The organism is Kamptonema formosum PCC 10802, from assembly GCF_000332335.1.
Taxonomy (GTDB): domain Bacteria; phylum Cyanobacteriota; class Cyanobacteriia; order Cyanobacteriales; family Oscillatoriaceae; genus Oscillatoria.
On sequence record NZ_KB235948.1, the window covers coordinates 5711114 to 5768784 of the forward strand.

The window sequence follows — 57671 nt, forward strand, 5'->3', positions numbered from 1 at the left end:
CACTGGATAGAACGACTTCTCTCTGGCTAAGCATTTTTACTCAGGGCAGGATAAATGTAAGCTAAAATGTAAAGTTTTGTGACAGAATTCAACACTTGTGCTGAGCGAACAGCTAGCCCCCCTCGGTTTCACGGTTGAGGAAACCCTGTTGAGAGAGCTGCAAATGCCAGAGAGAATCCAAACCGCAATTCAGGACAAGCTCAAGGCAGAGCAAGAAAGCCAGCAGATGGCTTTTACCCTCAAAAAAGAGCGCCAAGAAGCCGAGCGCAAGCGCATCGAAGCCAAAGGAATTTCCGATTACCAAAAAACGGTTTCCCAAGGTCTTAACGCGCAAGTGCTGCAATTGAAGGCTATCGAAGCGACAGAAAAACTGGCCCAGTCGCCAAACGCCAAAGTTTTAATAGTCGGTGGCGGACAGAGGGGAGTGCCCGTGATTTTCCAGGTGGATAATGCCCCTTCTGAGCCAGCAAGGTAATAGCCAACCCGAAGGGAACATCCCATTTTTTTTCCCATCTCTTGTAGGACAGGCATCTTGCCTGTCCCAGACTTCTGTTTCTGGCACAGGCGAGACGCCTGTGCTACAAAAAATTAATATATGTACAAAATCCGGATGCTCCCAACCCGAAAGCCGCTGCAACCTTTTTCTGACCTCCGCTAAAAGCGGTCTGGGTTGGGATAGCGGCGGACAATTGCCCGCCGCCACATCTGCCGCAACTGTGGCGAAATTGTGGCGTTGCAGTAAGACAAGATGATTTCACCACAACTCCCTTCTCTTTCTCCCCCGCCCTGCACCCAGGGAGGGGGTAGGGGTGCCGGGTTCATCCCCAGAATATGCAACGCCGAACTTGCTGCCAAGCCAAGCCAAAGCTCTTGCTATAGAGTACAATATTCTTGCTGCCCGACCGTAAAGGACAGTCCGGGTGAGGGAATGGTGCTAGCAGCACCCATCCAGCGACCGGCGTAACTTTCTCTTATTCTACAGCAGAGCGAGCTTTTTTATGTCAGGTTCTGAGAAACTTTATGAAGGCAAGGCCAAAATTCTCTTGAGCACCGGCGATCCGGAAATTCTACTGACAGTCTTTAAAGATGACGCCACAGCATTTAACGCCCAGAAACGAGGGAGCATCACCGGCAAGGGCGAAATCAACTGCCAAATCTCTAGCCATTTATTCAAACTGCTAGAAGCGGAGGGCATTGCCACCCACTTCAAAGACTGCCCAGCGCCCAACGAAATGCGAGTGCGGTGGGTCAAGATTGTGCCGGTGGAAGTGGTGGTGCGGAACATCGCCGCCGGCAGTCTTTGCAAGCAAACGGGATTGCCAACCGGCACCATTTTGAAACAGCCGCTGGTAGAATTCTACTATAAAAATGACGATCTGGGAGATCCGCTGCTAACGCGGGAGCGCCTGTTGCTGCTGGAACTAGCCACCCGGGAACAAGTCGAGGAACTGCAAACACTAGCGTTGCGGGTGAATGAAATTCTCTCGAAATTTTTCCTAGAGTGCGGCATCACCCTGGTAGACTTCAAACTGGAGTTTGGCACCGACAGCGAGGGAAGACTGCTGCTGGCGGATGAAATTAGCCCAGACACCTGCCGGCTGTGGGATAATGCAGATGGCGATCCCGACCGGCGGGTGATGGACAAAGACCGCTTCCGCCGCGATTTGGGGAATGTCGAACAAGCTTACCAGCGAGTGCTAGAGCGGGTTCTGGCGCACAGCAACAAAGCGAGTGGCGCTCGCTAAGCGATTTAAAAGCATCTACTATCCTAAATCCTAACCCCTCCCGTGCGGGGAGCGGCGGGCGAGGCAATGCGGTAAGATTTACCACTGAATGCACTCTGGCTGCCTTGGGGCGCATGCGTGCCAGCGCGAACTCCGTGCTGTTTGCTTCAAGGCAAGCTAGAAATTGTGGCTCTGGTGTGTGGAATTGGAAAACAACGTGAACAAGATGCGGATACCGACCGTATGGGTGGCAATTTTGACAGCCTCAGCCACCCTAAGTTTATCGAACCCCGTCAGCGGACAGACTGTGAGCCTGCAGTCCGCGCCAGAGCCCACCGGCTCCCCCCCCGCACAGCCCCTGCCACCGGTGCCGGTGGAAAGCGCTGAGCTGGCGAGTGACTCGCACCTAGCGGCGGGCTTTGCAGAACCGCAAATGGCAGCGGACTCCCAACAAGTGGCCCTCCCAGCGCCAAACCAGACTGCCGTCTGGTCGCTAGAGTCCCCTGTCGGGACGCCCCTCAAAGAGGGTCAGGGAGAGGAAATGGCCGATGTGGGGCCGGAAAATCCCGGAGTGGCTCAGAAGCAAGGCACGGCGGCAGATTCAAAAGCCCCGCCCGCTCTCGCTTTCCCTGCAGCCGGTGGGGGAGTTGGGGGTGCGCCGGCGGCAGTTTCGGCGCTAGAGTCCGTGGCCCAGACCCCGCAGCCCCCCTTGCCGGTGCCGGTGCCAGCCAGTCCGCCCCCCGCAACGCCCCCTGCAGGTCAGTGCCCCGATCCAGCTGCGCCCCAAGTGCTGGTGGCGGAAGTAGCAGTCAGCGGCGCGCAGGGGGAACTGCAAGATGAAATCTACCGGACGATTCGCACCCAGCCCGGTCGCACGGCCAACCGCTGCCAGCTGCAAGAAGACGTGAACGCCATCTTTGCCACCGGCTTCTTTGGAAAAGTGGACTACGTGCCCGAGGACACTCCGATCGGCGTCCGGGTGACCTTTGTGGTGCAGCCCAACCCAGTGCTAGAAAAAGTAGTCGTCAGTGCCGTTCCCGAAGGTGCCGCCCAGCAAGCTGTGCCCCAAACAGTCGTGGACGACATATTCCGCGATCAGTATGGCCGCATCCTCAACCTGCGCACCTTTCAGGAGGGCGTCAAAAAATTAAATAAGTGGTACAAAGACAACGGCTACATCTTGGCCCAAGTGATTGACTCATCCGCCGTCACCCCCGATGGCAGAGTCACCTTGCTCGTCGCAGAAGGCGTCATAGAGGACGTGCAAATCCGCTTCGCCACCAAAGAAGGCGAAACCGCCGACGAGCAAGGCAACCCGATCCGGGGACGCACCCGCAAATTCATCATCACCCGCGAGATGGCGCTCAAACCCGGACAAGTGCTCAAAGAATCGGCGCTGATCGCAGATTTGCGCCGCATCTACGGTTTGGGCCTGTTTGAGAAAGTCGAGCCGACCTTGAACCCAGGCGCAGATCCGCGCCGAGTGGCTGTCGTCCTCAATGTCACAGAACGCAACACCGGCTCGATAGCGGCGGGTGCGGGGATCAGTTCCGCCACTGGAATTTTTGGCACCATCAGCTATCAAGAGCAAAACTTAGGCGGAAACAACCAAAAATTAGGGGCGCAGCTGCAAGTGGGCGAGCGGGCCCTGCTCTTTGACGTTAACTTCACCGATCCCTGGATTGCCGGCGATCCCTACCGCACCTCTTACACCGTCAATGGCTTCAGACGCCGGTCAATCTCCTTAATCTACACCGGCGGTCCTGACGACGTTCGCCTTCCCGATCCCAACAACCCCACAGACCCCAGTTCCGGCGATCGCCCCCGGGTGCTGCGTCTGGGCGGCGGCGTCACCTTTAACCGCCCCCTGAACCGAAACCCCCTGGAAAAGTCCGAATGGACAGCTTCCCTCGGCTTGCAGTACCAGCGGGTTTCCATCCGAGATTCAAATGGCGACATCAGCCCCGTGGACGCCCTGGGCAACGATCTCAGCTTCAGCGGCGAGGGCAAAGACGACCTGACCACCGTGCAGTTTGGACTCTCCCGCGACCTGCGCGACAACCCCCTCAAGCCCACCAGCGGCTCCCTGTTGCGGTTGAGTACCGAACAGTCCGTACCGCTGGGTTTGGGAAGCATCTTTATGAATCGCCTGCGAGCTAGCTACAGCTACTACATGCCGGTGAGATATTTTAACTTTGCCAAAGGGCCCCAGACATTAGCATTTAACGTTCAAACCGGCACCGTTCTCGGCGATTTGCCCCCCTACGAAGCCTTCGCTCTCGGTGGCAGCAATTCCGTTCGCGGCTACGATGAAGGAGAGCTGGGCAGCGGTCGCAGTTTCCTGCAAGCAACTGCAGAATATCGCTTCCCGATTTTCTCTGTTATCGGAGGAGCGCTGTTTCTCGATTTCGGCAGCGATCTCGGTTCCGGTTCTGGCGTTCCCGGCGATCCGGCAGGGGTGCGGGGCAAACCGGGCTCGGGGTTCGGTTACGGTTTGGGCGTCCGCATTGATTCCCCTCTCGGTCCAATCCGCGTGGATTATGGCATCAATGATAACGGGGAATCTCTCTTTCACTTTGGACTTGGAGAGCGCTTCTAGCTCTTTTAGAGTAAGGAATTTAGCCGGAATTTTCGCCGGCTAAGACAGGATGTCAGAAACCAGGTTTTTTGAACAAATCTGGTTTCTCTAGGGAGGGAAGTTTAAACCGCCAAGACGCCAACAACGCCAAGGGAAGAGAAGAGATAGGCTCTCACAAACGATTAATAATTACTGTGTGAGCGCAGGGAAAGCGAGGGTGGTAAGAGAAGAGGGAAGGGGAGTTTTTTAGGAAAAATTAGGATTGTAAGCAAAAAAAACTGGCAATTTGTATGCGAGAGGCGGGTAAGGAATGACAGTTCACCACACATTGGCAGATGGGTTTGAGCGGTCCGGAATGGGGCTGCACCTGGGCGTCGTGACTGCAGTGCGGGTGCTGCCGGCGGCACCCGGGGAGGGGCGATATTTCGCCCGCACCGATTTAACCGGCACCCCCAGCATTCCAGCAAGGGTAGAATTCGTCCGCCAGACAGCCCTCTCGACAGAACTGGCGAATGGAGCTGCCGGCGTGCGCACCGTAGAGCACCTGCTAGCCGCCCTAGCCGCAATGGGAGTGGACAGCGCCCGCATTGAGGTGGATGGCCCAGAAGTGCCCCTGCTGGATGGGTCAGCCCTCGGTTGGGTGGAAGCGATCGCCTCTGTGGGAGTCGCAGCAACCGAAATCCCCAAATCCCCAAATCCCGGCGAGGAACCTCCAGCGTTCCTGTCGCTTCCCGAAGCCGTCTGGGTGAATCAGGGAGACGCCTTTGTCGCCGCCGTGCCCGCACCGGCGCTGCGCTTCAGCTACGGCATAGACTTCGACCAGCCGGCAATTGGCCAGCAATGGCACAGCTGGTCCCCCGCCACAGACAGCTTCGCCAGCGAGATCGCACCGGCGCGCACCTTTGGCTTCGCGGAGCAAATCGAGCAGCTGCGGGCGCAGGGCTTGATCAGAGGCGGAAGTTTGGACAGCGCCCTCGTCTGCAGTCAGGAAGGGTGGTTAAATCCACCGCTGAGATTTGCAAATGAACCAGTGCGTCATAAAATCTTAGACTTAGTAGGAGATATGAGCTTGCTGGGAAGATTTCCTCGCGCTCACTTTATCGCCTACAAAGCAAGCCACAAGCTGCACGTCGGGCTCGCCCGCCGGCTGGCTTCCTCGGGCTGGGGATTTTAGATTTTGGATGCCCAGACGCACCCCCAATCTAAAATCTAAAATCGCAAATCTAAAATAAACATCTACTCATGTCCACCCTGACCGACGTTACGGCCCAAAATTCCCCCGCTCCCGGTCCTGCTGCCGAGCACCTGAGCGAGAGAGATTCCGCAAGCGCCCCCACTGCGCCTGCGGTTCAGACATCGCTGACACTCGAAGAGATTCAGAAGCTGCTGCCCCACCGCTATCCCTTTTTGCTGGTGGATCGGATTGTTGAGTGCGTTCCGGGGCAGCGCGCTGTGGGGATAAAAAATGTCAGCGTCAACGAACCGCATTTTCAGGGGCATTTTCCGGGGCGTCCGATCATGCCCGGGGTGCTGATCGTAGAAGCAATGGCCCAAGTCGGGGGGGTGCTGATGGCCCAGCAGCCCGATCTGCCGGAAGGATTATTTGTGTTTGCCGGCATTGATAAAGTGCGGTTCCGGCGACTGGTAGTGCCGGGGGACCAGCTAGTGATGACGGTGGAGCTGCTGTGCGTCAAGCAGCGCCGTTTCGGGAAAATGCAGGCGCGCGCAGAAGTGGATGGCCAACTGGTGACAGGAGGCGAATTGATGTTTTCCCTGCTGAGCTAACAGCAGGGATGAGTGATGAGTGTTGAGCGATCAGTTACATTCCTCTTCAACTCAGCACTCCTTCCTCAACACGCAAAATTATATGATGACTTTAATTCACCCCACCGCTGTCATCGGCACAGGCGCTCAGCTGCACCCGACTGTGCGGGTGGGTCCGTATGCGGTGATTGGAGAACAGGTAAAAATTGGCCCGGAAACGACGGTTGGGGCCCATGCGGTAATTGATGGGCGGACGGAAATCGGGGCTCGCAATCAAATTTACCCCGGGGCGGCGATTGGTTTGGAGCCGCAAGACCTCAAATATGAGGGCGCTCCCAGCTTTGTGAGAATCGGGGATGACAACATCCTTCGCGAGTATGTGACGGTGAACCGAGCCACCGGCTTGGGTGAGGCCACGGTGATTGGCAGCGGCAATCTGCTGATGGCTTATGTACATGTAGCGCACAACTGCGCTATCGAAAACCAGGTGGTGATTGCCAGTATGGTGGCGCTGGCGGGTCACGTCCACATAGAGTCGCGGGCGGTGATTGGGGGCGTGTTGGGCATCCATCAATTTGTCCGCATAGGCCAGCTGGCGATGTTGGGCGGTATGAGCCGGATTGACCGGGATGTGCCGCCCTACATGCTTGTGGAGGGGAATCCGTCGCGGGTGCGATCGCTCAACCTTGTGGGGCTGAAGCGGGCCGGGCTGTCACCAGATGAGATTGCCGGCTTAAAAAAAGCGTTCCGCATTCTTTACCGGTCCGGACTGACGCTGACTCAAGCTTTGCCGCAGCTGTCCGAGCTTGGCGACAGCGAACACTTGCAGCAGCTGCGCCAGTTCCTGCAAATGTCCCAGATGGAGGGCCGGCGGGGGCTGACTCCAGGGAAACAGATCAAGGATAAGGATGAAGGATGAAGGGGGAATTCAATTTGACTGCAGGGTTGAGCGCGCATCCTCCCCCGGAGCGAAAGGTGCGGCTGTTCCTCAGCACCGGCGAGGTTTCAGGGGACTTGCAAGGGGCGCTGCTGGCAGAAGCCCTTCACCGGCAAGCACTGGCACAGGGGATAGCGCTGGAGATTGTGGCCCTGGGGGGGGAGCGGATGGCCAAAGCCGGCTGCACTCTGTTGGGGGATACCAGCGGCACGGGTTCAGTGGGGATTGTGGAGTCTTTGCCCTACATTTGGCCTGCGTTGCAGCAGCAGCGGTGCGCCAAGCAGTACCTGCAAAAGAACCCGCCCGATTTGCTGGTCCTGATTGACTACGTCGGCCCGAATCGGGCCATTGCCACCTATGTCAAGCGACAGATGCCGCAGGTGCCGGTGGTGTACTATATTGCGCCGCAAATGTGGGTTTGGTCGCTCTTCGAGAGCGATGCGGCTAAGTTAGTAGCAGTGACCGACCGGCTGCTGGCGATTTTCCCAGAAGAAGCTCGCTACTTCCGGGAGCGGGGCGCTTCTGTGACTTGGGTGGGCCACCCGCTGCTGGACTGGCTGCAGTCGTTCCCCAGTCGGGAACAGGCGCGTCAGTCGCTGGGCATTGATGGGGAAACGCTGGCGGTTGCCCTGCTGCCGGCGTCGCGCCAGCAAGAGTTAAAATACTTGCTGCCGGTGATGTTTGAGGCGGCTCGGCAGCTTCAGGAGCAGCTGCCGCAAGTGCGCTTCTGGATTCCGGTGTCTCTCGAAAGGTTCAGGGGTGCGGTGGAGGGGGCGATTGAGCGCTACGGGTTGCGGGCGATCGCTGTGTTCGGGCAGTCTCGGGAAGTGCTGGCGGCGGCAGATCTGGCGATCGCAAAATCTGGTACAGTCAATTTAGAAATTGCTCTGCTGAATGTGCCGCAGGTGGCGATCTACCGAGTCAGCCCCCTGACGTACTGGCTGGCTCGCAGGGTGCTCAATTTTTCGATTCCCTTTATGTCCCCGCCTAACCTGGTGCAAATGCAGCCCATTGTGCCAGAACTGTTACAGGAGCGAGCGACACCGGCTGCCATTGTCGGGGAGAGCCTGGATCTTTTACTGAATGCCCGCCGGCGTCAGGAAACCCTGACAAACTACCAGCAGATGCGGCTTAAACTGGGAGAGGTGGGGGTGTGCGATCGCGCTGCTCAGGAAATTTTCCAGCTGCTGGTGTAGAGGGGGGTAAGATTTTAGGGTGTTTTTCAATCCCGTTTCCCGGATTCAGCGGGCCAAAAATATTCTCCTCGCACCCCCGGCTGAAATCATTATCGCATTCATTGGGGCTTCTTCGCACACCCCTTGATGCTCCCGTTGCGCATTATCCGGATCAACCCGGCACCCAACCCCCTCCCCGCCGGCAGGGAGGGGGCTAAGGAAGTGGGTGGCTCCGGGGGGCTGTGAAAGGTAAATTTTAGAGAAGCTATTTTAGATTTTACATTTTAGATGTTAGATTGAATCCGAAATATTCCTGAGGCTGAGGCGCTTGGGCGCTCTTAGCGAAAAATATAAAACCCCATCTACCCTGTCTTTTGCGTCCTGGCGTGCCTAAAATATTACATCCGAAATTCCAATTGAGTTCTGAGCGGCGGCCCATTGCTGTCGATTTGTTTGCTGGTGCCGGTGGATTCTCCCTGGGAATTGAGCAAGCCGGCTTCGATGTGGTGGCAGCGGTTGACATTGACCCCGTGCATGCGGCGGTGTATTCGTTCAACTTTCCCCAAACCGAGGTGCTGTGCGCCGATCTTGCTACGATGTCCACTCGCTTGATTGGAGCGGCAGCCGCACAAAGCTCCGCATCCTGCGCTGCTGGGGGGAGTCGCAGGAGGTCACCGCCCAGCTGGGATGGTGAAATAGACCTAGCGATCGGCGGGCCTCCGTCTCAGGGGTTCGCGATTATGGGCAAGGGCGTCCTGGAAGACGAGCGCAACAATCTGGTGTTCGATTTCTGCCGCGCGGTGAGCGAGCTGCAGCCGCGATATTTCATCATGGAGAATGTCCCGACTCTGGTGAGTGACCAGTACGGGGAGTTTATGGAGCGGCTGATTGGGCAGTTTGAAGCAGCAGGATACAAGCTCGCGCTGCCGGTGCGGGTGTTGAATGCAGCGGATTTTGGTGTGCCGCAAGACCGGCAGCGCATGTTTTTGCTGGGCTCTCGCTTGGGTGAAGTGCTGCTGACTTATCCAGAAGTGCCGGCACAGCCAAAAAAGGTGACCGTCAAGGAGGCGATCGCAGACTTGCCGGATGTGGATGAGTTTGCAGAGCTGCTGGAGACAGATGAGCTGCTGCTGACGCCGGCGCAGCTCAATAGCATAGAAAAGCAGGCAAGCCAGTATGTGCGATCGCTGCGGGGTCTGGTGAGGGAGCCAGGGGATTTTTCCTGCGATCGCCTCTGGAACCGGCAGTTGCTGACCGGCTGCTTGCGCACGGCTCACAGCCCTGAGTGCGTGCAGCGGTTTGAGGAGACGCCGATGGGGAGGGTGGAGTCTAGCAGCCGCCTGCGCCGGCTCAATATTGACGGGCAATCTCACACCTTGCGCGCCGGCACGGGGAGGGAAAAAGGCCGGTTTACCTCGCCGCGCCCGATTCACCCGCTGCGCCCGAGGGTGATTACGGTGCGGGAGGCGGCGCGCCTGCATTCGTTTCCGGACTGGTTCCGCTTTCACGGGACGAAGTGGCACGGATTCCGCCAGGTGGGCACTGCGCTGCCGCCGAAGTTGGGACGCGCGGTGGGGCGTCAGGTGATGGAGGCGCTGGGGATTAAGCCGGAGGTGGCGGCAGAGCCGGTGGAGCAGGGCGAGCTGGCGCTGCTGCGTATGAGTCCGTCGCTGGCTACTAAGTATTGGGAGAAAGAGTCTATGGATATGTGATAGTGATGTTTGGTAGCGACTGCCGGGTTTCTTTCAGAAACCCGGTTTCTGGCAAAAGAAAAGCGGATTAAATTTTGAGTTAAAGGAGTGAAACAAATGAGTCAGCAGGAGCCAAGAGATTCTCAGAATAAACCTTCTGGAAAACTAGCGGCAATCACCTCTTTGTTTATTTTCGCGCTGATTCTCTGTTCAGCCATTGCATCTGGAGTTACTTTCTTCCTTCTGAAAAATTCTGATATATTGTCCAAAAGCTCTCCGGCATCCCCAACACCATCTGCCGCTCCACTGCCGGCAGAGCCAAGTCCTCCATCACCGGCTGCATCACCGGCTGCATCACCGGCTCCACCAGCGGTTCCACCAGCGGCTCCAATTGCGGTTCAGCCTTCCCCAACTCCAATTGCCAGTCCAAGCAGCAGTCCGCAACCGGCTCCCACCCCTCAGGTGAGCGCGAGTGTTCCGAACGCTCTTTCTGGAAGCAGCCAAGCTCAATCTCAGAATAGCGAACTTCCCGGATATTTTCCAAATGAAGGGTTTAAGGCTCCTCCTTCTGACTTGAGCCGGTTTAAGAAAGCCAATCTCTTGCTGGACAATATGGTAATATCCGGCCAGGAATATATAAACTTTTTGAAGTCTAAAATTCTAGTTCGCGGTCAGCTGTACTCCCCTGTGTTTAGGTTAAGAGGAAACTCTAGCGAACAGCGTGTCGGTTTTGAATTGCCGGGAGTTCAGAAAGCGCTGCTCCTACAGTTCGGCTTGCAAGATTTATCGTCAGGAGATACAAATTTAACTTATCTAGTGAGGCTGTCGGCTGATGGGAAGTTACTTTGGGCCGGCGAGTGCCGGTACGGGAAAGCTCAGCAGATTGTATCGGTTCCTCTAGATATACCGGGAGCCAAAAGTCTTGTGATAGAATATGCTGTCACTGAACCGGGAGGGTTTGGTTATTATAATATGCCCGCTTTATATTTCACTAGAGCTGAGATGCTGGAGGAGTAATCTCACGCCATCCGGAGGGTAAGCTGTTAGGCTTTTAACCTGCTTTTCCGTTGAAAGGAGGCAGAGCCGTAGGGGCGGTGCCCCCGTGCCCGCCCCGTTCCCAGGCAGTAGGGGCGGGTCCCCGTGCCAAAGCGTGTCAACTTAAGCTGTGTCCCGCAGCCTCTGGGCGGTTGAAACCGCAGCTACACAGACAAAACCCGCCTGCGCGGGTTTTAAGATTCTAGTTCTTTTTTTAAGTCCAAGGGAGGCGGACGAAAGTTTGTCGCAGTGAATTTCAATTGCCTGGAGCTTAAGTTGACACCAGTGGCCCCCGTGCGCCCCGGAACGAGAGAACGAGAGCGGGATAAAAGGCGTAGGACAGGCGTCTCGCCTGTCCGAATTAAAGGCGTAGGACAGGCGTCTCGCCTGTCCGAATTAAACCCGCTAGAGGCGGAAGGGCCCGCCCCTAAGGTTCCCGGGTTTATGGGCTGCAGTACATCCAACTGAGAAAGGCTATATTAGTAGGGCACGCGCCAAACCTTGACTGTCCTATCCGCACTGCCACTGACCAAAGTTTGCCCATCAGGGCTAAAAGTAACACACGGAACCGGCCCTAAATGTTTAAGCGTGTGAAGCAGTTCCCCAGTGCGATAATTCCAAATCCGGACCGTGCTGTCTTCTCCGCCACTGGCGAGAATTTTCCCATTGGGGCTAAAGGCAACAGAATAAACCGTGCCTGAGTCTTCCGTCAGGGTGCGCAGACGTCTTCCCGTGCCGGTATCCCACAGTGTAATCGGCGGATCGGAACCCCCACTAGCGACAGTTTGTCCGTCAGGGCTAATCGCGACAGAGTAAACCCGCCCAACAGGGAAGTTAAGCCAGGTTACTAGAAAACCGGCCCAGTCTGAAGGCGAAGGGCCATTGAAAGTGTTCAGCAGTTCCTCCCTGCGCCAATTCCAAATCTTGACAGTATTATCCCAACCGCCGCTGACCAGGATTTGCCCGTCAGCGCTGAAGGCGATAGATTCAACAGGCCACTTGATGTGCCCATTCAGGGTGCTTCGCACTTTGCCGGTGTTGAGATCCCAAAGGTTAATTGTGTGGTCAAAATTTCCACTGGCGAGGATTTGTCCATCGGGACTGAAGGCGAGAGTCTCTACGGTCAAAACTAACAGTGAGCTTCCCAGAGTTTGCCTCAGTCTCCGCGTATCTGCATCCCACAGTTTGATGGTGCCGTCTTGAAACACTATGGTGCAAGCGCTGGCGAGGGTTTTGCCATCAGGGCTGAAGGCGACGCTCCTAATCGGATTTGAATGTCCGGCGATGGTGTCGATTAGTTCGCCGGTGTCTAAATTCCACAGCTTTACAGTTTTGTCAAAACTGCCGGTGGCGAGAGTTTTCCCATCGGGGCTAATGGCTACTGTCCTAATTATATCTGAATGGCCGCTGATGGTGTGCGCGCATGTCCACGCGAGAAGACCTCGCCAAGTTAGGGGTTCTACTGCTGGATTCTGGCAAATCATCGGCAGCCAGCTAGTTCCTGGATAGTCCTTATTCCAAGTGTCTTCCAGCTTGAGCCGCGCTTCCCGCACTGCTGAATTTAGAGACGCGCACTTTCGCGTCTCACCCCCAGAAAATGCCGCCAGAAAATGCTGCAAAAAATCCTGCGCTGCCCTGTCTAGCACCCGCTCGCGCATCACAATGATTTGCGGGATGCGCAACTCTTCTATTTGGTTGGCCAATCCCAACCCGTGGCAAGAATTAAAAATCGCTAGCTGCAAGCCATTCTCAATGGCTGTCCTCAGGGCATTATTAAATTCCTGAACCGTCAAGCTGTCGTTTTGATTAATTTTAATCCATCCGGTTTGACCACTTATTTCGCTGCTGCTGTGTCCGGAAAAAAACAGGATATGCCAGCCCCTGTTATCCCAAAGATATGTGCGGAATTCTTCTGGGTGCGGCTCTACTAAAGGGACAATATCTGCATCGCGTAAATGCCGTTTTAGTAAATCCAGGTCTGCTTGGGGATTAATTTCTGTCTGGCTATCAGTCCCCTTCTTATCGCCCAGTATAGCCAGTATTCTGACTCGATTGCCGCTGGGTGTTTTGGTTCCAGAAGGTGTGTGCTGTGGGGAGCTTATGGCAATTTCTGCCTTGTTGTAGTATTGCGCGAACAAATCCCACAAATGCCAAGGCAGCAGCCGCAGCTTGGGGTCTTCCGTTTGAATGATTGCGCGAATGTCGTCGTCGCGCCTCAGGTTTTGTTGCAAGCCATCCCTAATTTTTTGCCACTCCCTATCCCCAGAATTGAGCCAGGTCTTGAGACTGTCTGCAAAATTCTCAGCTAACTGGCTGCAGGGAAGGTCAGTTTCGCTGGTTTCAGCCTTGAAGCGACCTCGCAGCCCGGGTAGCTGGTTAGTTACGCTGGGTTCAGCCTTGAAGGGACCTCGTAGCCCAGGTAGCTGGTCAGTTACGCTGGGTTCAGTCGGGAAGGAGGTATGACCTCGCAGCCCAGGTAGCTGGCCATAGGCTAACTTCCAATAGCCGTATAGATCCGCAATTTTCGGGTGCGGGGGGAGATGGCCTTCGACTTGGATTTCTGTCTCAGGAGGAGCGCCATCCTCCCTAATTCGCAGGAGAGCCGGAAACCCCTGATCAAAATTCCCTTTGAGTAGTGTTATAATGACTCGTTTACCCATTGCCATCTCCTCAGAAGCCTTGAGGCCATCAAGTTAGAAACTCTTCTGTGATGCTAGCATCTCCCAGAGATATTGTGACACTGAACTGCAATTCGGGAGGGCCGCTAAACCCCCGTTGCAGGAAGTTATCTCTGCTGGTTGATTCAGCTTGTATGAAAGCCTCTCCCGATTCATCGAACACGGTGAGCTTGAGATTGGGGGGCAGATAGATTTGTCCCTCCTCCACCGGCTCCACTCGCAAGCGGATACTAACCTCCCCATCGGTTTTTGGCCTGAAAGCCGCAATTAAGGCCACGGCTTGACGGTCTGCCTGTGTCCCCAAGTCAAAAGCTTTGGCTCTTTCCACACCGGCTGCTGGATTGCCAGGGTCGAGTTTACCCAAGCTGAGGGCAGCTTGCCAGAGGGTTTCTGGATCTTGGCTGTTGCGCAGCAATTGGGTGAGGGCGCTGATGGCGTTTGGGTTGCCGGTGCCGGTTTTCCCGAGAGCTTCGGCGGCTTGCCGGCGGGTTGGTTCATCCTGACTGGTTTGCAGCAGGTGAATCAGATTTAGGATCGCTTCTAGAGCGTTAGAACCCTTAGCGCTTCTGTGAGCACCGGCTGGCAGTAGCTGTTCCGGCTGTTGCCAGTAGGGTTCAAAGAGATTCTGGAGGAATTGCCGCCAGTTTATTGGTGCCGGTGCGAGGCGCACATCCAGAACCGGCACGCCCAACAACTCCGTCAGTTCCCCAGTTCTGAACAGATACTCAGCCCACTCAAAGCCTTCTTGGTAACCTTGCAAAACTAGCACTACACTCCCTTTTTTTAGCTCCTGTATTTTCAAAAATGGGTCTTCTAAAATTTTCTGTAAATGAGCAACTATCGCTTCGGCACGCTGCCTGTCTACTTCGTTATTTATCGTGCCGCTCAATACCAAAAACCACATCACCTCAGCTGTCTGATTTTGTTCCGACCTCTGGGGCGGGGTTTTCTCAACAATTTCTTCCCAATTTAATCCTAACACCTGGCAGTAAGCCTTAAAAGCCGGAGCATTAATAGGATTTTTAGCTGTCAAAAACCGCCTCCATGTTCCATAGGAGATGCCCTCAGCAAAGTATTCCCCCCCTGGCCAATTGGGATCTAGGACTTTACTGGCCTCCTCAAGCCACTTGTAACTGTCTACAGTCCACCCTTTTTCTTCTCTTGCTTGCTTAATCTTTGTTTGTCCCTGCTTAGAAGCTATCAAAGTCTCCGGCATATATACACCTAAAGGTTAGGTTTGTCAAGCTCAAGTCTAGATCGGCATCCAGATCAGCATTTGACTGATCATACCCGATCTGGAGGAAACCCATACACCTCAAGGATTCTAAAGGTGTAGAGACAAAAAGCATCCAGCAATGAAACGCTTGTTCATATCTGAATTCTTTCTTATCGCCACTCTGGGCTCGCATGGGTTCACCGGCAGCAAAATGTCCCCACCGGCAGCCCCGGCACTGGCACAACCGGCCACTGCCAGTGAACAGCTTGTCCAGGCGGAACCGTATTGCCCCCCTTGTCCATCGCCTTCGCGGGTCCCGGGCGATGGCCGAAATCACGAAGGGTTCGTAGTTGGGCTTTAGCCCTACCGTCGGGTTCTGGCCCACACATTTCCCCTCGTTCCCAGCATGAGCTGGGAACCCCCGACTGGGGGCTGTTGCCTCCGATTAGCCCGGGGCACAATTGGCCAGCCTCCACTGTCGGGGAACACCCGACTGGGGGGGCTGCTGCCTCCTATTTCCCTCGTTGCCCTCGTTCCGGGCCGGCACCATTGGCCCGCCCTACAGCCGGGAAACGCCTGACTGGGGGCTGCGGCCTGTTAGAACGGTTGCGCAAATTAAATGCACAACTCCTTAATATACACGACAAATAAAAATCATACAAGCTGATTTTTATGCCTATAATTAGCCTAATATTTGCTGGTTTTGCTACTCCCGTACAGCTATACTAGGCTTTAGGGGCAGGCCCCCGTGCCTGCCCCCGAAACGTGCAAGTTATATGCACCGGCTTCTCTGTTCTCTCAGCGCAGGAGTGCTAAATCCCTCCATGCTTCTACTTCTGGCCTCTGGTCATTCGGGTCAGCGGTCTGACACTTTTTCCATTCTACCCGTGCGCCTTGCGTGTTCCCCTCCGCGTCCAGCACCTGTGCCAGCAAGCAGTGAGCGGGGGCGCTTTCCGCCTTCAGCTCAAGAGCCTTCTCCAGGTGTGGCTTGGCTTCGCTATAGCGAGTTTCCCGCACATACGCCCAACCAATATTTTTGTGCAAGTCAGATTTCAATGAGTCATCTATAGCCTTCTGCAAGCCCAGCTTTAGCCATTTAATCGCTGCGTTATTATCGCTGTATCGAGTAATGTAAAGCCGGCCTAAATTGTTGCTCGCATAGGGTGTGGCGGAGTCATCGCCCTGTATGGCCGTCTGGTACTCACTGCGGGCGCAAGCATAATTGCCGCGCTTTTCGCAAGTCGCACCTAAGTTGTAGCGAGTCATATTCTGGGCTGGGTAGAATTTGAGCGCAGACCTGAAATTAAATTCGGCACTCTCGTATCGCTTTTCGAGGTAGTTCTTGTGCCCGTTCTCGTTGAGAACAAAAGCAATCCGGGGCGAAGCCAAACGAAAGCCGCCAACCAGTCCAAGCAAGAGCGACGCCGCCAGCCCCACCTTAACCGCAATCGCTCTCAGCCTTGTGAGGTGGCCATCCTGCTGGCCCCCCGTTTGTGGCGGGTGAGACACCGGCTCCACAGCAGGCGAACACACCGGCACCCCAGCCCCACCGGCACCTATCGCTTCCAGACATTCTAAAATAATTTCCGCACTCTGAGGCCGTTTCCCCCGAGCAGTCGCCATCAGCCAGTCAATCAAATCCGCCAGCGACTCCGAAACCCGATTCCTCCCGTGGAAACCCCAGGCGATGTCTCGCCATATCAACTCCCCCGTCTCAGCATCATCATTCAGTTCAACCGGATGCTTGCCGGTGAGCAAATGCACAAAAGTGCGACCCAGAGCAAAGAAATCGGATTGCGGCACAGCTTTTCCATCAGATTGCTCCGGTGCTCTGTAGCCGGCTGACCCAATATTTGTGCCATTTTTCCCGGCACCAACTTTACCAAGGTAAGTGTCTGTAACCTCCCGAACCGCGCCAAAGTCAATCAGCACCAGCCGCCCATCCGGTTTCAGCATGATATTCGCCGGCTTGATATCCCGGTGGAAATACTGCTCTTGGTGCAGCACAACCAAAATTTCTACCAGCTGTTTTAACCAATCAATCGCTTGCTCTGGCGCAATCGGTTGATTCCCCCGACTAGCCAGCCACTTCTCCAAATCTTGCCCCTCAATCTTCTCCATCACCAAACAGTGCAGTGGCTGCCGGCTCCCTCTGCCCAAAGCCGTGAAATATCCATCTCGCTCCACTTTGGGAATCCCTGGATGGTGCAGCCGCATCAAAACAGCCGCTTCCCGCTGAAAAAGAGTGACAGCCTTTGAACAGTGATTGGTCAGGATTTTCAGGACTTTTGGCGTCCCCCCATCATCCACTTCAAACGTCTGGCCAAAACCGCCTTTACCCAGCAGTTGAATTCCGCGATAGCGGTTTTGCAGTAAAAGTTCAGACCCGCAGTTGCCACACATAAGTTGGCCGGCATTCAGCGGGTCATCAGGTTGGGGACAGTTGGGATTGAAGCAATAACTCATGGCACGATGCCTCCCTCGAATTAATTCCGATAAGATTGCTTGACAACATACTTCATCACCACCGGCTGCAGGGTGAATAGTGTTTCCGAGTCCGCTTCTAATTTTTCAATCAGCGAGCGCCGACCTAATGCCTGCAGGTTATCGAAGAATTCTGAACGCGAGACTTGTAGCTGAAGAGATTCTCGCAATTGCGAGATTGAAACCGGCTGTTTGGCCTCCGCTAACCTGTACATAATCTCTCTTTCAACCTTAGACAAGCGATTGAATTGCTGAGCCAGCAGGGATTCAAGCTCATCATCTATAAACAGGGTAAACTCTTTTAAGAAGTTAGTCACACTGCCCCCAAATAATTCTTGAATCATGCCAGCAACTATTTTCAGCGCTAAGGGATGGCATTGGTAGGGTTGAATCAGTTGCTTCTCCCATTTGTCTTCATCAGACAGACGGTAGACTTTCAGGATTTCCCGCGCTGCAGCAGCGTCCAAACCTTTCAGCAACAAACAGCGAACCTGTCCAATTGGGCTTTCCAATAGCGCAATTTTTCTAGGTTTCTCCCAGCTAGTAAGCACTAAACAGCTTTGATGCTGGGTTTCTGCCACCCGTGCCAGCAACTCGCCATACCCCTCATATCCCTCCCGGTAGTGGCCCGCCGGTTGGCCACTGCTGAGAACCGCCTCCCAAGCATCGAACACCAGCAAACAGCGGTGCGATGCCAGATATTCTACCAGCCGCGACAGGCGCTCGTTAACAGTGGCCGGCAAATCTGTTACCGGCTGCACAGAGAGGGCTTGCAGCAGATTGGCCAGCATTTCTCCCACCGGTGGCGCGTGGCGGAGACTGCGCCAAATGACGCACTCAAACTCAGCCTCAATCACCTGCGCCAGCTTTACAGACAGCGCCGTTTTGCCAATCCCCCCCATGCCCCAAATGGCCACCAACCGGCACCGGTCGAGCACAGCCCACTGTTTTAGGGTCGCCAGTTCGCCGGTGCGCCCGCACAACCCCGACACATCAGGCGCTTCGCCCCAATCTGTGCGCGGTTTGGCCTTCTCCCCAGATCGGCCCACAAAATCAGCAGCCGAAATATGGTCATCCTCATCCAGGGTTAGCCCAAAGGCGTTGAACAGACTCTGGATCTTCCCTCTGTCAGTCCCCGCTCGCTGCTTCAGTATATGGGAAACCGTATCAGTAGATACAAAATTCCGTGACTCTGGATTAGCAGCAGGGTCAGTCAGTGCAGATATCTCCACTAACGTGCGGCTATCTGGAAACGCTTTGTGGATCGCATCCCAGATTTTCTTGAATCCCCTCTCAGTCAGTATCCGACCGCGCTCGCGTCTGGCCATTTGTCAATTTATCCGTCTTGTCTGGGTTAACTCCCGGTTCCCCGGAGTTTAGCTGAGTTTAAGGCAGATAACAGCCTCTTCCCGATTTTAAGGGAGGCGCGGCACTTTTGGTTTCGAGATTTTCTAGCGGCTGAAACCCCCTCTAGTTCTAGCTTTATAAAATTATTCCCACAAATCCTTAAGTCCGTTTCTTAACTTCCTTTTCTTCGGAGCAGCAACTCTTGCACTTTCAGGAGAATGCAAACAGAAACACCTCGAACAGGATGTTTCAAAAACGTAACCGAGGTATCACTTATGAGCTGGCGTTCTTCCAAATCAACAGTTTCCCTGCTTTTATTAGGTTCCCTGGCAGCCGGCAGCACTCTCGCAGCCGCTTCCTTCTTCACCCCCAAATCAGCTCAAGCCCAGAGCGTTAAATCTTGCCAGTGCACGGAATACGTTGCCAACCGCTTCGGATTAACACGCGATTTTCCCAATGCAGGAGACTGGAATGACGGCTACTTGCAAAGGAATGGCTTTCGCCAAGTAGGTCCGCAGCGCGGTGCCATCGCTGTTATGGAGCGGTCATTCCCTGGTGCGAACACTACCTACGGTCATGTGGGAATCGTCGAGAACGTTCGCCCTGACGGTCGGATCGATCTGCGCGGAGCGAACCAGTATGTTGGTGGCTCCCTGTTTACTGAAGCCGGCTGCAACAATGTGCGGGTTACTGGTTTTGGAACGTCCGTGAACGGGAATCGTAACGTATCATTTTGGGTTCGTTAAAACACTCCCTCACCTTAGTCCGGTATCACTCAAGTTAACTTCTCTGCTTGGGTGATATCAAACAAAGGAATTACCCTTCGCAATAGCCCTCATCTTGCAGACCGAAGCAATCAGGTTGTGGCTTATCGCCAGACGCTTTCCTTTGACGGTTGGACTTATGGGGAAACGGTCAACGATTTACAATTAGGAACCCCAGACGCTCGGTGGTACCGGATTGCCGGGACAAATTACTGGGTGCCCAGCGCCTATGTCTACGGCAATGCGCCCAACTCTCGCCCCATGCCCTAGGGAAAGGTTCTATTTATCTATTGACTGATTGTTTTTACGTTGAGTTACGCGATCGCCCCACCCTCGCTCGCCCCCTGGTAGAGCGAGAAAGTGCGATCGCCACCTCCTATCTAAACGCCGTCACAAACCTGCAATAAAACATGATATTTCACAAGGGATTCGGCTTTCTAGGTGTGGCAGTGGTGCTGTCGATTCCAATGGTTGCTTTTAGCGCCCAGAGGAGTTTAGCTATACCTCTCCAACCCATACTTGACCGGGTGGGGCGCAGTATGGTAGAGGGATTATTCGGTATTGGAGCCGGTGTTCAAGGATACCCAGCCAATCAACCATTCATATACACCCAAGATCCGGCTGCATCTTCTGGCGCTTATACCCCCGCTTCTGCACCCGCCACCGCTGAGTCAGCCCCCTCCTATCCCGCTTATCAATCACCGGCATATCCCCCCGCGTCATATCCCCCCGCCTATCCGGGCTATCAATCACCGGCATATCCCCCCGCGTCATATCCACCCACCTATCCCACTTATCAATCACCGGCATATCCCCCCGCGTCATATCCCCCCTCCTATCCCACTTATCAATCACCGGCATATCCCCCGGCGTCATATCCACCCACCTATCCCACTTATCAATCACCCGCTTATCCCCCGGCGTCATATCCACCCTCCTATCCCACTTATCAATCACCCGCTTATCCCGCCTATTCACCCCCCTATCCCGCTTATCCGCCGCCACGCTCAGGCACACCCGTAATCATCAATAACTTTTAGTAGGATGCGTTGCACCTTGCCTTGTTTTCGCGCTTCCTGTGCCTTTCTCGGGCAAAGATTCAATTTCCCTGCCTTACTTTTGGGAGCCACTAAATATGAGTAAATCAAGGTTGTTCGCACTAGCGGTCATATTCGGCCTGCTAGGAATTGGCAGTGCCTACGCATCCGGACGCATAATTTGCGTATTAGATAGCTGCCTTTTGGTGACAGAAGGTATAGCAGCAGTCATATTGGTTAGAACAATAGAAGCTTCGGGAGCGGGGGAGCAAGGGAGGCCGGAATGTACGTTTCCTGAATGCTTACTGCTATATAAACGTAGGGCAGGCGTCCCGCCCCCCCTGAAGGTCTAATGTTCTAACCTAAATGCATACTGCTATAAAGCGTCTCAGCCGTTAGTAGGTGGAATTGACACCGGCTTTGCTGGGAATAATCCCGATATTGACTATTCGCGGATTATTTTGGGACAAGATCGCGTGGATGGGAATGTCAATCCGTTGCTTTCTGCCGGTGAGGGGAGCGATCGCGGCTGTGTTAGGAATTATTGCGGCAACTCAGAATAACGGCGTTGGGATTGATGGCATGAATTATAGCAGTTTTCACTTAGATGAGGACATTAATAGCATGCGCATGGGGCATGGCGTATGGCGCATGGCGCATCAGACTACGAGCAATGCCCAATGCCCAATGCCCAATGCCCAATGCCCAATATCTATGTCCTAAATTTACTGGTTATTGCTATATGGCGCGCCGGTGTGGGTTGGGCGTGCGATTGGTTCGGGGAAGTGGGCGGAAACTCTCGTTGAATTTGTGGGTGCTGCCAAAGAGTCCGGACCGCCGAATGCAGTTGTTAACCTCAGTCTTGATTTAACTCAAGTCAATCCCGATGGAAGTGTGACGACGCCTTATGAGTTTACTCCGCAAAAACGGGCGGCAATTGAGTATGCTCGTCAGCAGAATCTGCTGATTGTGGCGGCGGAAAATGACGGCGGCGTGATGTTTCTCAAGTCCACGGCGACGGATTTGGGGACGCCGAATTCGGATGCTGAGATGGGTGCCGATTTGTTGAATATGGCAGCGGCGGTGATGTTGGCGAAGGTGACAGCGCCGGAAGAATATGATGTCCTGGAAACGCTGATTCCTGAAACGTGTAGCAAAGAAGGCCAAGTAATTACCACAGAACGAGCTGCCTGTATTCACAGCAGGTGAAGACTTCTTGGGATTAACCGGCACCCTGACAGCTTAGGAACTGGCCTTTTCCGCCGGCACCGGCACCAACGCCAGCGACACCTTAGTCAAACTTGCCGCCAGTGGGGAAGTTTTGGCCATCCTCAAAGACATGCCATTCAACCACGAGTCTTCTTTCCACGAATATCCCGTTTGATTTCGGTATAGTCCCTGCACACCGATGCCGGCGCTCAAACAGAAGACACCGGTGCCGGCGCTCAAACAGGAGGCACCGGTGCGATCACTTCAGCAGACGCTTCTGTTGCCGGCGCTCAAACAGATGGCACTCAACCGCAGGATTCCCTTGCCGGTGGCAACTCTGACTCCCTACCGCGCACTCAACCGCAAAACTCTGTTGTTGCCGGCACAGCAGACAATTCCGTTCCCACCGCAGAAACCCATGACTCCGCTACCGGCACACAAGCACCCGACACCTTATTAATAGGTGCTCCCGCACAAGAGTCTCTCCCCGCCGGTGCGCCTCAAACCCATGCCGGTGCACAAACGCAAGAGTCTGTTCCCACCGGCACAGCAGACAATTCCCTTCCCACTGCAGAAACCCGATAACTCCGCTACCGGCAGTAACGCACCCGACACCTTATTAATAGGTGCTCCCGCAGAAGATTCCCTTCCCGCCGATAACCCACAAACCCATGCCGGTGCTCAAGCGCAAGACTCTGTTCCCGCCGGCACAGCAGACAATTCCCTTCCCACCGTAGAAACCCATAACTCCCTTACCGGCAGTAACGCACCCGACACCTTATTAATAGGTGCTCCCGCACAAGAGTCTCTCGCTGCCGGTGCACAGCCCTCGAATTCCCCAACCGGCACTCAACCGTCCCATTCCCATACCGGCACTCTAGCAGACGACACCAACACAGGTGGTGCAAGCAATGACGCACTATGCCGGTAGGGCCAAGGAATGGACACCTGTGACGGTGGGGTGCCGGCATAGGGATTGCCGGTTGTGATAGAGAAGCACTTGTGCCGGTGAGGGCACGGCACAGGGATATGTGCCGGTTGTAGTAGAAACACAAGCACCTGTGCCGGTGAGGGCACGGCACAGGGATATGTGCCGGTTGTGGCACAGGTATGTGAGGTGATAGTTTTTCCAGAAATCGGCGCAATATAACAGAGGCTCAAAAAAAGTCGGGTTGACGTTACGTCCTGCCCTTGAACAGCCGGTGCGGCGCACGCATCTAGCGCCGGTCTGGGTGGGACACCCCCATGCACCCCTGCAAAAGGATTGCAGCGGGGGGGTTTATCAGTCTTCTCCGCTGTCTGGCAAATAGGTCTAGCAGAACCCGCCCCTACTTGTCAGGCCATTACCGGGGCCAGTTCCCTAACCGTCTGCCCCCTACCTGTGACACTGGGCAAGCCGGCCTAACCCGACCAGCACCTGAATTCCCAAACTCTACCCAAAGGCAGATACATCTCCTGTTAAATTGCTGTATATTTAAAAATTACGTTCAGTTGGCATTCGAGGAAACTACTGAATTTAAGAAAGTTTTCAGCCAAATATCCGTATATTAACTGAAGCCACAATGGCAACAGCGAGCTACTCATAGACAGAATATCAAGGTTTACCAGGATTTATTAAGTTGGGCTGTTAGTAAAACAGCCAGCAAAGCTTGCAATTCTTAGCGAGCAAGGGTTCCATGCTATACAAAAAAAATTGGGAGTGGGAACCTTCAGGTTTCAAAGCCGTCTCAAGGTGCATGAGCAATTTTTGCAGCTCTTATTGCAAAGGCAATTTGAGACGAACGCCTGTTATAGGGGATTAGCATCTGCGGCTGTTTAAGCCACCATCTAATCAGAAAAGAGAAGTCAATCAAGGGGAATTAATTGTATGGATGACACCACCGGCGGCGAGGAAGACACCCTCAGCGGCAGTGACGGCAGCGACACCACCGGCGGCGAGGAAGACACCCTCAGCGGCAGCGATGGCACAGACACCACCGGCGGCGAGGAAGACACCCTCAGCGGCAGTGACGGCACAGACACCACCGGCGGCAGCGATGGCACAGACACCACTGACGGCAGCGACACCATCAGCGGCAGTGACGGCACAGACACCACCACCGGCGGCAGCGACACCATCAGCGGCAGCGATGGCACAGACACCACTGGCGGCAGCGACACCATCAGCGGCAGTGATGGCACAGACACCACCGGCGGCGGCGAGGAAGACACCCTCAGCGGTAGTGATGGCACCGACACCACCGCCGGCGAGGAAGACACCCTCAGCGGCAGCGACGGCACAGACACCACCGCCGGCGGGGAAGACACCCTCAGCGGCAGCGACGGCACCGACACCAGCACTGGCGGCACCGATACCCTAAGCGGCGGCTATGGCGGATTTGAATCTGGGTACTTCACGGTAGGTGAAAGCGGCAAGGTCAGCCTTGATTTCCTGTATGACGGAGGTCGGTTTAAGGGCGAAGTTGCCATCTTCAACCTGAAGGGGATCGAAGAGTTCGAGCCAGGCTCTGACGAGTTTATCAAAGAAGCTGCCAACCGGGCTCTGAGCAACTCTGCGTCGGGTCATGTCGTGATTGCCGACGCGAATGAAGGAGCGAAAGTCAGTGCAGAATTGCCCTGGGAGCCTAACTTTAACGACGACGCTCAAAACTACAAGGGTGTCAAGACCTTTGAGATGACTCCGGGCGATCACTTTGCCGTCATGTTCGTCCCCAATGGCACGGTGGAAGACATTGCCGCAAATTATCCCAACGTTACGCCGGACCTGCGCCCGCTGTTCTCCTTAGCCACTGCTAACCCCGATGATGGCTTCCAAGTGGGGCAGATTGCCGATGTCACCGGCAATGGCGGTGTCTTCGTAATGGAGGACGTGCGTCTCGATGTCAAGGATGAGAACGGCAATCAGGTTTCAGACAAAGACTACAACGACATCATTTTCCAGGTACAGGGCGCGCTGGGAGTAGCGAAGAGTCTCGATGAGCTGGAGGTTAACCCCGATCGGGATTGGTATCACTCTGATTCGCCTGAAATTCAGGCTGCTGTTAAGGAGTTAAAAGACACTATTGAGAGCCTCCCTGGCGGTGGCCAACCTGCTGACACCGTTGGTGGCGGCGAACCGACTGACACAATCGGCGGCGGGGAACCGACTGACACAATCGGCGGCGGCGAACCGGCAGATACCGTTGGTGGCGGTGAACCGACAGATACCGTTGGTGGCGGCGAACCGGCAGATACCGTTGGCGGCGGTGAACCGACAGATACCGTTGGTGGCGGCGAACCGACAGATACCGTTGGTGGCGGTGAACCGACAGATACCGTTAGTGGCGGGGAACCGACAGACACCGTTGGTGGAGGGGAACCGACAGATACCGTTGGTGGCGGTGAACAGCCCACCGATATCTTGACCGGCGGCACCGGCGGCACCGCCGTCGTCCCCCCCAACAACACCGGCGGCACACCCAGCGACACCACCATCGGCGGCCAACCCACTGACAGCCTGGGTGGCACCACCGGCAACGACTCGATCACTGGTACGTCGGGTAACGACTCCATCACTGGCGGCGACGGCCAGGACACTCTGAGCGGCGGTGCTGGCGGCGATACCATCTTCGGTGGCTGGGGCAATGATTTTGCCTACGGTGGCGAAGGCGATGACATGGCATCTGGCGACGCGGGGAATGACACCATCACCGGTGACGCCGGCAATGACACATGCATGGGCGGCGAAGGTGCTGACTCCGTTGCCGGTGGCGATGGCGAGGACGTCGTTTGCGGCAACCAAGGCGAAGACACCATCAGCGGCGGTTTGGGCAGCGATACCATCGCAGCTGGCAAGGACGATGATGTGGTCTCGGCTGGCGAAGGCGATGACATGGCCTGTGGCGACTTGGGCAATGACGCTATCTCGACTGACGCCGGCAATGACACGGCTATGGGTGGTGAGGGCGTTGACACAATCACCGGTGGCGATGGTGAAGACATCCTTTGTGGCAATAAGGGCAACGACCACTTCAACGGCAACAAGGGCAACGACACCATCTACGGCGGTCAGGGCAATGACTTCATCCGAGGTGGCCAGGGCCATGACTGGATTTCCGGCGACTTGGGCGATGATGTCATCTATGGTGACAAGGGCAAAGATACCCTCACCGGCGGTGCCGGCAACGACGTGCTCATCGGCGGCGACGACAAGGATACCTTCGTGCTGGAGGCTGGTAATGGCACAGACACCATTGTTGACTTCGTTGTCGGTCAAGATATGCTGGCGCTATCGGCAGGTCTGACCTTTGAGCAACTGACGATTGTCCAAGGCACCGGCGAGCAGGCGAAGGACACCTTTATCAAGCTTGGCGACGAACTGGTGGCTACCCTGATCGATGTGGGCGCGATCAACATGAGCAGCAGTGACTTCAGCATCATGTAGCACCATTAACCGAGCTGGGGAATGGAAACATTCCCGAGGGGCGCAGATTCCGCGCCGGTACAGAGTTTAAATCCTCAATCACGCCGACCGGCTAGTAACTGGCCGGTTTTTTTTGCGCATGCGCATGCGATCGCGTTACTGAACGGCGTGCGGCACGCCGTTCCGTGCCGGCTGCGCGATCGCTCGAACGCTCCTGCGCAGCCGCAACGCTTGCAGCTAGCGCCTGCGTTACGCTACAGCATGAGGGTGCCGGTCGCACCGGCACGAAGCCACTGCAATTGCTATTCGTGGGAAAAACCAAAATTTTGCCCGATTGGGATCTAAGCTGCAGAGGCACCGCGCAGATAATCCCGTTTCAGTCGCCAGGCTGTTCGCAGCTGCTGCAGCAAATCCGTGTGCCGCTGCCACAGTGCGTCATGTATCTGAATCAAGGGCACCAAGCTATCGAGGTAGGATTGGGATTCAGCCGTTTCGATCAGGTTCAGGTAGCCGTTGCATATCTTCTCTGCTTTCAATCTTTGAGGGGTGCGCTGTAAAAGCTGGATGCGGCGCTGCCACCACCGGCGCTTCAGTTCTTCTCGCACGTCTGGGGGATAGACACCGGGATATTTGTCAAAATCTGCTTGCAGGGAATCCCAGAGTTTATTGAGGCGACGCCAGCCCTTACACAAGTCAATCACCCGCTGGAGAGTAGGCACCCAGGTGGACAGGAGGCGATAGCTGATCGTGATCGGCAGACATCCCGCACGCTCAACCCAGCCCGAGTACCGCCAGTGATGGATCGCAACGATGTTTTCCGGGGTCGTTTTCGCCAGCACCGCTACTTCCGCTTTCGGGAAGGGCAGGGTTTTGGGTTTGATGAAGCAGGTGAGAGGGACAACCTTACTAGCCATGATTGCTGATTCCTTTGGGTGGGTGGCAAAGCCCCTCAAATACCTTAGCAGGCCCGCATATTCGTTCTTTGGTGGTCAGGCCGGCTAGATAGAAGTAATACTACTCTCTGCCTCCCGACTGGTAGTTTCAGTCTATGGGTGGTAACCCCTCAAAGCTGGATAGCTTTTGAGTGGGTACACTACTAAGATACCTTGGGCGTTTGGTTGACTTGAGATTGCGAATGCAATATAGTGCCCTATTATATACAGACTGCTGTGAAGTTGGGGCGTTACTTCACAATTCTTTACATTTGGCGGGGGTGCCGGGGGTGCCGGCTGGACCAGTGGGTGTGCCGGTGGGTGTGCCGGTTGCCGGGTGCCGGGTGCCGGTGCCGGTGGGGAAGGGGTGCCGGTGGGTGTGCCGGTGCCGGTGGGTGCCGGTGGGGGTGCCGGCTGGCCCAGTAGTGTGCCGGTGGGTGCCGGTGGGGAAAGCGGTTGAGAGAGGGGGCGCGTTCGCCCCTTTGCTATCAGGGCGTTTCTTGCTTAACGTTAGCTTTCAGTATTTTGCTCGCTCGCAATGGACTTTAGCCCTTGATAGAAAGTCCAAGTATTGTGAAAGCCCCGCCGCCTATTCCGATTAAGACCCCGGAATATAATAACATGTATTCCAAGCTGCTGGCACACTTCGCACGGGCAATTCTTCCAGGGTTTATCTTCCAGAGTGCGCTGATATTTTTTTCTGCTGACATAAGTTTTGCGCAGCTTCTGACCGTCATTGCCTATTCGGAGTAAATAGTTGTCGTATTCAACGATGGCATCGAGTAATTGCTCTAGTTCAGCTTCTGAGACTTCTCCCTTGTCGTAGCGTTCGAGCATTTCAAGACAGCGTTTCTCTTGTCTTTGAACTTCATCCATCGACTTGCCATTCTTGCCAACGTACTCCCGCACTTTGGGATTGTTAGATTGGGGGACTCGGATAGCGGTGTACCATTGCCCATCTTTTCCGAGATAATTCTGCCCGCTTTTTAACCAGGCTCGGCGGAGATGGGAGGTGCTGTCTATACTAGCAACCCCATATTTCGGCAATTTATCAACAAGCGACAGCTTGGCAACTCCGAAAAGATGAAGCCTTATTTGCTGCGGGCTATTTGAAAATTCATCAACAGTCTGTTTGACCGCTTCCAGCACATTGACAATCTGAGATTCCAAGGAACGCGCCAGACTGCCAAGAGCGATGTAGGTATAGCCCATCTGCAACAGTTGCTTTACAGAATCAGCATATTTGTCGGGTGTCCAGCCTTGAGCCACACCAACAGCTTCAAATTGATATCCTTCTTTCGTGTGAAGTTTGATAAACTCGCGGGCGTTATCCAGAGTAATCTGGCGGCGGTTTTCGCGTTCATTTTCTGAAAGCGGCACCTTGCGCTTCACCGGCTTTCTGGTGACAGTACCATCTTCCTGTTTTTCCTCTACTGATTCCGTGACATAGATGCTGTCTAGCGCGATATGATCCACTGAGGCTCCGCAGTCAACCCCAATGGCTTGGTAATATTCGAGTACATCCTCAGTTTTGTAGGGGGGTGTAGCTTCGTTGATGTAGCTGAAAGCCCCACAGTCTCCGAAAACTTCTAGCCCTTTAGGCAGTCGCAAATATCTGTGAGCGCCTAGTTCTTTGATGGCCTCATACTTTTTGGTTTTCTCTAGAATTGCTCGGCTCATCAAAATCCCGTCATAGGGTTGGTGAGTTTGAAAAATTTCGTGAGCGTAGACATCTTCTGATACCTTCCGGTCGGGCGAGAAGGTGTCGGTTTCAAAGACAAAGTTAGGATCTACCTTGTCTTCCCAATCGGGAAGGAAATAACGCAATCTGTTGGCCACAATTTACACTTCACACTTGTTGAAATATTCACCGCTAGCTCCTCTAGCATACCGCCGTGCGCTGCCAAACAGGTTGACATCGTTCTGGGATAGTTCTACATTCGGATAGAAGCGGGCTGTCAGGATGTTGGCTGAAGTTTCCAGGGCCAAGGTTTCCGTGACAGCCATCGCGGTAACACCTTATATTAGCAGGATGTGACACACTTCCTGCGCGGAGTCAGCTGCCAAGATGGTTGGTGGGGCAATTCCCTGTTGCACCGCCGCCGCCTGCAGTTGCTCAACTTGCGCAAAATTCACCGGCTGCACTAATGCCCTGAGCAAGGCTTCGGCGACAAAGTGGCTGACAGCGTGTGGCTGTTCAAAGCGTTCTGTGCAGTTGTTTGTGTGCAAGCAAGCGGGACAGCCATCTCGCTGCTGACATTGCAAGGGAATTTGGACTTCACCGTTCTCGTCGGGTTGGTCACGCTCAACTTGGCGCTCAGCACTGGCTTCACGCACAATTGTATCCACTAAGACTAAGGAGTCCGCATCGTGCAGGTGCCAATTAGTGATTAGTTCGGCGCTTAAGTCGTCAGGGGTTAACCAATCAGTTCGCTCCGCAAGATTGACAGGACAAAGCACCGACGCCAGGAGTTCCCGATATACGTCAACCGGATAGCTGCGTAGCGCCTCGACAAACACTTCTGAAATTCCAGCGCCCCCTTCATAGCGTTCCCAGACGACAACCTCGCTGGTATCCTCACGAAAACAGTATTCAAGCACTTGCTCGTTCACACCACTGATGGAAGCAATTGCCTTTTGCAGCATGTGTGACGCTGTGTGCAGGATAAGTGTCCTGTTCAATGTCTTGCGCGTGCCGTCAATCTCAACTCCCTCAACTTGGCTTTTCAAGCGATCGTCCTGTAGCAAGCGCTCGGTGACTTCCCTGAGATTCCAAGCAATCCCTTTTGTCTGTAACCCGTAACGCACCGGCTCTGGCTGCCCCACTGCATCAACGTAGTGCGCTTCAAAATTCCACGGCTGGCTATTTCTCGGCGTGACATACTCTTTTCTTGTTTTGTCCCAAAGCTTATTCTCGACTCGCGCCGTGGAACCAATCACAGTGATCTCGCCTCTCAATTCTGAAACGAGCTGTAAGGTATGAGACACTCGACTAAGGTCATCATGTAGATAGCTGTAGGTGCGCTCAATGATAGCCTCGGCATAAAGCCGGACAGAACGCAGAGCAACATTATGACACTGGCGAGACCGGCTCTCACTGTAAATCGCAAAGCATTCGGGGCACATTTTGACAACCTGCTCCCCCTGATTATCGCCCTTCAAAGCTTTAACATACACTTTTTCGGGTCTAAATTCGGGACGCTCGCCGGTAAGATGCACTCCCTCACCGAGCAGGCGCACACCCACGGTTCCTCCTTGCGCCCACTGCGCTTGTACCCATCTGGGATCGTGCTCTGTTTCCACGACGGAAAGCAATGGATGCCGGTGGTAGCGGTAAGCAGTGCGGTAGGGAACTAACAGGGTAGAAAGTTTAGTTGTATCTTCCTGCTTTAACTCTGTTCGGTTCCCTCTTGATGTCCTTACTGCCACAATAATAGGTTTGACTTCATTAAAGTAGGCATCGGGAATGAAGAAGTCAACTGCGGACTGGCTTGGGTTAGCATCACCAGATGCTGTCCGTAAATAGAATAAGGCTTGCAATACTGTTTTGATCACGTCAGGAGCAGAGTTGAGTATCCAGACACTCCCACGGAATTTCTCTAGGGTATGGAAAAAATTATACAGTCCATCGGCCTGGTCAAACCCGATACCAAGCTCTGCCGGTCTTTGCATTCGATCCCAGACAGTAAGCAAATTCGCTTGAAGTGTCAAAATGTCTTGACGAGCTTCTGCATCTTCTTCCGCAAAGGCAAGTTTGCCCAATTCCGTATAGATGGACTCTAAGCGAGATCGGATATTTTTCCTAAGTTCCGTCTCCCCGTCCAGATAGCGCCTGACTAAACCGAACACTTCCTGGACAGCCTGGGTTAAATTATCAGGCGATTCATTCTCAATATCCAGGAGATTCCACTTGAGATTCAGGTAAGATTCAAAACGCTGGCGCTGATCGAGAATCCATTTCCTGAGGTGCCCCTGTCGCTGTTTATTCGTGGAATTTCGATTTTCCTCCAGCCAATCCCCAAAGTTGTCTCGAAGAATTGGGCATTCTTCCAGTTTTTCCCAAATCCAGTCTAAAATTCCAACCTGTACCTTGTTGCCTCGTCGCGCAATGTGATAGTGCATTCTCTCCCGCTCGTGTGCGATCCTGTTGTGCATAGCGAGAAGGACAGGGTTGCTGGGGTTAAGAGGTAATTCGTAACTGCCGTAAACGAGCCGGTTGCGGCGGAAAAAGTAAAAGTGGTCGCTGGCTGTATTGGCCAAAATCATCAGCGTGTGGGCAACTGCGCCTGCAGCACGCCCCGCACGCCCGCGTCGTTGGATAAAGGAAAAAACAGTCCTCGGCGGACGGTAATGAAACGTGACTACAATCCTGTCATCATCCACGCCAACTTCTAAGGAGGGCGTTGCCACAACAATGTCACTGTTCCAGTAATCTTCTCGACCTTGCGAAGAGACAGAGGAAATATCCAGCGTTCGTTCGCGGAAACCAGGGATAAGCTGCGTGCAGTTTGTGCCGCCCAAAATCCCGCGCCAGCATTCGCCTTGGAGATAGTGATTAGCACATAGGGCAGGGTTCGTATTAGGGCAGCGCTTTTCCTGAAATTCTATATCGTTCAATACAGTGCGAAAACGCCAAAGCTCAAGGCGGTTTCCCTCGGCGTCCTTGATTTGTGCGAAAAGTCGATTGGTCAAGTCCAGGGATTCTGTAAAAACAATCCCCCTGTCTCGCCGATCATCTCTGTCGCTCAACAACCCATGTCCTATCGCCATCACACTTTGAATCAGCGTCGGTGCTGCGCCGGCTCGGTTTTCCTCTTCAGGCGATTGCAGAAAGTAGAGAACCTCTAATCCCGATGGTTCTTTGGGATATTCAGGTGCAGCCGCATCGTGAACAGTTACTGGATGGCTCTCATCCCCGTGAAAGAACTTGCTGGCAAACCGTTCCGGATTCGCAACAGTGGCGCTAGCGGCAATTTTCGCAAGGCGATGCTCACTCAAATCCTCAATGCGCCGAATCAGGTGGTGGATGTGAGCGCCGTAGAGAGAGTGATAAAGGTGGACTTCATCAAATAACACTCCCTTTAGGGAGCGCAAGTAGCTTTCAAATTCTGGGTTAGGATTGAGATACAGTCTGTCTAGGGATTCCGCTGTTGTTACCAGGATGTGTGGCTTGTATTTCGCATGGTCATTTTTGGCAATGGAGACTTTGAACACGGCGCTGCAAGCTTCATTACTGCATTCTAGCTCTGGTACAGATCCGTGCTTTTTATTGTACCGCAAGTTTCCGTTACTGCACACCGGGCAACATTCGTCCTGCAAAATCTTGAAGCGCTTGTTTTCATCAAACACCTGAGCGTTCTGTAAAGTGTCTGTCGCTTCAGACGCAATCCCGGAAAACTGAAACCCAATGATGATGCCTTGCGAAACTTTCCTGGAACGGCGGAATAGTTCTAACTGCCCGCTATCTGTCAACTGGTTTTGCTCTGCCTGATACACATAGCGAAAAATTCGGGAGAGTTGGTCTTTGAGTAACTCTACGCGAGGGTAGAGTAAAACAAAACGCGGTGCTTTCTGGTGATTTGCCTGAATCTGTCGAGCAATCTCATAAATGAGAGGCAGTAAGAACACCTCGGTTTTGCCTGAGCCAGTTGGAGCTACAATGACCAAACTGCCGGTGTTGCGAATCGCTTGAACTGTTTTGCCCCACCCTTCGATTTGAAATTGTGAAAAATTCCTAATTGGTCGGCCAGGAAGCTTAGCTGCTATATCTGCGATGTGGCGTTCCTCATTTCTGAGGGTTTGAACAGCTATGTTTCTAATCGGGCGCTGGCGCAGCACAACCTCAGTGCGGATTCTCCCCGTTAACCTGCGCCCTTCCTGATCTGCATTGAACCGCTGCCGCAATTGTGACAGGATACGCCCGGTTTCAATAGCCTTGGGAAGCCACAAACCCGCTGACAGTTCAACGAATTCCTGCCGGTGTTCAGACAAGAGAGGTTGAATTTCTGATTGATAAGCATTCCACAACTCTTGAGGAGAAGGAACCTCATTCGACCGATTCACCTCGGCGAACATTTGGTTAAGCAAGTTTTCTAGCCTGTCCCAACTCATTCTCCATGCCCCCTGCGAGATGCTTATCTTTTATGCCGGCCCGAAATTGCAGCCACTCCTTCATCCCTCACCCGTACCATCTTCTCACCCATCCCGCCGGCACCCTACCGTAATTTTACGGAAACTAAGTAAAATTTTATGAACTTGACAAATCATTCAGGATAGGGTAAGTAAACCTGGCAGGCATCTCAACCGGCACTGACTTCAGGCTAGAGCGCCTCTCTCTCTAGCACAATCCCTAAATCGCACTCGATAATCGACAAGTCAAACTTCAGCAGTCCTGCTTCTGAGAAGCTCAAGCCCCTTCAGAATTCCTGTCACTGACAGTCTCATTGATATGTCTGACCTGAACACCAAGTTGCCCTAATACCCGTCGCGCCTCGTCAGCCGTAAAGGCGGATACCGGCAGACCAGTAAGCTTGCTCACCAACCACTTCGGTGCGACTCGCTGACAGTCTACCACAACATACCACCACTTATAACGAGTTGAATCATCTTTTTCCTCCGCCACCGCAGTGCGAGCTATCTCAAACACTTGCGCCGGTGTCAGCACCACCTCAATCCCTCGCAGACGCGCTTTTCCTTGCGGAGTGCCTGCAGGTGGAGAGGAGCGACGTGCCGGTGTTTCCCCATAGAGCCACTCATGCAATTCTGACAGCTTTTTGCCAGAACCACCTTCAGCAATTCGCACTGTCAGCGCAGCCGGTACAAGCGTCTCGTATCCATCGAATGCCCGGAGGTAATCTCGACCTAAATAAATGAAAAGTTGCTGGTATGACTTAGCGCCGAGGATATGAGTGAGTTCTGCAATTACCTCTGGGTGCAATTCACCGGCTCGCTGGCGTGTCATTTCTCGGTCATAATCTGGAATCAGACAGTCGCTAGGAATCAGTCCAAACTTTGCTGACAAGATATATGTGTCCAGCGGTGCTGAAGGTTGACCCCGGAGAAAGCGACGCAGCAAACGAAAAGCCGGCCCATCGTAGCGTTCAATAGCCGGCAGCAAACCAGCATCCGAACGCTTGCGCTGCGAACAGGAAACAATAAGCAAGTATCGAAATTCAGAATTCACTTTTTGACTTCAGCTCACCTGGACTGTTAACGTGAAAGCTTGCATCCCTCTGCGAGGTGGGAGGAGAATGTTAAACCGGCTTTTAGTAATTGTGCCACCTGCGCAACCGCCCTCAAACGCCGCTGGCTTGCCTCCCTCCACCCACTCAGCATCCGAAAATGTAGAGACGCGAAAATTCGCGTCTCTACAGCCCAACCAAAAAACCGGCAATTATATCACAACAGAAGCATCCAAATCAAGACGTAGGACAGGCGTCCCGCCTGTGCCAAAATCAAGACGTAGGACAGGCGTCTCGCCTGTCCCAAAACCACAAGCGAAGGAAAAAACCCTCACTCCCTAATAGCCGGCGCAGACAAAACCGGCATATCGCCCAAAGCCACCGGCTTCTCCTGCAACTTCAGCGCCAAAGCCGGCACCGACTCACGCAACCGCCCCGTCAGCTGCACCGTCGTCGCATCATATATCTGAGTCACAATCTTGGGATACAAACCAATTCCAATCACCGGCACCAGCAAACAAGCAATGATAAACACCTCACGCGGTTCCGCATCCACGAGGACCTCGTGTTCCACCAACTCCTTATTTTCAGGACCGTAGAAAATCTCCCGCAACATCGACAGCAAATAAATCGGAGTCAAAATAACCCCAACCGCCGCCAGGAACACCACAATCACCTTAAACACAGGATTGTAAGCGTCACTCGTTGCAAAGCCCACAAACACCATCAACTCCGCCACAAACCCGCTCATCCCCGGCAGCGCCAAAGACGCCAGAGAACAAGCAGTCCACATCGCAAAAACCTTGCGCATCTTCTGCCCAACGCCGCCCATCTCATCCAGCATCAGCGTGTGAGTGCGGTCGTAAGTGCATCCGACCATAAAGAACAGGCTCGCCCCAATCAGACCGTGGGACACCATTTGCAGCACCGCACCGCTAATTCCCAAGTCCGTAAAAGAAGCAATCCCAATCAGCACAAACCCCATGTGCGAAATCGAAGAATAGGCGATCTTCCGCTTCAAATTTCGCTGGGCAAAAGAAGTCAGAGCCGCATAAATGATATTAACAACGCCCAGAATCACCAAAATCGGTGCGAACACCGCATGGGCGTCTGGGAGCATACCGGCATTCATCCGCAGGAGCGCGTAGCCCCCCATTTTCAGCAGGATGCCAGCCAGCAGCATGTGTGCCGGTGCCGTCGCCTCACCGTGAGCGTCCGGAAGCCAAGTGTGCAAGGGGAAAATGGGCAGCTTCACCCCATAGGCGATCAAAAAGCCCCCGTACAGCAACAGTTGCAGATTGAGAGCGTAATCCTTATTGGCGATCGCACGCATGTCAAACGTCACCGTATCGCCATAGAAGGCCATCGTCAGCGCTGCCACCAAAATAAACAGGGAACCGCCCGCCGTATAGAGAATAAACTTCGTTGCCGCGTACTGGCGCTTTTTGCCGCCCCAGATCGCCAGGATCAGGTACACCGGCACCAATTCCAGTTCCCACACCAGGAAAAACAGCAGCATGTCCTGCACGGCGAACACAGCAATCTGGCCACCGTACATCGCCAGCATCAAAAAGTAAAACAGTTTCGGCTTCAGCGTCACCGGCCAAGCTGCCAGAATTGCCAGCGTCGTAATAAAGCCGGTGAGCAGAATCAGCGGCATCGACAGCCCATCCGCCCCCACCGACCACTTCAGATCAAGCTGGGGCAGCCAGGGATAGCTTTCCACCAGCTGCAAACCGGGTTCATTAAAATCGTACCCGGTATAAAAAGCTGCAACAATCAGGACAAAATCAATTAGCCCCACGATCAGGGAGTACCAGCGCACTGTCTTGCCATCCTTGTCCGGCAGCACTGGTATCAGCAGTGAAGCCGCAATTGGCAACAGGATAATCGTGGTCAGCCAGGGAAAATCAGCGAGATTCATTGCTAATTTCTAATTTCCAGTTTTTCATTGTATCCTCTAATAGCTCATTGCTAGTTGTGTCACCCCCGCTATTCTGGTAAATCAGGGGGGACACCCACCAGCCACTAGCCACTAGCCACCAGCCACTCTTAAAGAAGTAGGGTGCGGCGCGAACCAGGGGGAATCCAGCTGTAACGTTCCCCTACAAATTATCAATTAAGCCTAATTTCTGTCTGAAGCCACCAGGATTAACAATTTATTAATCAAGATTAAGTGGGGTGCTGAGTGGCGGTGTTGCGCAGAGGATGGGACGACCCCCTCCCCCTCCCCCCAAAGTGGGAGAGGGGGCTGGGGGGTGAGGGGGCCGAGTTTTGCCCAGAGTTCCAATCATCCGGGCGCAACCCTTGACAGACAGCAGCCCACACCTTCAGGCAGTCCAACCGTTAAGTGACGCCAAAGACGACAACGATGCCCAAAACAGCCCCAAACACAATCAGGGCGTAGAACTGGGCGCGACCGGTTTCAAAGTATTTCAGCCCTTCGCCGCTGAGTACCGTTATCAAGCCGGTCAGGTTCACCGCCCCATCAACCACCCGGTAGTCCACTTCCATGACCTGACGCGCCAGCCGGCGGCTCCCCAGGACAAAGAGGAAATTATAGATGTCATCGAAATACCACTTGTTGCGGGACAGCTTGTACAGCGGTTGAATTGTCTTGGCAATCGCCCCTGGGTCAATCTTGCCACTCAGATACATCAGCGAAGCCAGAGTAATCCCAATCAAAGCAATCCCCACCGAACTGCCACCCATAATGAGGAATTCCGTTAAATTGAATTCCTCAGCGTGTTCGATCGCTTCCGCCACTGCTTCAGAAGGCGGGTGAATGAACGCCTCAAAGTAGTTGGCAAACGGCGTCCCCACCAAACCGACCAGCACCGAAGGCACAGCCAGCGCCATCAGGGGAAAAGTCATTGTCAGCGGCGACTCGTGGGGGAACTCGCTGTGATGCTCATGGTCATGTTCGTGGTCATGCTCGTGAGAGCCGTGAGCGTCGTGGCCACCGTGACCGTGTTCCAGTTCCTTCGGGTCCATCGCACCTGGCCCAAAAGCCGGCTGCAGGGCGGGACGGCTTTCTTGCAGGAGTTGCTTGCGGATATCGGCGTCATTCCCCCGGAATTGGCCTTCAAAGGTCATGAAATACATGCGGAACATGTAGAAAGCCGTGATCCCAGCGGTCAGCCAGGCTACCGCCCACAGAGCCGGCTTGGCTTCAAAGGCAGCGCCGAGGATTTCATCTTTCGACCAGAAACCGGCAAAAGGCGGAATCCCGCAGATAGCCAAAGTGCCAATCAAAAAGGTTATCGCCGTCACCGGCATATACTTGCGCAATCCCCCCATCAGCCGCATGTCCTGGGCCAAGGTGGGATCGTGGCCAACCACTTCCTCCATGCCGTGAATCACGGAGCCGGAGCCGAGGAAGAGCATCGCCTTAAAGTAGGCGTGGGTCATCAGGTGGAACAGACCGGCACTGTACGCCCCCACTCCCATCGCCATCACCATGTAGCCGAGTTGGGAGATGGTGGAATAGGCCAAACCTTTCTTAATGTCGTTTTGAGTGATCGCAATCGACGCCCCCAGAAACGCCGTGAGAGCGCCGGTGTAGGCGATCGTGTCCATCGCCAGCGGTATGCCTTCAAACACGGGGTACATGCGGGCGATCAGGAACACCCCAGCCGCCACCATTGTTGCCGCGTGGATCAGGGCGGAAATGGGGGTTGGGCCTTCCATTGCGTCTGGCAGCCAGACGTGCAGGGGGAATTGGGCGGATTTTGCCACCGGCCCCAAAAATACCAGAACAGCAAACAAAGCGGCCAGACCGGCACTCAGGGCACCCGAGTGTACCAGTTCTTGCAGGCGTTCGCCCATCACATCGAACTCAAAGCTGCCCGTGGCCCAGTAGAGGCCCAAAATGCCCAGCAGCAGCCCGAAGTCACCGACGCGGTTTGTGACAAAAGCCTTCTGGGCGGCGTCAGCAGCCGCCTTGCGGTCATACCAGAACCCGACCAGCAAGTAAGAGCACATGCCGACCAGTTCCCAGAAAATGTAGACCTGCACCAGATTTGGGCTGACCACCAGACCCAACATCGAGGAGGCAAACAGCGACAGGTATGCGTAGAAGCGGACATAGCCCACATCGTGAGCCATGTAGCCATCGGTGTAAACCATCACCAGGAAGGCAACCGTGGTCACGATGACCAGCATCAGGGCTGTCAGCTGGTCTATGGTGTAGCCCATCACCAGGTGGAAGTTCCCAGCTGCGGCCCACTCCAGGTTGTAGGTATAGGGAGCGTGGCCTTGAATTTGACTCCAGAGCAGGGCGAAGGACAGCACCATTGCTGCTCCCTGCAGGGATACCACCAACACGGCATTCAACTGCCGCAGACTGTTGGTAAATTTGTTTAAGGAGATCAGTCCCAGGCCAACCACCATCGCCCCTAGCAGCGGCAGGACTGGAATCAGCCAGGCATATTGATAGATTAGTTCCATCACTCAACGCCTACTTTTAATTTCTTCACTCATTTAGCCGAATCGTCTACATTGTGACACACGCCGGCGGCGGAAATGAGTGGGTATTTCTACTACTTGCCCTGCTGTGGGGGGAGCGGGCCGCCTGATAGGGCCCGCCGGGAGGGCACTGACGGAGAAAGCCCCCACCCGGATTCTTATCCGAATGGGGGCGTCGCTAATCAACAGGATCGGGCTGCACCCTAGGCGGAATAAGGGTGACGCTCCTGGGGCTGCAGCCAGAGGGTTTGAGGCTGTTGGGTGTAGCTGAGCGTCAGTTCTTCGAGCGCCAGACGCAGATCGTCCCGTCCGTGAAAACCTTCGAGCCGGTGCCGCACCAAGCCACCTTCAAACAGGATCAGGGTCGGCAGTGTCGTGAGCCGGTAAGTGCTGGCCACTTTCAAGCTTTGGTCAGCGTTAAAGCCAACTATTTTCAGTTCTGCCCCCCATTCTGCCTGAAACCGCATCAAGAGGGGGTTAATCAGCCGGCACAGGCCACACCAAGGTGCCCAAAAATGAACCAGCACTGGAGTGGAGGATTCTAAAACTTCTTGTGTAAACGCCCGCTCACCAATAGATGACAGCAACATGATCCCTCAGGGTTTATTTCCGTTTCCTATCGACGTTGGGATCATGCTACCGCTATTTGGGATCGTCTGGACAAGTAAAATTTCTGATCCCACCGCACGCCTGAGGGCGCTGCACAATTGCGGGATCGTATAGCATTAGCCGCATTGGGAACGGACATTAATGGCATGGGGCATGGCGCATGGGGCATGGCGCATGGCGCATGGGGCATGGCGCATCATTGTATGGCGCATTGCGCATTGCGCATAGCGTATAGCGCATCATTGCATGGGGAAGATTAACAGCAATGCCCAATGCCCAGTGCCCAATGCCCAATGCCCAGTGCCCAATGCCCAATGCCCAAGTCTTAAACTAAGTTTCCATTGCTATAATGTCTGTAGGGGCAGAAGCCCTCCGTGTTAGCCCCGTCATCGTTGCGGGGCGACCACGGGGGGAGTGACCCTACAGTTTCATCCTTTTGATGTGCCACGCCGGCTTGAGGCCGGTGTCACTGGCGCTGCGAGAGCCACCCCAGTTTCGAGTGAGCTGTTACGCATTTAATTTGCAAACTACACCTCTCTCCACTCGATCCGCTATCAGGCAAGTTAGCCTTTTATATAGGCGTATAACGCCCCTCAGGCAGCGAGCGCCGGCTTTCATAGGATAAGCAGATTAAAAGTATAATATTTCAATTTCGACCAGCGCTATACCGCTTTACCACACCTGAGGGCGACTTGACAGTTCACCCCAAACGCCATTCCGTGGTGCGGCTAAGCGGGAGACCTCTGACCGCTATATTGCCGGTTTCTGGAACACCGGTCGCCATCTCGACGAGCAAGCCGGTATTGGCGGGAATGTCGCCTCTGGGGGTAAGGGGGCTCGGGCCACCTCTGGGGAGTGGGGTTCTCGATCCGGTGGGATGTGCAGCGCCGTTTTCTGAGGCTGCCGGTGTTAGCGCCGGTCAACGACTTCTCGCGCCGCAGTTCTTTTGGCGCTGCTAGGAAAAAATGTAATCAGACTGTTGGCGAATTAATGGGGGATTCTAGCCCGCGCTTGCGCGAAATATCGCTTAATTGGTTGGAGAGAGGGAGGCAGCAGCCCACTTTCAGGCGTTCCCAGGCAGTAGTGCCGGTGGCACTGTGCCCGCCCCGGATCGAGGCAACAAGGAAACAAAAGAAAGGGAGTATGTAGGGGCGGGTTCATCCACAACCTGTGCCACACAGCCCTAAGGCCGAAAAACCCGCCCCCACCCATCCCTAACCCCTCACGGAGCAAGCCAACAGCTTCATATAATATACGGATATATACTCTTTCAAAGGCAGGCCACCGGCTGTTCGATTTGAGCCGGCGTGCTATAAGTTAAACTTAGATGATGCGTGAAGATTGACCGGCGAGCCGGTGGGCGACGTGTTTCCAGTTCAGTAATTAATGATTGTGATGCTTCTCGATTTCTCGTTCTATTAAATATTTGACACCCCCTAATGCAATATCAGCAATGCCATGAATTATTTTGTGTCCCTTGCTATGTTCGTTCTCTTGAGGTAATAAGCCAAAAACTTTCAGGCCCAATTCTGTAGCTTCAACCATTTTTAAGAGTCGTTTTAGTATTTTTAGGTCAGGATCGTCAATCCACTCTTCGTAATCCTGTAAATCCTGAAAGCCGGCATATCGAACAGCTTTCTCAGGAGTAGTATGCCAAGAATATACAGTAAAACAATTCTTGGATTTTGGACAGCCTAAATCCTGTAAATGGGGGAACATAACCTGAACGGGATAAATTTTATTTTTATCCCAGGAGGGAGGAATTTTAAGACAAACTGCTGGATGAAGCCAACTGATTAGGGAACTGATAGATGGTTCAAAAACTGGAGCAATTTTTATTTCAAATAGATTGCCGTTTTCATACCACAAAAAAGAGCCACACAGCCATATTGTTTTGGGATCGTGATCACAATACTAGTTTCCCTGGTAATAAGTTGATCCATCTTGGTTGCGGATTATTGCCTTGCCGTAAGGTTGATTACTGCTGGAAACTTCACCTTCATAAAAAGAGCCATCTGGATATACTATAATGGCCCTACCGTCAGCCAACTTTCCGTTGTGGAAATCATAATCGTATGTATTGCCATTCGGCAAGATAATAGTTCCTTTAGCATGAGCAACATCCTGATAAAGGCCCCCTTTATAGATTGTAACCGACGGAAATATTACTCCCTCGTAATAGCCGCTCTGAATTAATTCTTTGATTTCTTCAATATCTTCTATTTTCATCGTTATTTATCCTCACTTGTGTATTTGCTCAACAAGAATAAAATATTTCTGGACTGTACCGCGCATCTACATAAAAGTTAATTTCGATCTGTCCCACCATCTCTTGATACCTTAAGTTTTAATTTTAAGTTTCCAGATAGATGGAAGTTAACCATTTGAAATGGCAGCGTAAAAGCATCTCTGCTAGATGCAATACGCTGGCCGGATTCAGTAAATAAATCTAGACACAGATACCCATATGTTGCAGAATCATAATTTTGGTTTATTGGGTTTAGAGTATCAGATAATCTTCCTCGATGGGCCGTTATCTGATAACCTCCTGCGGTTAAAGAAATATATTTTTCCTTTGACTCTCCAGGAGCAATGGCACCTTCTTCTTTTTCCGAATCAAAAAGAGTTATATATTGAGTATTTTTCCAGAACCAAAACCAGGTAACTTGAACATTGCATTCACCTCTAACGAATCATTGTAATGAACTATTTTAGGGTCGGTTTGATGATTTAATTTCCTAAATAGAGCTGCTATTACCTCTATCTGACCAGCCTCAAAAGTACGATTTTGGCCACCCTGTAATTTGTTCGATCAATTTATCTATTTTTGACTTGTCAAGGTTGGTAAAAATCCGAAAAATTCAGATAAGCTTAAGCCAGACATCAATCCCAACTCAACCTATGGCTGCTGAGGAATCTTACAGTGGGCGTATGAATATTTGCCAAAACGGCAAACCCCCTCGATTCTGTGCGAATTGGCCTAGGCGACTCCCATTCAAATTAAAATCACCTAAGGTTTCTGCTCAACGGCTTTACATAACTTTCCCAGGACTTTCTAAAGCCGATATTTGCTGCCTCAATTTCCTCAAGCAAAGCATATCAAAAAAGAACTTACGGTTCAGATATCTGTCATAACCACTATCATACTTGACTTAGCTTCATCTTGCATAATAAAGATTATCCCACATTCGTAAAGGCATAAAAAGTCTAACTTTGTATATACTTGAATCGAGCCTTTCTGAGTACCCATTGGCCCAAACCAGTATAATTTAGTCGCCAAGGGTTGCAAAAAGGTGCAAAAGGTAGTAAAATGGCCAAAAATTGATCTGGGTGCCGCCTATGGATGTCCAAGAAATCCTCAGATGGGCCGATGAATTGGTGTTGGCCAAAACCGGCTCGCACTTAAACAACCTGCAACAGGCCATATTAGCGGGGGTCTGGAACAGCCAAAAATACAGAGAAATCGCGGATGAGTATCACTGTACTGAAGCTAACGTCAAGAGAGTGGCGGGGAATTTATGGAGTCTGGTATCGGAGGAATTGGGAGAACCGGTGACTAAATCAAACCTCCGCGCTGCAGTGGAACGGCATTATATTTATAATTCCAGGAATTTTGTACAAACTAATTTTAATCAGGGTAATATTAACGTCTGTGGAGAAAGTTGGCACTCTGACGAAGCAGCAAAAAACAGATCGCCCACCACCACCGGCTCCACCGGCAACCAACCAGAACAACGCCACGACTTCACCGAAGCACCCGACCTTGACCGCCTGGACAACCGCACCGCAGAACTAACAACCCTCAAACGGTGGATACTGGCAGAAAAAATCCGCCTCGTCACCCTCTTTGGATTGCCCGGTATCGGCAAAACCGCCCTTGCCAGAGAACTTGTAGAACAAATCAAAGATAACTTTGAATATATCGTCTGGCGCAACTGCACCGGCACCCTCGCGCTGCAATCCCTAGAAACCAACTTAATTCAGTTTTTTTCCCAAAATAGAGAAACCAAACTGCCATCCCTCATAGACTATATACGCTCGCATCCCTGCCTGATTGTTCTCGACGACCTCCAAGAACTATTTACCAGTGGGGAATTAGCCGGCACTTATCTCCCAGACTGCGAAAATTACGGCAAATTTTGGCAACAAATCGCTCGCTCGCCTCACACCAGCTGCATCCTACTGCTGAGTTGGGAAAAGCCCACAGAAATTGCCACCTTAGAAGGAGAGAACCGGCACTGTCGCACCTTACAACTTCGCGGTTTGGGAGAGCCGGCGGCGGAAATTTTGGCCAAAAAAGGATTAACCGATGAGGATAAATGGTCGGAACTTATCCAACTTTACGCCGGCAACCCCTCTTGGTTAAAGATAATCGCTTCTACCATCCTCGATTTATTTAACGGTAGCGTCGAGCGCTTCTTATCCTATCCCAGTTTCTTTCTCGGAGACTTAGAACCCCGATTGCAAGTCTATTATCAGCGGTTGTCGGAGTCGGAAAAAAAGGTAATCCTGTGGTTAGCTCACCAAGAAGCCGCCGATATTTTGCGCAAACCGGCAGAGTTGGCTCTGTCTGACGCTGATTTTTTGAAAGCAGTACAGTCTTTAAGGAAACGGGGTTTAATGGAAAAAGTAAGCGAGAACGGATTGCCTCTATTCGCCGTGCTAACTGTATTTAAAGCCTATCTGAAAGAGACATAGACTGCGCCACAACTGATCGGGAACTCACGGTTTGAGAAATGCGCTGCGAGGTCTATCCGTATGGCAGGCGATACGCCTGTCCTCAATGGTTCTAACCAATTTGGCTACTGCTAGAAACTGAAGCGAAGTTCTAGTGGTTTAATTTGTTATCGTATATCAACCTACTGCAATATTGGCTGATGGCAAAACTTTACTATCGTGGCATGGCGGAGCAAAATGGTAAGCCCAAAATAGGTCGCAGTGCTAGATTACTAGGGGTTAGACCTGGTATTGACATAGATATTGAGCTAATGCCCACAGGTTATCTGAATGAGCAAGGCTATTTGTTAGCCGAGTCAGAACGTGAGTTTGGAGGAGAGCTTGTTGCTGTTGCCGTCAGAAATACAAAGGGAATGTCCGTTTCCCTTTCAATTGAAGGTCTGCCAGCATTTCGCAGACCTGCAAAATTTGGTGGGACTGGAAAAGACCCCCTATGGCAAATTGATGACAGAAACATTATTGGAGATTTGCAGGCTGTCCAAGATAGCCCGACGCACGTTAGCATCTTGCCAATAGCTACAATGTCTCTGGAAAGGTACGAGGCAGCATTGGCCAACACCCAAAATGATTGGGAAAGAGTTGATTAACCTAATATATCATAGGAGTCTATAACAATGGCGTGGATATTCAGTTTATCGGCAGAGTGTGGCTCTGATGAAAGCAATGTCAATAAATTTGCTCAACACTTTGAGGGAAGAGAATGGCTGCTCTCAAATGGTCGCCAATGCCGGTGTCGCACAGACACTTTTCAAGATATCGAGCAAAACTGGTGGTGTCGGGTTTCACCCAATAATATTAGTGAAGTCGGAATAGATAGCCCTGAAAGTGCTTATGTAATGACAGAGTTAGGGATTTTACTCTATCAGACTCTCCGGCTTGCTCCTTCGTTTCGCTATGCTTTGGTTGGCGTTGAAGTTGATGAATTTAGAACCTATAGTGAACTTGTGGAGGAGCTGTCTAACTTATCGATTCCGGGATTAGTTTTAGCAAAAGAACTTACTCACGGGGTCGAAACATTACCAGTTTTTCGACCCTTTAGTTCTAATTATGTTTGGCAACCCTACGAGGGGGAAGTCTACAATCCATTAATGGCCTCCCCAGACTTAAAAAATAAGCTGGATGAGCTTCTGGCTGTGAATTGAATGTAATTCATCTCCCCAAACCAGCGCAGGCTAAACCCTTCAACTCGCTCTGGATCAAAAAAAAGGTTGCCAAACACATCAAATCCCCCTAAAGGCATTTTTATCCCCCCCCCCAAGATTCACCCGACAACTCACCCCCACCGGCGCATCCCGCACCCCTCCCCCTTTTTGTCACTCATCAGATAGCAGCATTTCCATTTCCGCTAACAAAGCTTCTACTTTCTCCCGCTTATCAGGGTCATCCCACACCTTCAGCTTCTTAATTTTATTAGTCATAGCCTCCATGCGGGTAAGCAGTGTATCCCTTTCTGTGCTTTGGTGTTGCTGTTGCTTCCTAATGCGTTCTCGGATTTCTCGCAGAGAAAGAGACTCAGCGCTCGCCTCCTTGAGAATTTCCGCTCTGAGGTCAGTGTCTTTAATCTTACCAATCTCTCTGCCCTTCGTGTAATTAATCTGACCCTGACGGATAGCATTCAGAACCTCCGCTGGCAGGTTAAGAATGGGTAAACGGTTGGTTCTGAATGACTCCGGCGAAAGCCTGCCCAGACTTTGAAAAACAGATAAGATGGCTTGCCGGTCTTCTTGGCGGATAACGTTATCCGCCAACCCTCTGTCAGCTTTAGACATCTGGTTCAGCAGTGAAATCACCTCCGACGGGCCAGTTTGCAGGCTCAGCTCCAGCAGTTTCAAAATCCCCTCGGTTTCCTCAACTGGGTTCAAATCCTCCCGTTGCAAGTTCTCCATGAGGGCGCACTGCAGTGCTTCGGCATCGTTCATTTCACGCACCACCGCCGGCACTTGAGTGAGTCCCGCCGCTCTCGCCGCCTGATATCGGCGCTCCCCCGCCACTAACTCGTATTGGTCTTTCCCGACCGGTCGCACAAGAATCGGTTGAACGACACCGTGCTGTTTAACGCTCTCAGTAAGTTCTGCCATACTCTCTGGAGAGAAATAGCTTCGGGGCTGCAGCTTCGAGGGAGAGATTTGGTCAAGCGGAAGTTGGTTAGAAGCAACCGAGCTTTTAGAGGTTTGAGTCCTTTTGGTGTTCATTGGCTGTTTGGGGATCTGCACCACAGGGATGTTCATGCAACCAGCGGGCCCACATTCAGCCCGTTGATGCCAAAACCACTTGAATTTTAACCCGATTTGATTTTCTTGCCGGCCCTATAGCGGTTCTCAGTTGAATGAAGTGCGCCCCAGAACAGAAACCCGGTTTCTTTAAGAAACCGGGTTTCTTGACAACCTCACTAATATGAGAAACGCTATAGAGATATAGCAATGGACAGTCAGTTTAGGACAAGGCCAGAACGTTCGCTGACTATATATACAGTTGGCAATCTGCAACTCTATCGGCTTAAACCCCCCGCCAAAGTCGCGCTGCCATCAGGGTCAGGACTTACGCAAAGCCTCTATATGTAGGGTGGGGAACGCGAAGCGCGTAACCCACCACACAATTAAGGTCGCTGCGTAAGTCCTGAGGGTGTTTGCCGGCTCTCCCGGGGTGCCGGCACTCGTTCCAAAAACAGGTTGTGCTTTGCGGCAAGTCGCCGGTCGTTTCAGACGCTAGGGAACAGGAGACACCGGCACCCACCTACCAGGCGACGCTGGCTGTTGCCCGCAGTAACAGGGGGTGAGCCCACCACAGCAGCAAAATAAAGCCGGTGACGCCCAAATAAGCCGGACGGACAAACTCTCGCCACTCAAAAGTTTGACGCCCTTGAAAGATAGCCAGAAAAGGGATAACTGAAGTGCGAGTTCTCACAGCCTCAAACGCTTCACCGTAACGAGCTTTCAGGCGGCGGTCCCCATGCCAGACCGCAAACAAATGGTGCAGCACTAGACCGATGGAGGTCAGCAGGGTGAAAGACGTGCCAATCCAGAGGGTGTGGGCCACACACCAAATCACCTGGCCCACCATCTGCGGGTGCCTGGTGACGCGGATGATGCCGGTTTCGTAAAGGTGGACTTGGGGCTTTTCAATCGCCGCAATTTCCAGCAGGTTGAAAGTGGCTGGATAGAGAAACAGGAAAGAAATCGCCGACAGCACCCACACCAGCGGTTGCGCCACCGGCACGCCTTGAACCTGCCACAGCTGCTTTCCGTCATAGCGGTGGTTAAAGAAGTACACGATCAGCACCACCGCCAGGGGGAGGCTAACCAGAGCAAACAGAATCCGGTAAAGCCGCGCACCGATCAATTTCTCACCCCAGGGGCGCAGAGCCGCCAAGCCGCTGTGGGCGACAGCAAAACCCAGCAGCAGCCCGAACATAGTGAAATGGCTGGGAGTCAGCCAGTCATAGGACATCGCAGACACTCCAAAGGACACAATAAAAGTCAGCACCGGTTAATGAACAAGGGAACAGTCGGGGAATTCCTGGAAAGCTGTTAGGCTTTTAATATGCTTTTCCCTCCAAAGGGAGCAAAGACGGCAGAGGCCGGTTAACAGCTCAAGCAGGAAGCTAGGGGAGAGAGATTTATACTGCAAATTAAATGCGCAGCTGTTGGCCGGCATAAAATACCGAATAACCCATAGCTTTTATATATTTTTAAAATCAGGTAAATCTTAATACAACAGAGGGGGCTACCGGTGAGAAGGGACACCGATCCCCTGTTGTGCTAGTGTCGTAGTCGTTGAGGCCCCAATACCCAATGGGCAACCCATGAGTCCAGTCCCAACCCGTAGAATCAGTTAGTTGTCTCAAGGCTCCTTTCTCCGTTCAGGTTAAGCCATATGTCCGACCTTCCTTTTACGTTAGATCAGTTACGCATCCTCAAAGCCATCGCCGCTGAGGGCAGTTTCAAACGGGCCGCAGACAGCCTCTACGTCTCGCAGCCCGCCGTCAGCCTGCAAGTGCAAAACCTGGAGCGGCAGTTGGATGTGCCATTGTTCGACCGGGGGGGCCGGCGGGCGCAACTGACAGAAGCGGGACACCTACTGCTCAGCTACGGAGAAAAAATCCTCACCCTGTGCCAGGAAACCTGTCGGGCCATCGAGGACCTGCAAAACCTTCAAGGCGGCACCCTGATTGTGGGGGCGTCTCAGACAACAGGCACCTATCTCCTCCCCCGCATGATTGGGATGTTCCGGCAGCGGTATCCCGATGTAGCGGTGCAATTGCACGTTCACTCAACCCGCCGCACGGCTTGGAGCGTGGCCAATGGCCAGATAGATTTGGCCATAGTCGGGGGTGAGGTTCCCCCAGAATTGCAAGAATCTTTAAAAATAGTCGCTTATGCCGAAGACGAGCTGGCCCTGATCCTGCCGGTGTTTCACCCGCTCGCTCAAATCGATATGATTGAAAAAGACGACCTTTACCAGCTGGAGTTTATCACCCTCGACTCCCAATCGACCATCCGCAAGGTGATTGACCAGGTACTCACTCGCTGCGGCATTGACACGCGCCGTCTCAAAATAGAGATGGAACTGAACTCGATAGAAGCGATTAAAAATGCCGTCCAAGCCGGTCTGGGAGCTGCCTTTGTCTCGGTTTCGGCCATCGAGAAGGAGTTGCAGATGGGCATCCTGCACCGCAGCCAAATTGACGAAGTTGTGGTGAAGCGCATGCTGTGGGTGATTTACAACCCCAATCGCTACCGGTCGAAGGCGGCAGAGGCGTTCAGTCGGGAAATTTTGCCCCAGTTTGCCACCCTGGGACTGGAAAAGTCTCTGCTAGCGCCTCTTTATAAGGAATCAGATTCTTTCGAGACAGCCACCCCTAGCTCGACTGGCAGCTAATCGAAGTTAGGCTATAGCCTAGAAGCGATAGGCTTCCGGAAACCTGTCGCGCTTAAAGACCCTCGCCCATAGCAGATTATAGCGGTTTTATTTGGGTGAAGTGCGCACCCCACACCAAACCCGCCAGTATATGCGTGGAAAGCGGGGGCTGCTGACAACCAATCCCTATCAGGGACTGAAAATGGAAATTCTTTGCACCCGACCGGGCTGCCCCCGCCCCCTTAACTTTTTTGCCGATCTCGATGACAGCGCCACTCTCAAAACGGTGCAGCAAAAGTATTGTATGGCCTGCGGCATGCCGCTGATTTTGAGCGGGCGATACCTGCCGGTGAAGCTGCTGGGGCAGGGAGGATTTGGGGCGGCGTTTCTAGCCCGAGATCGCTACACTCCCGCCATGCGCCGGTGCGCGGTCAAACTCTTGCAGCCCGGCGGCGACTTGAGCCCGCAACAGCTGCAAATTGCCCAAAACTTATTTGAGCGGGAGGCGGTGGTTTTAGAGGAACTTGGCAACGAACACCCCCAAATTCCAGATTTGCTGGCTTTCTTTCCTTTACAAGTGCCCAGCCTGCAACCGGGCAAGCAGGATCAGTTTTTCTATCTGGTGCAGGAATTCATCGACGGGCAGAACTTGGAGCAGGAACTGGCGCAAAAGAGCCAGTTCTCTGAGGCGGATGTGTTCGAGGTGCTCAAGGAAATGCTCAAGGTGCTGCAATTTGTCCACGAACACGGTTCCATCCACCGGGACATCAAGCCGGCCAATATCATGCGCGACCGCAATGGCCGGCTGTATTTGCTAGATTTCGGAGCAGTCAAGCAGGTGACCGTGGGGGCAGGGGGAGGGGCTCGCGGCAGGAGCACCGGCATTTATTCGATGGGCTTTGCGCCGCCAGAGCAGATGTCCGGCAGTACCGTTTTCCCCTCCACGGATTTGTACGCTTTGGCTGTGACTTGTGTTAGCCTGCTGACCGGCAAGCCGCCACTGGACTTGTTTGATTCCTACAGCAATCAGTGGAACTGGAAAGCTTACGCTCCGGTGAGCGCTCGCTTGGCAAAGGTTTTAGACCGCATGCTGCTCCCGACTCCGTCCCAGCGCTTCCAGTCAGCTGAGGAGGTGCTCGCTGCCCTCACTCCCAGACCAGCACAACCGGCACATTCTGTCAATCCTCCCCAGCCGCCGTCTTCCCTACCGACACTTGTAACTGCTCCCCCTTCAGCACCCCCGGCACCCCCGGCACCCCCGGCACCCCCGGCACCACCGGCACCACCCCCGCCGCCGGTGAGCCGGTATTCCAGACCACCGTCAGCACTGGAGTTATTGGGTGGGGCAGCGTTTACAGGGTTTGAGGGCGCTTTGCTAGGGGTGGCCTCCGTCAGTTTGCTGGGAGCTTCTGGAATTAGCTACCTCATCTGGCTGAGCATCATGGGGGGGCTCGTCTTTGCCCAGTACCGCCGCCTTATTGAGGGCAAGGATCTGCTGGTGATTGCCGGTATTACCCTGGCAATAGTCTTGTTTTCTCCGTTGCGCGGTGGATTGACCATCAGTGCCGCCCTCGTCACCGCTGTTTTGGCAGGGCTGTCGGCAATCGCCGTTACGGCCCTCTTTCGCCTGGTTTACAAACTGCTTTCTAATATTTTTTAAATAATTTTGCCGGGGTGTTATGGTAAACTCTAGGGATGGAATGGGAAAACTAAACGCAATCTGGCCTTAATTCCTTTCCGGGGGTGCGCCGGGAGCGACCGACCGCCGAGTCTGCGCCGAGTCTGCGCATCCCACCTTTGCGCTTGCGAACATGCCACTCACCCGCAGGGGGGATTTCTAATCGCTCCTCTGCCCACAGGCTGAACGCAGGGCTGCGCTACCCTGCGCGGGCCAACCGAGAACGCCACCGTGGCGTTCTAGAATTAGTCGGAATTCAACAGTGTTCCGCTCCCGATAATTCAGGGTTAATATGCAAATTTACTGCACGCGACCTATCTGTACGCAACCAGTTAACTCTTTTGCAGATTTAGACGACAGCGCCACTCTCAAGACGGTACAGCAAAAATATTGCATAACCTGCGGGATGCCGCTGATTTTAGACGGTCGCTATCTGCCGTTAAAGCTACTGGGACGGGGAGGGTTTGGAGCGGCATTTCTGGCACGGGACCGCCGAACTCCAACCAGGCGACTGTGCGCTGTCAAACAGTTGCAGCCTCCCGCTAATCTCAACCTTACCCAGATCGAATGGGTGAAAAAGTCATTTGAGCGGGAAGCCGAGGTTCTGGAAAGACTCGGCAGCCATCCCCAAATACCAGAACTGTACGCCTTCTTTGAACAGCCTGCTCCCGGTGAGCAGTCGAATCAGCCACAGGCATTTTTTTACCTAGTGCAGGAATATATTGACGGACTTAATTTATTCGAGGAGATGGAGGGGAAAGGAAAATTTTCCGAAGCTTCAGTTGAGGAAGTCCTGCAAGAAATCCTCAAAATCCTACAGTTCGTGCATGAGAGCGGTTCTATCCACCGGGACATCAAGCCCTCTAATATCATGCGCCATCGCCAGAATGGCCGGCTTTACCTGTTAGATTTTGGCGCGGTCAAGCAGGTGACGGCTGGAGTATCTTTACAAAGTTCAATGGTGTTGGGGACGCCGGGGTTTGCGCCGCCAGAGCAGATGGCTGGCCGGCAAGTTTACCACTCAACAGATTTGTACTCCTTAGCAGTCACTTGCCTGTATTTGCTAACTGGCAAACAGCCAGCGGAGTTATATGATTCTTACAACGACCGCTGGAACTGGAGAGAGCACACCCAGATAAGCGAACGCCTTGGTAATATTTTAGACAGGATGCTGCTGCCGGTGCCTTCCCAACGTTTTCAGGAAGCTGTAGAAGTTCTGGAGGCGCTTAACTGGGTTCCCAAGACAGCGGTGAGTCCCCCTCCCCCCCCACGCCGGCACGCACCCCCACCCGCGCCCCCAACTGCGCCCCCAACTGCGCCCCCAACTGCGCCCCCAACTGCGCCCCCAACTGCGCCGACAGCAGCACCCCCACAACTATTACCCCTGTCTTCACCCGTGCTGGAATTATTGGTGGGAGCAGCTTTCACAGGGTTTGAAGGAGGGTTGCTTTTAATTGCCTTAGGCAGCCTGCTACCGCCAGGGATTAGTATCGGTTTGTGGGGAATGATTTTAGGGGGTCTGGTTTACGCCCAGTATCGCGGAATAATTCACAAGACGAATTTGTTGACAATTGCCGGCATTACGCTGGCCTTTGTCCTTTTAGTGCCGGCTTTGCGGACATGGAATCCCATCCAAGCTGGTTCGCCATCGCCCCTGGTCGCAGTATTGCTGGCTATTCTGGCAGGGCTGTTAGCGATGGTTTTAATGGCCCTCTATCGGATTTTTTACAAAATTATTATCCGGTTTCTATAAGATAGAAACTCCATTTTGCTTTCACAGGAGGTAAAATATGTCCACAGGAGGTAAAATATGTCCCAAAGGAAAGAACTTATAGCCAATTTAATGGCATTGATAGTGTCAGTAGTTCTTATAGGCGGTGTCATCGGATTGTTGAAAATATTCTCCAAACCAGGGGAAGCCCCTTCACCGGCAACCGGAATTGATAAAACTGGCGCTGGAACAGCGGTACTGACAACTGGTGTGCGGGAGAGGATTAGCCAGGGGGAGAGAATGCTGTTCAAAAAAGAGGAAAGCGGCACTGAAAAGCAGGAATTCCAAGCGGCAAAACAGAAAGGAGTGCGGGCGATGGCTGCAGGAAACTATCAACAAGCTGCTAAGGAATTTGAAGAAGCAATTCAGAAATACCGCAACGCACCTGAAACCCTAATTTATCTGAATAACGCCCGCATTGGAGATAAGAAAGCGCACACGATTGCGGTGGTGGCACCAATTGACAGTGACCCAAACGGAGCTTTAGAGATTTTGCGCGGGGTGGCTCAAGTTCAAAATGAAATCAATCAGACAGGCGGGATTAATGGAGTGCCGCTCAAGGTAGCAGTCGCCAACGATAGCGACGATCCAGCTATTGCCAAACAGGTGGCTTCAGAACTGGTAAAAACTTCTGACGTGCTGGGTGTAGTGGGCCATTTTTCGAGCGGGGCCACGTTAGCCGCCGGAGAAGAATATAATGCCGGCAAGCTCGTAACCATTGCCCCTGTCAGTACCGCTGTTAAACTTTCTGACTTCAGTCCCTACGTTTTTCGCACGGTTCCCAATGATGCCATCGCAGCCAAGGAATTGGCTAAATATATGCTGGGCAGCCTGAAAAAGCAAAAAGCAGCGGTTTTCTACAATTCCCAAAGTACCTACAGCAAGTCTCTCAAATCGAAGTTTGTTGAGGAAGTATTCGCCAACGGAGGACAAGTTGACAAAGACTTAGAGTTTGACTTGTCTGATGCAAGTTTTAGCGCTCGTCAGAGTGTGGAAAAGGCAATTGATAAAGAAGTGCAGGTGCTAATGCTAGCAGCTAATACAGGTGTGCTAGACAAAGCGCTGCTGGTGATTCAGGCCAACAAAAAACGGTTAAGTCTTTTGGGGGGAGATGACGTTTACGCACCAAAAATTCTGGCAGATGGTGGCGAAGCCGCAGTCGGTATGGTCGTAGCAGTTGCTTGGCACATTGACGGCAATCCAGGGTCAGACTTTCCCCGCCGTTCGGGACAGCTTTGGGGCAGTCCTGTGAATTGGCGCACAGCCATGTCCTACGATGCGGCGCAGGCCCTGATAGAAGCGCTAAAGCGCAATCCCACCCGCGCCGGTGTCCAGCAGGCGCTCTCTGCCTCAGACTTTTCCGCGACAGGTGCCGCTGGCCCTGTTCAGTTTTTGTCTTCTGGGGATCGCAATGGGTCAATCCAGCTGGTGGAAATCCGTCCCGGCAACCGTTCCGGAACCGGCTACGATTTCGTGCCGGTGCCTCGATAGAAATAGGGCCATAAACGTCCGCCTCACTTATTATAGCAGCAGCCATATTGGTTAGGACATTAATGGCATAGGGCATGGGGCATAGGGCATGGGGCATAGCGCATAGGGAAGGATGTCCAATACCCAATGCCCCATCCCCACTGCCCGAATGCCCATGTTTTAAACTAACTGTCCATTGCTATATATGAGAAACCCGGTAACTCCTGCGAAACCGGGTTTCTGGGCCATAGTTCATCCAGCTGAGAGCCGCTATATACCCCGCAGGACAGGCGTCTCGCCTGTCCGTTACTTCTTGTTGAGAACAGCAGGCCAGTTATTATCAGCTTTAGCGATGTTGCCGGGAATATCTTTCTCCCACCTTTTCTGTACGTTTTTGTCAAAATTAAGATAGAGTTTACCCGCCACAATTTTCCACGCATTAGGGTCAATGGGAGCGGTGTAACCTTGGCTCACCGCCCAAGCACAGAAGCCCCCATATTGAGGCGCGTATTTTTCCGGATTGCTAGCAAACAAATCCCGATTTTCAGCGCTGGAAAAGTGCCAAATAGCATTCCCCCACTTATAGCTGAATTCACTTTTCCCCCGCACCGGCTCACCCTTCTGGAAATATGCCACTGGATCGGTGCCTTTGATAGCCACCCCGCCTTCGGTGTAAAATACGCCTGGAGTTGCCGGCTCAGCAGCGACCGTTGCTGAACTCGCTGGAGTTGCAGGCGCAGGGGCGACGCCAGGTGCTTGCTCTGGAGAATTTGCTTTATCCACACCGGCACTGGCACAGCTACTAGCGAGTCCCAGAGTCAGCATAGAAACAGCGGCAAAAGTAGTGAAGCAGTTAACTTTCATATAATTAGGCATTCAAAAATAAACGGAACATCAAGATGGCCTGGTGACGAATGCGGATTACTCCTTGGGCCACCGGCCAATCCACTCGCCGCCCCGGAATCGCCAGCGAGGGAACAGCAGGCGCATCACCACCCAAGAAGAAAGGTAAACAGCCACCCAAACCAGACTGTAGTGTTTGGCAAAAGTTACCAAGTCGAATTCTGCCGGTGGAATATTCGGCAAGCCAAAGGATTTGATCGCCCAACCCAGGAATACCCCTTCAGCAATAGCAGCCAAGAATTGAAACACCCCGGGCCAGTCGCGATCCCACATGAACTGATGCAAAAAGTTATAGAGGACATCCCAAGCGATGCCAAAAAGGCCGACATAGAACAGCACCCAAAAATAAACAGGGGTGGATTTCACCCCCAAAAAACCGAAGGTAAACGGCAAGGTGACTAGAATACCAACCGTTGCCAAAAGGAAGATGCGAGTTTGCCAGTGTCCGAATAAAGTAGGTGTCATGGTGCTTGATTAGTTGCCCATTTAATCCATTGCCAGAGAGAGCCAAGACCTTCCAGATAGTGTATCCCGGGAGCTTTCGCTCGCACAAGAGCCTCCGCAGAGCGGTGAGCTGCGTACTGCAGCCCTAAAAAAGTATCCACCGGCGCATAGGGCCCGCCCAGAGTGATAATCCCAGCCGCATACATGCGGGCGCGGTCATTCCGCATTTTCTGGATTTCAAAGTCATTTTCCACATGCAGGCGCTTTTGAGGATTCAGATCCAGATTGTAGTGGGTAATCAAATCATTCAGCAAAGGATGCTCTCTGGGATCGGACACCAATCCCGTACAGTCGATGATGAATTCCGCATCAATCTTGTTTTCAGCTTGCTTGGTTTTGACGTAGGTAACAGGCTTGCCCTGGGCATTGCGATCCACTCGCTCCACTGTCCCAAAAGTAATAGTGTACCATCCCTCCTTAAGTCCTTCATTAACAATCCGCCGCCACTCCCTTCGGCTGGCGGTAGTTGTACCGCCCCAGGCTTCAAGCAACTCGCGCCGGCGCAGGGGATCGGCGGCTTCCAGCATTTTCCGCATATCCCCACCCCAAGTCCCCTTAGGCCAGTTAAAGGGTTGAAATTCCCATTGATTTTCCACAGAACGCTTGGCCCAACCAAATTTCTGGCCATCTCTAGAGGCGCGATTCAGATGGTTAATTGCAATCCTGGGATTTTTTTTCCGCGCTTGATATAGCCTGTCCAGAATCTGGGAGGCAACAATCCCCGAACCTCGGATAACGACAGTCCCGCCGTTTTGCTCCAGATAGTCATACACATGATCGTGTTTTTCATATCCATGAACCACAGATTTTAAATCGCCATATTTGACTCTGTAAGCTTGCAAATCATCCAAGAGTTTGATAGCCGGATAGCCGGTACACAGGTGGACATACTTGGCGAGTAAATACCCGCGATCCGGAGGCCCATCCTGTCTCGTAGCCGAATAAGCAATGATATACTGGCCATTATCGGTTTTGCGGATGTTGCGGATGCTGCCATAAATCAACATATCATCCCAACCAATGCGCTTGGCTTCTCTGTCCATAGAGGCAAAGACATCTCCAGCGCGGGGAGTGTAGGTATCCGCAAACACAGGTTCAGAAAAAACCTGCCACAGGTACTCTAATGCTGAACCGACTTGACCGGCAAAAAACGCTCTCCATGCGTCCCGCAGAGCGTATCCGGGCCACCCCCAGATATTATCTGGACAGGAATCAGAACCGGAACGGATTCTTTTATATCGATAAATTTGGCAATTGCTAAGCAGCGTCTCGTAGCGACCGTAGGGCTTTTGCTGCAGGCTCAAAACCGCGATTTGCTCTTTTTTAACCCCGCTAATTCTCAGGTTATCTACCCAGACAAAACTGCCCATACCGCCGCCGATCGCCAGGTAATCTGTCCTTTTCATTAAGGTTGTTGGCAGTTGAGAAACAGCCACGCTATCCGCTGCCAAAAATTCTGGCGGGGGGAATGAACTTTGAGGAGTAGCACTCTGTGGCGGTCTAGTGGCTTGAGATTGGAGGATGTCGGAGTCGGGGTTGAAGATAATAGTTGAGATCCGACTCTCCCCCTTTTCTACCTCAGCCGCTGGAATGCTTTTAATCGGTGGGTTCAGGACAGTGAAGTTGCTGCTTGTAACCTGTGTTGCATTTGGATCGCCCTGCTGCAACAAGGTGACAGTAATGTTATAATTTCCTATGCTCAGCGTGTCCCCGCTGTTGAGTGGGCGGCGCTCTCGCTGAAACTGCTGCCCATTGACAGAAGTACCGTTGGCACTCAAATCTTCGACGGTTAGCTGACCGCTGACAAAAGCCAGCAAGGCGTGGGATCTAGAAATTTTGTTATTGGCGTCAAATAATACGACTTGGGAAACCGGCTGCCCGTCAAGGCTAGTGGGCATTTTGCTAAGTTCCCGCCCGAAAGCGACCGGAAGGGGAAAAATATGCTGCTGCTGTTCTGCGGTAACGGGATCGTCCCAAGTAAGTTGAACTTCCATATATCTTTGGCTGGCTACTTTTAGAATATGATTGTTGGATTTAGAACTAGATGACCGCAGTAGGGACAGTTGCCTCCCTCATATTCCAGGGATAATTCGTGCGGCGTTTTCAGATTGGTACATCTCAGAATGTAGAGGGGTTTAGACTGAGAAGGCTTTGGCCCAAACAGGGGCCCCTCAATCGCCTTAACTTTTAGAGATATCTTTCCCAGCTGAATCACGCTGCCAACTCTTATGGGAACTTCTTGGTCAATTATGTTTTGGCCATCTACAATCGCGGGATTGCGCTTTTCGGGAGGGTTGTTCCTGGTGAGGTTCCTCAGGCAGAGCGTGTTTGCGGCAGCGGAAAAGATTTCAACGTGTAAACGAGAAACGGTTGTTTCGGTTTGACTCAAGACCAAATCGCACTGCTGTTCATCTCGCCCAATGCGAATAGAACCAGGGAATTTAGTCTTGTCTTCCGAAGAAATGTTCACGGTACGGATCTGACCCCCTTCGGCCCATTGTAAAGTTAACCTGTACATAGC

At 53.0% G+C, this 57671-nt stretch carries 47 protein-coding genes; 24 read left to right on the top strand and 23 right to left on the bottom strand.

What is annotated here, in order from left to right:
• The first annotated feature begins 97 nt into the window (after window positions 1-97).
• From OSC10802_RS41730 to OSC10802_RS0125175, 8 genes are all read left to right on the top strand, one after another.
• Window positions 98-475, top strand: coding sequence for an SPFH domain-containing protein (locus tag OSC10802_RS41730; RefSeq protein WP_017719536.1), 378 nt, complete (start codon window positions 98-100; stop codon window positions 473-475).
• Window positions 476-998: 523 nt separating this feature from the next.
• On the top strand, window positions 999-1745 hold the full coding sequence (gene purC / locus OSC10802_RS0125145) for a phosphoribosylaminoimidazolesuccinocarboxamide synthase (RefSeq protein ID WP_017719538.1): 747 nt from the start codon (window positions 999-1001) through the stop codon (window positions 1743-1745).
• Between the two features lie 205 nt (window positions 1746-1950).
• Window positions 1951-4323 carry a BamA/TamA family outer membrane protein gene (locus tag OSC10802_RS0125150; RefSeq protein WP_026098784.1) on the top strand — a complete coding sequence of 791 codons (2373 nt, stop codon included), beginning with the start codon at window positions 1951-1953 and terminating at the stop codon, window positions 4321-4323.
• A gap of 289 nt (window positions 4324-4612) precedes the next feature.
• Window positions 4613-5476 (top strand): UDP-3-O-acyl-N-acetylglucosamine deacetylase, encoded by an 864-nt coding sequence (lpxC, locus tag OSC10802_RS0125155; RefSeq protein WP_017719540.1) that lies wholly within the window; start codon window positions 4613-4615, stop codon window positions 5474-5476.
• A gap of 68 nt (window positions 5477-5544) precedes the next feature.
• The gene (gene fabZ, locus OSC10802_RS0125160) at window positions 5545-6087 is read left to right on the top strand and encodes a 3-hydroxyacyl-ACP dehydratase FabZ (RefSeq protein ID WP_017719541.1); all 543 of its coding nucleotides are present in this window, start codon (window positions 5545-5547) and stop codon (window positions 6085-6087) included.
• 82 nt (window positions 6088-6169) lie between these two features.
• The gene (lpxA, locus tag OSC10802_RS0125165) at window positions 6170-6985 is read left to right on the top strand and encodes an acyl-ACP--UDP-N-acetylglucosamine O-acyltransferase (RefSeq protein ID WP_026098785.1); all 816 of its coding nucleotides are present in this window, start codon (window positions 6170-6172) and stop codon (window positions 6983-6985) included.
• Window positions 6982-8199, top strand: a complete 1218-nt coding sequence (gene lpxB, locus OSC10802_RS0125170; protein ID WP_017719543.1) for a lipid-A-disaccharide synthase — start codon at window positions 6982-6984, stop codon at window positions 8197-8199. Before lpxA ends, lpxB begins: the two co-directional genes overlap by 4 nt.
• A gap of 395 nt (window positions 8200-8594) precedes the next feature.
• Window positions 8595-9890: a DNA cytosine methyltransferase gene (locus OSC10802_RS0125175; RefSeq protein WP_017719545.1), complete on the top strand. Its 1296-nt coding sequence runs from the start codon at window positions 8595-8597 to the stop codon at window positions 9888-9890.
• Between the two features lie 208 nt (window positions 9891-10098).
• Here OSC10802_RS0125175 and OSC10802_RS54820 read toward each other — a convergent pair whose 3' ends face one another.
• Window positions 10099-10299, bottom strand: a complete 201-nt coding sequence (locus OSC10802_RS54820; protein ID WP_155968349.1) for a hypothetical protein — start codon at window positions 10297-10299, stop codon at window positions 10099-10101.
• Window positions 10300-10331: 32 nt separating this feature from the next.
• On the opposite strand from OSC10802_RS54820, the gene OSC10802_RS0125185 reads away from it, so the two are divergent.
• Window positions 10332-10886: a hypothetical protein gene (locus OSC10802_RS0125185; RefSeq protein WP_155968351.1), complete on the top strand. Its 555-nt coding sequence runs from the start codon at window positions 10332-10334 to the stop codon at window positions 10884-10886.
• A 497-nt stretch (window positions 10887-11383) separates the two neighbouring features.
• On the opposite strand, the gene OSC10802_RS44805 is transcribed toward OSC10802_RS0125185, so the two are convergent.
• From OSC10802_RS44805 to OSC10802_RS0125215, 4 genes are all read right to left on the bottom strand, one after another.
• On the bottom strand, window positions 11384-13564 hold the full coding sequence (locus OSC10802_RS44805) for a WD40 domain-containing protein (protein WP_052334329.1): 2181 nt from the start codon (window positions 13562-13564) through the stop codon (window positions 11384-11386).
• Window positions 13565-13592: 28 nt separating this feature from the next.
• A complete protein-coding gene (locus OSC10802_RS44810) occupies window positions 13593-14798 on the bottom strand; it encodes a DUF1822 family protein (RefSeq protein WP_017719549.1) in 1206 nt (401 codons plus the stop codon).
• Window positions 14799-15596: 798 nt separating this feature from the next.
• The gene (locus OSC10802_RS44815; protein WP_017719551.1) at window positions 15597-17264 is read right to left on the bottom strand and encodes a serine/threonine-protein kinase; all 1668 of its coding nucleotides are present in this window, start codon (window positions 17262-17264) and stop codon (window positions 15597-15599) included.
• A 20-nt stretch (window positions 17265-17284) separates the two neighbouring features.
• Window positions 17285-18610 (bottom strand): NB-ARC domain-containing protein, encoded by a 1326-nt coding sequence (locus OSC10802_RS0125215; protein WP_017719552.1) that lies wholly within the window; start codon window positions 18608-18610, stop codon window positions 17285-17287.
• 294 nt (window positions 18611-18904) lie between these two features.
• On the opposite strand from OSC10802_RS0125215, the gene OSC10802_RS0125220 reads away from it, so the two are divergent.
• Window positions 18905-19375 (top strand): CHAP domain-containing protein, encoded by a 471-nt coding sequence (locus OSC10802_RS0125220; RefSeq protein WP_017719553.1) that lies wholly within the window; start codon window positions 18905-18907, stop codon window positions 19373-19375.
• Between the two features lie 117 nt (window positions 19376-19492).
• Entirely contained in the window at window positions 19493-19663 is a 171-nt protein-coding gene (locus tag OSC10802_RS51010) for a hypothetical protein (RefSeq protein WP_155968353.1), read from the top strand.
• 330 nt (window positions 19664-19993) lie between these two features.
• On the opposite strand, the gene OSC10802_RS0125225 is transcribed toward OSC10802_RS51010, so the two are convergent.
• On the bottom strand, window positions 19994-20320 hold the full coding sequence (locus OSC10802_RS0125225; protein ID WP_155968355.1) for a hypothetical protein: 327 nt from the start codon (window positions 20318-20320) through the stop codon (window positions 19994-19996).
• 863 nt (window positions 20321-21183) lie between these two features.
• On the opposite strand from OSC10802_RS0125225, the gene OSC10802_RS0125235 reads away from it, so the two are divergent.
• From OSC10802_RS0125235 to OSC10802_RS0125250, 3 genes are all read left to right on the top strand, one after another.
• Window positions 21184-21639 (top strand): hypothetical protein, encoded by a 456-nt coding sequence (locus tag OSC10802_RS0125235; RefSeq protein ID WP_017719556.1) that lies wholly within the window; start codon window positions 21184-21186, stop codon window positions 21637-21639.
• Window positions 21640-21838: 199 nt separating this feature from the next.
• Window positions 21839-22099, top strand: coding sequence for a hypothetical protein (locus tag OSC10802_RS0125245; RefSeq protein ID WP_017719557.1), 261 nt, complete (start codon window positions 21839-21841; stop codon window positions 22097-22099).
• A 3-nt stretch (window positions 22100-22102) separates the two neighbouring features.
• Entirely contained in the window at window positions 22103-22570 is a 468-nt protein-coding gene (locus OSC10802_RS0125250) for a hypothetical protein (RefSeq protein WP_155968359.1), read from the top strand.
• On the opposite strand, the gene OSC10802_RS51020 is transcribed toward OSC10802_RS0125250, so the two are convergent.
• Window positions 22559-22852, bottom strand: coding sequence for a hypothetical protein (locus OSC10802_RS51020; RefSeq protein ID WP_155968361.1), 294 nt, complete (start codon window positions 22850-22852; stop codon window positions 22559-22561). The genes OSC10802_RS0125250 and OSC10802_RS51020 overlap by 12 nt on opposite strands.
• Before the next feature lie 654 nt (window positions 22853-23506).
• Between OSC10802_RS51020 and OSC10802_RS0125260 the strand changes: the two genes are divergently transcribed.
• Window positions 23507-26062 (top strand): DUF4114 domain-containing protein, encoded by a 2556-nt coding sequence (locus OSC10802_RS0125260; protein WP_017719560.1) that lies wholly within the window; start codon window positions 23507-23509, stop codon window positions 26060-26062.
• Window positions 26063-26382: 320 nt separating this feature from the next.
• On the opposite strand, the gene OSC10802_RS0125265 is transcribed toward OSC10802_RS0125260, so the two are convergent.
• Window positions 26383-26955 (bottom strand): hypothetical protein, encoded by a 573-nt coding sequence (locus tag OSC10802_RS0125265; RefSeq protein WP_017719561.1) that lies wholly within the window; start codon window positions 26953-26955, stop codon window positions 26383-26385.
• A 355-nt stretch (window positions 26956-27310) separates the two neighbouring features.
• On the opposite strand from OSC10802_RS0125265, the gene OSC10802_RS55845 reads away from it, so the two are divergent.
• Entirely contained in the window at window positions 27311-27433 is a 123-nt protein-coding gene (locus tag OSC10802_RS55845) for a hypothetical protein (RefSeq protein WP_255349172.1), read from the top strand.
• A 50-nt stretch (window positions 27434-27483) separates the two neighbouring features.
• On the opposite strand, the gene dpdA is transcribed toward OSC10802_RS55845, so the two are convergent.
• The 7 genes from dpdA to OSC10802_RS0125305 all read right to left on the bottom strand — a co-directional run bounded on the left by dpdA (window position 27484) and on the right by OSC10802_RS0125305 (window position 39211).
• Window positions 27484-28812, bottom strand: coding sequence for a tRNA-guanine transglycosylase DpdA (gene dpdA / locus OSC10802_RS41750; RefSeq protein WP_017719562.1), 1329 nt, complete (start codon window positions 28810-28812; stop codon window positions 27484-27486).
• A 3-nt stretch (window positions 28813-28815) separates the two neighbouring features.
• Window positions 28816-28980: a hypothetical protein gene (locus OSC10802_RS51025; protein ID WP_017719563.1), complete on the bottom strand. Its 165-nt coding sequence runs from the start codon at window positions 28978-28980 to the stop codon at window positions 28816-28818.
• Between the two features lie 12 nt (window positions 28981-28992).
• Window positions 28993-33084 carry a DEAD/DEAH box helicase gene (locus OSC10802_RS0125280; RefSeq protein WP_082218350.1) on the bottom strand — a complete coding sequence of 1364 codons (4092 nt, stop codon included), beginning with the start codon at window positions 33082-33084 and terminating at the stop codon, window positions 28993-28995.
• 295 nt (window positions 33085-33379) lie between these two features.
• Window positions 33380-34156 carry a DUF6884 domain-containing protein gene (locus OSC10802_RS0125290; RefSeq protein ID WP_017719566.1) on the bottom strand — a complete coding sequence of 259 codons (777 nt, stop codon included), beginning with the start codon at window positions 34154-34156 and terminating at the stop codon, window positions 33380-33382.
• Window positions 34157-34485: 329 nt separating this feature from the next.
• Window positions 34486-36078 (bottom strand): photosynthetic/respiratory NAD(P)H-quinone oxidoreductase subunit D1, encoded by a 1593-nt coding sequence (gene ndhD1, locus OSC10802_RS0125295; protein WP_017719567.1) that lies wholly within the window; start codon window positions 36076-36078, stop codon window positions 34486-34488.
• A 422-nt stretch (window positions 36079-36500) separates the two neighbouring features.
• Window positions 36501-38603, bottom strand: a complete 2103-nt coding sequence (locus tag OSC10802_RS0125300; RefSeq protein ID WP_017719568.1) for an NAD(P)H-quinone oxidoreductase subunit 5 — start codon at window positions 38601-38603, stop codon at window positions 36501-36503.
• A 221-nt stretch (window positions 38604-38824) separates the two neighbouring features.
• Window positions 38825-39211: a thioredoxin family protein gene (locus OSC10802_RS0125305; RefSeq protein WP_017719569.1), complete on the bottom strand. Its 387-nt coding sequence runs from the start codon at window positions 39209-39211 to the stop codon at window positions 38825-38827.
• 711 nt (window positions 39212-39922) lie between these two features.
• Here OSC10802_RS0125305 and OSC10802_RS51030 point away from each other — a divergent pair.
• The gene (locus OSC10802_RS51030) at window positions 39923-40189 is read left to right on the top strand and encodes a hypothetical protein (RefSeq protein WP_155968363.1); all 267 of its coding nucleotides are present in this window, start codon (window positions 39923-39925) and stop codon (window positions 40187-40189) included.
• A gap of 424 nt (window positions 40190-40613) precedes the next feature.
• Here the strand turns inward: OSC10802_RS51030 and OSC10802_RS0125310 are convergent, their stop codons facing one another.
• Together OSC10802_RS0125310 and OSC10802_RS0125315 are read right to left on the bottom strand one after the other, a co-directional pair.
• Complete coding sequence (locus tag OSC10802_RS0125310; RefSeq protein ID WP_155968365.1) at window positions 40614-41099, bottom strand: hypothetical protein; 486 nt, start codon at window positions 41097-41099, stop codon at window positions 40614-40616.
• Between the two features lie 45 nt (window positions 41100-41144).
• Window positions 41145-41459 carry an MORN repeat-containing protein gene (locus OSC10802_RS0125315; protein ID WP_017719571.1) on the bottom strand — a complete coding sequence of 105 codons (315 nt, stop codon included), beginning with the start codon at window positions 41457-41459 and terminating at the stop codon, window positions 41145-41147.
• A gap of 1110 nt (window positions 41460-42569) precedes the next feature.
• Between OSC10802_RS0125315 and OSC10802_RS0125325 the strand changes: the two genes are divergently transcribed.
• The 3 genes from OSC10802_RS0125325 (at window position 42570) to OSC10802_RS0125335 (ending at window position 45109) form a co-directional block, all read left to right on the top strand.
• A complete protein-coding gene (locus OSC10802_RS0125325; RefSeq protein WP_017719574.1) occupies window positions 42570-43928 on the top strand; it encodes a helix-turn-helix domain-containing protein in 1359 nt (452 codons plus the stop codon).
• 179 nt (window positions 43929-44107) lie between these two features.
• Window positions 44108-44554 carry a Tse2 family ADP-ribosyltransferase toxin gene (locus tag OSC10802_RS47915; RefSeq protein ID WP_026098790.1) on the top strand — a complete coding sequence of 149 codons (447 nt, stop codon included), beginning with the start codon at window positions 44108-44110 and terminating at the stop codon, window positions 44552-44554.
• A gap of 27 nt (window positions 44555-44581) precedes the next feature.
• Window positions 44582-45109 (top strand): hypothetical protein, encoded by a 528-nt coding sequence (locus OSC10802_RS0125335; RefSeq protein ID WP_017719576.1) that lies wholly within the window; start codon window positions 44582-44584, stop codon window positions 45107-45109.
• A gap of 171 nt (window positions 45110-45280) precedes the next feature.
• Here OSC10802_RS0125335 and OSC10802_RS0125340 read toward each other — a convergent pair whose 3' ends face one another.
• Window positions 45281-46195, bottom strand: coding sequence for a ParB/RepB/Spo0J family partition protein (locus tag OSC10802_RS0125340; protein ID WP_017719577.1), 915 nt, complete (start codon window positions 46193-46195; stop codon window positions 45281-45283).
• A gap of 505 nt (window positions 46196-46700) precedes the next feature.
• Window positions 46701-47414 (bottom strand): NnrU family protein, encoded by a 714-nt coding sequence (locus OSC10802_RS0125345; RefSeq protein ID WP_026098792.1) that lies wholly within the window; start codon window positions 47412-47414, stop codon window positions 46701-46703.
• Between the two features lie 426 nt (window positions 47415-47840).
• On the opposite strand from OSC10802_RS0125345, the gene OSC10802_RS0125350 reads away from it, so the two are divergent.
• From OSC10802_RS0125350 to OSC10802_RS0125365, 4 genes are all read left to right on the top strand, one after another.
• A complete protein-coding gene (locus OSC10802_RS0125350) occupies window positions 47841-48845 on the top strand; it encodes a LysR family transcriptional regulator (RefSeq protein ID WP_017719579.1) in 1005 nt (334 codons plus the stop codon).
• Window positions 48846-49026: 181 nt separating this feature from the next.
• Window positions 49027-50484: a serine/threonine-protein kinase gene (locus OSC10802_RS0125355; RefSeq protein WP_026098793.1), complete on the top strand. Its 1458-nt coding sequence runs from the start codon at window positions 49027-49029 to the stop codon at window positions 50482-50484.
• Between the two features lie 310 nt (window positions 50485-50794).
• Window positions 50795-52255: a serine/threonine-protein kinase gene (locus OSC10802_RS0125360; RefSeq protein WP_026098794.1), complete on the top strand. Its 1461-nt coding sequence runs from the start codon at window positions 50795-50797 to the stop codon at window positions 52253-52255.
• A 57-nt stretch (window positions 52256-52312) separates the two neighbouring features.
• Window positions 52313-53764, top strand: coding sequence for an ABC transporter substrate-binding protein (locus OSC10802_RS0125365; RefSeq protein WP_017719582.1), 1452 nt, complete (start codon window positions 52313-52315; stop codon window positions 53762-53764).
• Between the two features lie 285 nt (window positions 53765-54049).
• On the opposite strand, the gene OSC10802_RS0125370 is transcribed toward OSC10802_RS0125365, so the two are convergent.
• Genes OSC10802_RS0125370 through OSC10802_RS0125385 form a run of 4 tightly spaced genes read right to left on the bottom strand, consistent with a single transcriptional unit; the run spans window position 54050 to window position 57668 of the window.
• Window positions 54050-54607: a YHS domain-containing (seleno)protein gene (locus tag OSC10802_RS0125370; protein WP_017719583.1), complete on the bottom strand. Its 558-nt coding sequence runs from the start codon at window positions 54605-54607 to the stop codon at window positions 54050-54052.
• 57 nt (window positions 54608-54664) lie between these two features.
• Window positions 54665-55111, bottom strand: a complete 447-nt coding sequence (locus OSC10802_RS0125375) for a hypothetical protein (RefSeq protein WP_017719584.1) — start codon at window positions 55109-55111, stop codon at window positions 54665-54667.
• A complete protein-coding gene (locus OSC10802_RS0125380) occupies window positions 55108-57144 on the bottom strand; it encodes an FHA domain-containing protein (protein ID WP_017719585.1) in 2037 nt (678 codons plus the stop codon). Before OSC10802_RS0125380 ends, OSC10802_RS0125375 begins: the two co-directional genes overlap by 4 nt.
• 20 nt (window positions 57145-57164) lie before the next feature.
• On the bottom strand, window positions 57165-57668 hold the full coding sequence (locus tag OSC10802_RS0125385) for an FHA domain-containing protein (RefSeq protein WP_017719586.1): 504 nt from the start codon (window positions 57666-57668) through the stop codon (window positions 57165-57167).
• Window positions 57669-57671 lie beyond the last annotated feature (3 nt).

Bases quoted from the DNA above. Each gene is read 5' to 3' on its own strand.
- purC (WP_017719538.1), top strand. From the start codon at position 999: ATGTCAGGTTCTGAGAAACTTTATGAAGGCAAGGCCAAAATTCTCTTG.
- OSC10802_RS0125150 (WP_026098784.1), top strand. From the start codon at position 1,951: ATGCGGATACCGACCGTATGGGTGGCAATTTTGACAGCCTCAGCCACC.
- lpxC (WP_017719540.1), top strand. From the start codon at position 4,613: ATGACAGTTCACCACACATTGGCAGATGGGTTTGAGCGGTCCGGAATG.
- fabZ (WP_017719541.1), top strand. From the start codon at position 5,545: ATGTCCACCCTGACCGACGTTACGGCCCAAAATTCCCCCGCTCCCGGT.
- lpxA (WP_026098785.1), top strand. From the start codon at position 6,170: ATGATGACTTTAATTCACCCCACCGCTGTCATCGGCACAGGCGCTCAG.
- lpxB (WP_017719543.1), top strand. From the start codon at position 6,982: ATGAAGGGGGAATTCAATTTGACTGCAGGGTTGAGCGCGCATCCTCCC.
- OSC10802_RS44805 (WP_052334329.1), bottom strand. From the start codon at position 13,564: ATGGGTAAACGAGTCATTATAACACTACTCAAAGGGAATTTTGATCAG.
- OSC10802_RS44810 (WP_017719549.1), bottom strand. From the start codon at position 14,798: ATGCCGGAGACTTTGATAGCTTCTAAGCAGGGACAAACAAAGATTAAG.
- OSC10802_RS44815 (WP_017719551.1), bottom strand. From the start codon at position 17,264: ATGAGTTATTGCTTCAATCCCAACTGTCCCCAACCTGATGACCCGCTG.
- OSC10802_RS0125215 (WP_017719552.1), bottom strand. From the start codon at position 18,610: ATGGCCAGACGCGAGCGCGGTCGGATACTGACTGAGAGGGGATTCAAG.
- OSC10802_RS0125220 (WP_017719553.1), top strand. From the start codon at position 18,905: ATGAGCTGGCGTTCTTCCAAATCAACAGTTTCCCTGCTTTTATTAGGT.
- OSC10802_RS0125225 (WP_155968355.1), bottom strand. From the start codon at position 20,320: ATGACGCCGGGGGATAAGCGGGTGATTGATAAGTGGGATAGGTGGGTG.
- OSC10802_RS0125245 (WP_017719557.1), top strand. From the start codon at position 21,839: ATGCCGGCGCTCAAACAGAAGACACCGGTGCCGGCGCTCAAACAGGAG.
- OSC10802_RS0125260 (WP_017719560.1), top strand. From the start codon at position 23,507: ATGGATGACACCACCGGCGGCGAGGAAGACACCCTCAGCGGCAGTGAC.
- OSC10802_RS0125265 (WP_017719561.1), bottom strand. From the start codon at position 26,955: ATGGCTAGTAAGGTTGTCCCTCTCACCTGCTTCATCAAACCCAAAACC.
- OSC10802_RS51025 (WP_017719563.1), bottom strand. From the start codon at position 28,980: ATGGCTGTCACGGAAACCTTGGCCCTGGAAACTTCAGCCAACATCCTG.
- OSC10802_RS0125280 (WP_082218350.1), bottom strand. From the start codon at position 33,084: ATGAGTTGGGACAGGCTAGAAAACTTGCTTAACCAAATGTTCGCCGAG.
- ndhD1 (WP_017719567.1), bottom strand. From the start codon at position 36,078: ATGAATCTCGCTGATTTTCCCTGGCTGACCACGATTATCCTGTTGCCA.
- OSC10802_RS0125300 (WP_017719568.1), bottom strand. From the start codon at position 38,603: ATGGAACTAATCTATCAATATGCCTGGCTGATTCCAGTCCTGCCGCTG.
- OSC10802_RS0125305 (WP_017719569.1), bottom strand. From the start codon at position 39,211: ATGTTGCTGTCATCTATTGGTGAGCGGGCGTTTACACAAGAAGTTTTA.
- OSC10802_RS0125315 (WP_017719571.1), bottom strand. From the start codon at position 41,459: ATGAAAATAGAAGATATTGAAGAAATCAAAGAATTAATTCAGAGCGGC.
- OSC10802_RS0125325 (WP_017719574.1), top strand. From the start codon at position 42,570: ATGGATGTCCAAGAAATCCTCAGATGGGCCGATGAATTGGTGTTGGCC.
- OSC10802_RS47915 (WP_026098790.1), top strand. From the start codon at position 44,108: ATGGCAAAACTTTACTATCGTGGCATGGCGGAGCAAAATGGTAAGCCC.
- OSC10802_RS0125335 (WP_017719576.1), top strand. From the start codon at position 44,582: ATGGCGTGGATATTCAGTTTATCGGCAGAGTGTGGCTCTGATGAAAGC.
- OSC10802_RS0125340 (WP_017719577.1), bottom strand. From the start codon at position 46,195: ATGAACATCCCTGTGGTGCAGATCCCCAAACAGCCAATGAACACCAAA.
- OSC10802_RS0125345 (WP_026098792.1), bottom strand. From the start codon at position 47,414: ATGTCCTATGACTGGCTGACTCCCAGCCATTTCACTATGTTCGGGCTG.
- OSC10802_RS0125350 (WP_017719579.1), top strand. From the start codon at position 47,841: ATGTCCGACCTTCCTTTTACGTTAGATCAGTTACGCATCCTCAAAGCC.
- OSC10802_RS0125355 (WP_026098793.1), top strand. From the start codon at position 49,027: ATGGAAATTCTTTGCACCCGACCGGGCTGCCCCCGCCCCCTTAACTTT.
- OSC10802_RS0125360 (WP_026098794.1), top strand. From the start codon at position 50,795: ATGCAAATTTACTGCACGCGACCTATCTGTACGCAACCAGTTAACTCT.
- OSC10802_RS0125365 (WP_017719582.1), top strand. From the start codon at position 52,313: ATGTCCCAAAGGAAAGAACTTATAGCCAATTTAATGGCATTGATAGTG.
- OSC10802_RS0125370 (WP_017719583.1), bottom strand. From the start codon at position 54,607: ATGAAAGTTAACTGCTTCACTACTTTTGCCGCTGTTTCTATGCTGACT.
- OSC10802_RS0125375 (WP_017719584.1), bottom strand. From the start codon at position 55,111: ATGACACCTACTTTATTCGGACACTGGCAAACTCGCATCTTCCTTTTG.
- OSC10802_RS0125380 (WP_017719585.1), bottom strand. From the start codon at position 57,144: ATGGAAGTTCAACTTACTTGGGACGATCCCGTTACCGCAGAACAGCAG.
- OSC10802_RS0125385 (WP_017719586.1), bottom strand. From the start codon at position 57,668: ATGTACAGGTTAACTTTACAATGGGCCGAAGGGGGTCAGATCCGTACC.